At 38.4% G+C, this 56192-nt stretch carries 56 protein-coding genes, 1 tRNA gene and 2 pseudogenes; 23 read left to right on the top strand and 36 right to left on the bottom strand.

What is annotated here, in order from left to right; translation table 11 throughout:
- Positions 1-36 precede the first annotated feature (36 nt).
- The 5 genes from VB797_RS12955 to ureC form a co-directional block, all read right to left on the bottom strand.
- A complete protein-coding gene (locus tag VB797_RS12955) occupies positions 37-1410 on the bottom strand; it encodes an aldehyde dehydrogenase (RefSeq protein WP_323238101.1) in 1374 nt (457 codons plus the stop codon).
- 115 nt (positions 1411-1525) lie between these two features.
- On the bottom strand, positions 1526-2626 hold the full coding sequence (locus tag VB797_RS12960; RefSeq protein ID WP_323238102.1) for a hybrid sensor histidine kinase/response regulator: 1101 nt from the start codon (positions 2624-2626) through the stop codon (positions 1526-1528).
- A 390-nt stretch (positions 2627-3016) separates the two neighbouring features.
- On the bottom strand, positions 3017-3226 hold the full coding sequence (locus VB797_RS12965) for a hypothetical protein (RefSeq protein WP_323238103.1): 210 nt from the start codon (positions 3224-3226) through the stop codon (positions 3017-3019).
- 41 nt (positions 3227-3267) lie between these two features.
- Complete coding sequence (locus tag VB797_RS12970; protein WP_323238104.1) at positions 3268-3993, bottom strand: Uma2 family endonuclease; 726 nt, start codon at positions 3991-3993, stop codon at positions 3268-3270.
- A 75-nt stretch (positions 3994-4068) separates the two neighbouring features.
- On the bottom strand, positions 4069-5787 hold the full coding sequence (gene ureC, locus VB797_RS12975) for an urease subunit alpha (RefSeq protein WP_323238105.1): 1719 nt from the start codon (positions 5785-5787) through the stop codon (positions 4069-4071).
- 245 nt (positions 5788-6032) lie between these two features.
- Here ureC and VB797_RS12980 point away from each other — a divergent pair, with 245 nt between their 5' ends.
- From VB797_RS12980 to VB797_RS13000, 5 genes are all read left to right on the top strand, one after another.
- Positions 6033-6254, top strand: a complete 222-nt coding sequence (locus VB797_RS12980; protein WP_323238106.1) for a hypothetical protein — start codon at positions 6033-6035, stop codon at positions 6252-6254.
- On the top strand, positions 6242-6643 hold the full coding sequence (locus VB797_RS12985; protein WP_323238107.1) for a type II toxin-antitoxin system VapC family toxin: 402 nt from the start codon (positions 6242-6244) through the stop codon (positions 6641-6643). Before VB797_RS12980 ends, VB797_RS12985 begins: the two co-directional genes overlap by 13 nt.
- 31 nt (positions 6644-6674) lie before the next feature.
- Positions 6675-7334 (top strand): hypothetical protein, encoded by a 660-nt coding sequence (locus VB797_RS12990; RefSeq protein WP_323238108.1) that lies wholly within the window; start codon positions 6675-6677, stop codon positions 7332-7334.
- 84 nt (positions 7335-7418) lie between these two features.
- On the top strand, positions 7419-7982 hold the full coding sequence (locus VB797_RS12995; protein WP_323238109.1) for a Uma2 family endonuclease: 564 nt from the start codon (positions 7419-7421) through the stop codon (positions 7980-7982).
- 2 nt (positions 7983-7984) lie between these two features.
- Entirely contained in the window at positions 7985-8203 is a 219-nt protein-coding gene (locus VB797_RS13000; RefSeq protein WP_323238110.1) for a type II toxin-antitoxin system HicB family antitoxin, read from the top strand.
- Between the two features lie 22 nt (positions 8204-8225).
- On the opposite strand, the gene VB797_RS13005 is transcribed toward VB797_RS13000, so the two are convergent.
- The 11 genes from VB797_RS13005 to VB797_RS13055 form a co-directional block, all read right to left on the bottom strand.
- Entirely contained in the window at positions 8226-9092 is an 867-nt protein-coding gene (locus tag VB797_RS13005) for a bifunctional class I SAM-dependent methyltransferase/HIT family protein (RefSeq protein WP_323238111.1), read from the bottom strand.
- Positions 9093-9288: 196 nt separating this feature from the next.
- A complete protein-coding gene (locus VB797_RS13010) occupies positions 9289-9768 on the bottom strand; it encodes a cupin domain-containing protein (protein ID WP_323238112.1) in 480 nt (159 codons plus the stop codon).
- Between the two features lie 73 nt (positions 9769-9841).
- Positions 9842-10147, bottom strand: coding sequence for an urease subunit beta (locus VB797_RS13015; protein ID WP_323238113.1), 306 nt, complete (start codon positions 10145-10147; stop codon positions 9842-9844).
- A 177-nt stretch (positions 10148-10324) separates the two neighbouring features.
- Entirely contained in the window at positions 10325-10627 is a 303-nt protein-coding gene (ureA, locus tag VB797_RS13020) for an urease subunit gamma (protein ID WP_323238114.1), read from the bottom strand.
- A 47-nt stretch (positions 10628-10674) separates the two neighbouring features.
- Entirely contained in the window at positions 10675-11544 is an 870-nt protein-coding gene (locus VB797_RS13025) for an urease accessory protein UreD (protein WP_323238115.1), read from the bottom strand.
- Between the two features lie 77 nt (positions 11545-11621).
- The gene (locus VB797_RS13030) at positions 11622-12944 is read right to left on the bottom strand and encodes a photosystem II assembly protein (RefSeq protein ID WP_323238116.1); all 1323 of its coding nucleotides are present in this window, start codon (positions 12942-12944) and stop codon (positions 11622-11624) included.
- Positions 12937-13857, bottom strand: a complete 921-nt coding sequence (locus tag VB797_RS13035) for an SPL family radical SAM protein (RefSeq protein ID WP_323238117.1) — start codon at positions 13855-13857, stop codon at positions 12937-12939. The genes VB797_RS13030 and VB797_RS13035 overlap by 8 nt, the downstream gene beginning before the upstream one ends.
- A 122-nt stretch (positions 13858-13979) precedes the next feature.
- Positions 13980-14738 (bottom strand): nucleotidyl transferase AbiEii/AbiGii toxin family protein, encoded by a 759-nt coding sequence (locus tag VB797_RS13040; RefSeq protein ID WP_323238118.1) that lies wholly within the window; start codon positions 14736-14738, stop codon positions 13980-13982.
- A complete protein-coding gene (locus VB797_RS13045) occupies positions 14735-14953 on the bottom strand; it encodes a hypothetical protein (protein ID WP_323238119.1) in 219 nt (72 codons plus the stop codon). The genes VB797_RS13040 and VB797_RS13045 overlap by 4 nt, the downstream gene beginning before the upstream one ends.
- A 57-nt stretch (positions 14954-15010) precedes the next feature.
- Positions 15011-15796, bottom strand: coding sequence for a class I SAM-dependent methyltransferase (locus VB797_RS13050; RefSeq protein WP_323238120.1), 786 nt, complete (start codon positions 15794-15796; stop codon positions 15011-15013).
- A 156-nt stretch (positions 15797-15952) separates the two neighbouring features.
- On the bottom strand, positions 15953-16729 hold the full coding sequence (locus VB797_RS13055; protein ID WP_323238121.1) for a class I SAM-dependent methyltransferase: 777 nt from the start codon (positions 16727-16729) through the stop codon (positions 15953-15955).
- Between the two features lie 120 nt (positions 16730-16849).
- Here VB797_RS13055 and VB797_RS13060 point away from each other — a divergent pair, with 120 nt between their 5' ends.
- On the top strand, positions 16850-17221 hold the full coding sequence (locus tag VB797_RS13060) for a hypothetical protein (protein WP_323238122.1): 372 nt from the start codon (positions 16850-16852) through the stop codon (positions 17219-17221).
- A gap of 55 nt (positions 17222-17276) precedes the next feature.
- Here VB797_RS13060 and VB797_RS13065 read toward each other — a convergent pair.
- Positions 17277-17480: pseudogene (locus tag VB797_RS13065) on the bottom strand (nucleotidyltransferase family protein); the annotation flags it as partial.
- A gap of 341 nt (positions 17481-17821) precedes the next feature.
- Between VB797_RS13065 and VB797_RS13070 the strand changes: the two are divergent.
- Together VB797_RS13070 and VB797_RS13075 are read left to right on the top strand one after the other, a co-directional pair.
- On the top strand, positions 17822-18316 hold the full coding sequence (locus VB797_RS13070) for a GNAT family N-acetyltransferase (protein WP_323238123.1): 495 nt from the start codon (positions 17822-17824) through the stop codon (positions 18314-18316).
- 87 nt (positions 18317-18403) lie between these two features.
- Positions 18404-19831: a DNA cytosine methyltransferase gene (locus VB797_RS13075; RefSeq protein ID WP_323238124.1), complete on the top strand. Its 1428-nt coding sequence runs from the start codon at positions 18404-18406 to the stop codon at positions 19829-19831.
- A gap of 5 nt (positions 19832-19836) precedes the next feature.
- Here VB797_RS13075 and VB797_RS13080 read toward each other — a convergent pair whose 3' ends face one another.
- The 3 genes from VB797_RS13080 to groES all read right to left on the bottom strand — a co-directional run bounded on the left by VB797_RS13080 (position 19837) and on the right by groES (position 22958).
- The gene (locus VB797_RS13080) at positions 19837-20535 is read right to left on the bottom strand and encodes a SinI family restriction endonuclease (RefSeq protein WP_323238125.1); all 699 of its coding nucleotides are present in this window, start codon (positions 20533-20535) and stop codon (positions 19837-19839) included.
- 351 nt (positions 20536-20886) lie between these two features.
- The gene (gene groL, locus VB797_RS13085; protein ID WP_323238126.1) at positions 20887-22527 is read right to left on the bottom strand and encodes a chaperonin GroEL; all 1641 of its coding nucleotides are present in this window, start codon (positions 22525-22527) and stop codon (positions 20887-20889) included.
- Between the two features lie 119 nt (positions 22528-22646).
- The gene (gene groES / locus VB797_RS13090; RefSeq protein ID WP_193921836.1) at positions 22647-22958 is read right to left on the bottom strand and encodes a co-chaperone GroES; all 312 of its coding nucleotides are present in this window, start codon (positions 22956-22958) and stop codon (positions 22647-22649) included.
- A gap of 1057 nt (positions 22959-24015) precedes the next feature.
- Between groES and VB797_RS13095 the strand changes: the two genes are divergently transcribed.
- On the top strand, positions 24016-24693 hold the full coding sequence (locus VB797_RS13095; RefSeq protein WP_096660377.1) for a response regulator transcription factor: 678 nt from the start codon (positions 24016-24018) through the stop codon (positions 24691-24693).
- Positions 24694-24940: 247 nt separating this feature from the next.
- Here the strand turns inward: VB797_RS13095 and cysW are convergent, their stop codons facing one another.
- The 3 genes from cysW to VB797_RS13110 form a co-directional block, all read right to left on the bottom strand.
- Positions 24941-25738: a sulfate ABC transporter permease subunit CysW gene (gene cysW / locus VB797_RS13100; RefSeq protein ID WP_323238127.1), complete on the bottom strand. Its 798-nt coding sequence runs from the start codon at positions 25736-25738 to the stop codon at positions 24941-24943.
- Between the two features lie 116 nt (positions 25739-25854).
- Positions 25855-26700 carry a sulfate ABC transporter permease subunit CysT gene (gene cysT, locus VB797_RS13105; RefSeq protein WP_323238128.1) on the bottom strand — a complete coding sequence of 282 codons (846 nt, stop codon included), beginning with the start codon at positions 26698-26700 and terminating at the stop codon, positions 25855-25857.
- A 69-nt stretch (positions 26701-26769) separates the two neighbouring features.
- Entirely contained in the window at positions 26770-27840 is a 1071-nt protein-coding gene (locus VB797_RS13110) for a sulfate ABC transporter substrate-binding protein (RefSeq protein ID WP_323238129.1), read from the bottom strand.
- Between the two features lie 252 nt (positions 27841-28092).
- On the opposite strand from VB797_RS13110, the pseudogene VB797_RS13115 reads away from it, so the two are divergent.
- A pseudogene (locus VB797_RS13115) lies at positions 28093-28359 on the top strand (tetratricopeptide repeat protein); the annotation flags it as partial.
- Between the two features lie 72 nt (positions 28360-28431).
- Here VB797_RS13115 and VB797_RS13120 read toward each other — a convergent pair.
- The 3 genes from VB797_RS13120 to VB797_RS13130 are packed head-to-tail and all read right to left on the bottom strand — an operon-like array spanning position 28432 to position 29530.
- Complete coding sequence (locus VB797_RS13120; protein WP_323238130.1) at positions 28432-28812, bottom strand: clan AA aspartic protease; 381 nt, start codon at positions 28810-28812, stop codon at positions 28432-28434.
- Positions 28809-29084 carry a hypothetical protein gene (locus VB797_RS13125; RefSeq protein WP_323238131.1) on the bottom strand — a complete coding sequence of 92 codons (276 nt, stop codon included), beginning with the start codon at positions 29082-29084 and terminating at the stop codon, positions 28809-28811. Before VB797_RS13125 ends, VB797_RS13120 begins: the two co-directional genes overlap by 4 nt.
- A 41-nt stretch (positions 29085-29125) precedes the next feature.
- Positions 29126-29530: a transcriptional regulator gene (locus VB797_RS13130; protein ID WP_323238132.1), complete on the bottom strand. Its 405-nt coding sequence runs from the start codon at positions 29528-29530 to the stop codon at positions 29126-29128.
- A 39-nt stretch (positions 29531-29569) separates the two neighbouring features.
- Here VB797_RS13130 and VB797_RS13135 point away from each other — a divergent pair, with 39 nt between their 5' ends.
- Together VB797_RS13135 and VB797_RS13140 are read left to right on the top strand one after the other, a co-directional pair.
- A complete protein-coding gene (locus VB797_RS13135; RefSeq protein ID WP_323238133.1) occupies positions 29570-30220 on the top strand; it encodes a DUF99 family protein in 651 nt (216 codons plus the stop codon).
- Between the two features lie 228 nt (positions 30221-30448).
- The gene (locus tag VB797_RS13140; protein ID WP_323238134.1) at positions 30449-31108 is read left to right on the top strand and encodes a Uma2 family endonuclease; all 660 of its coding nucleotides are present in this window, start codon (positions 30449-30451) and stop codon (positions 31106-31108) included.
- A gap of 311 nt (positions 31109-31419) precedes the next feature.
- Here VB797_RS13140 and asnS read toward each other — a convergent pair whose 3' ends face one another.
- Both asnS and VB797_RS13150 read right to left on the bottom strand, forming a co-directional pair.
- A complete protein-coding gene (gene asnS / locus VB797_RS13145; RefSeq protein WP_323238135.1) occupies positions 31420-32811 on the bottom strand; it encodes an asparagine--tRNA ligase in 1392 nt (463 codons plus the stop codon).
- A gap of 96 nt (positions 32812-32907) precedes the next feature.
- On the bottom strand, positions 32908-33318 hold the full coding sequence (locus VB797_RS13150; RefSeq protein WP_323238136.1) for a hypothetical protein: 411 nt from the start codon (positions 33316-33318) through the stop codon (positions 32908-32910).
- Between the two features lie 48 nt (positions 33319-33366).
- Between VB797_RS13150 and VB797_RS13155 the strand changes: the two genes are divergently transcribed.
- Positions 33367-33654: a DUF6439 family protein gene (locus VB797_RS13155; RefSeq protein WP_323238137.1), complete on the top strand. Its 288-nt coding sequence runs from the start codon at positions 33367-33369 to the stop codon at positions 33652-33654.
- A 68-nt stretch (positions 33655-33722) separates the two neighbouring features.
- Here the strand turns inward: VB797_RS13155 and VB797_RS13160 are convergent, their stop codons facing one another.
- Positions 33723-34178: an anti-sigma regulatory factor gene (locus VB797_RS13160; protein ID WP_323238138.1), complete on the bottom strand. Its 456-nt coding sequence runs from the start codon at positions 34176-34178 to the stop codon at positions 33723-33725.
- 417 nt (positions 34179-34595) lie between these two features.
- Positions 34596-35978 carry a 23S rRNA (uracil(1939)-C(5))-methyltransferase RlmD gene (gene rlmD, locus VB797_RS13165; protein WP_323238139.1) on the bottom strand — a complete coding sequence of 461 codons (1383 nt, stop codon included), beginning with the start codon at positions 35976-35978 and terminating at the stop codon, positions 34596-34598.
- Positions 35979-36115: 137 nt separating this feature from the next.
- On the opposite strand from rlmD, the gene VB797_RS13170 reads away from it, so the two are divergent.
- The 5 genes from VB797_RS13170 to VB797_RS13190 all read left to right on the top strand — a co-directional run bounded on the left by VB797_RS13170 (position 36116) and on the right by VB797_RS13190 (position 42453).
- Entirely contained in the window at positions 36116-36601 is a 486-nt protein-coding gene (locus tag VB797_RS13170) for an allophycocyanin subunit alpha-B (protein WP_323238140.1), read from the top strand.
- A 913-nt stretch (positions 36602-37514) separates the two neighbouring features.
- A complete protein-coding gene (gene gorA, locus VB797_RS13175) occupies positions 37515-38861 on the top strand; it encodes a glutathione-disulfide reductase (protein ID WP_323238179.1) in 1347 nt (448 codons plus the stop codon).
- 136 nt (positions 38862-38997) lie between these two features.
- Positions 38998-40374: a glutathione-disulfide reductase gene (gor, locus tag VB797_RS13180; RefSeq protein WP_323238141.1), complete on the top strand. Its 1377-nt coding sequence runs from the start codon at positions 38998-39000 to the stop codon at positions 40372-40374.
- 115 nt (positions 40375-40489) lie between these two features.
- Positions 40490-41125, top strand: coding sequence for a YqiA/YcfP family alpha/beta fold hydrolase (locus tag VB797_RS13185; RefSeq protein WP_323238142.1), 636 nt, complete (start codon positions 40490-40492; stop codon positions 41123-41125).
- 170 nt (positions 41126-41295) lie between these two features.
- A complete protein-coding gene (locus VB797_RS13190) occupies positions 41296-42453 on the top strand; it encodes a histidinol-phosphate transaminase (protein ID WP_323238143.1) in 1158 nt (385 codons plus the stop codon).
- A gap of 18 nt (positions 42454-42471) precedes the next feature.
- Here the strand turns inward: VB797_RS13190 and VB797_RS13195 are convergent, their stop codons facing one another.
- Both VB797_RS13195 and VB797_RS13200 read right to left on the bottom strand, forming a co-directional pair.
- Positions 42472-43026, bottom strand: a complete 555-nt coding sequence (locus tag VB797_RS13195) for a hypothetical protein (protein WP_323238144.1) — start codon at positions 43024-43026, stop codon at positions 42472-42474.
- Positions 43027-43870: 844 nt separating this feature from the next.
- On the bottom strand, positions 43871-44497 hold the full coding sequence (locus VB797_RS13200) for a GNAT family N-acetyltransferase (RefSeq protein ID WP_323238145.1): 627 nt from the start codon (positions 44495-44497) through the stop codon (positions 43871-43873).
- 1079 nt (positions 44498-45576) lie between these two features.
- On the opposite strand from VB797_RS13200, the gene VB797_RS13205 reads away from it, so the two are divergent.
- The 3 genes from VB797_RS13205 to VB797_RS13215 all read left to right on the top strand — a co-directional run bounded on the left by VB797_RS13205 (position 45577) and on the right by VB797_RS13215 (position 50306).
- A complete protein-coding gene (locus tag VB797_RS13205; protein WP_323238146.1) occupies positions 45577-49077 on the top strand; it encodes a response regulator in 3501 nt (1166 codons plus the stop codon).
- 97 nt (positions 49078-49174) lie between these two features.
- Positions 49175-50191: a hypothetical protein gene (locus tag VB797_RS13210; protein WP_323238147.1), complete on the top strand. Its 1017-nt coding sequence runs from the start codon at positions 49175-49177 to the stop codon at positions 50189-50191.
- 44 nt (positions 50192-50235) lie between these two features.
- Positions 50236-50306, top strand: a tRNA-Gly gene (locus VB797_RS13215).
- Between the two features lie 91 nt (positions 50307-50397).
- Here VB797_RS13215 and pstB read toward each other — a convergent pair.
- From pstB to pstS, 4 genes are all read right to left on the bottom strand, one after another.
- Positions 50398-51204 (bottom strand): phosphate ABC transporter ATP-binding protein PstB, encoded by an 807-nt coding sequence (gene pstB / locus VB797_RS13220; protein ID WP_323238148.1) that lies wholly within the window; start codon positions 51202-51204, stop codon positions 50398-50400.
- Between the two features lie 146 nt (positions 51205-51350).
- Positions 51351-52235, bottom strand: coding sequence for a phosphate ABC transporter permease PstA (gene pstA / locus VB797_RS13225; RefSeq protein WP_323238149.1), 885 nt, complete (start codon positions 52233-52235; stop codon positions 51351-51353).
- Between the two features lie 21 nt (positions 52236-52256).
- The gene (gene pstC, locus VB797_RS13230) at positions 52257-53216 is read right to left on the bottom strand and encodes a phosphate ABC transporter permease subunit PstC (protein ID WP_323238150.1); all 960 of its coding nucleotides are present in this window, start codon (positions 53214-53216) and stop codon (positions 52257-52259) included.
- A gap of 115 nt (positions 53217-53331) precedes the next feature.
- Positions 53332-54471, bottom strand: a complete 1140-nt coding sequence (gene pstS, locus VB797_RS13235; RefSeq protein WP_323238151.1) for a phosphate ABC transporter substrate-binding protein PstS — start codon at positions 54469-54471, stop codon at positions 53332-53334.
- A gap of 593 nt (positions 54472-55064) precedes the next feature.
- Between pstS and VB797_RS13240 the strand changes: the two genes are divergently transcribed.
- Positions 55065-55652 carry a biotin transporter BioY gene (locus VB797_RS13240; RefSeq protein ID WP_323238152.1) on the top strand — a complete coding sequence of 196 codons (588 nt, stop codon included), beginning with the start codon at positions 55065-55067 and terminating at the stop codon, positions 55650-55652.
- A gap of 31 nt (positions 55653-55683) precedes the next feature.
- On the top strand, positions 55684-56160 hold the full coding sequence (lspA, locus tag VB797_RS13245) for a signal peptidase II (RefSeq protein WP_323238153.1): 477 nt from the start codon (positions 55684-55686) through the stop codon (positions 56158-56160).
- Positions 56161-56192: the final 32 nt, after the last annotated feature.

The raw sequence follows: 56192 nt of genomic DNA on the forward strand, positions 1-56192 counted from the left end.
ATTAATATTTCCCCTTGTCTCCCCATCTCCCCATCTCTATCCAAAAATTCGCCTAAGTAAGGACAATTTATTTTTATAGGGTGGATAAAGCAGTTTTACGTCTAGAAGAAAAGGTTTTTTAAGTACGCTTTTGTAGTGAGAAAAGGTGTCAAAACCGGCTTTACCGTGATAGCTGCCGATACCGCTATTTCCTATACCACCGAATGGTAAAGATGGAACGGCATAATGAATTATCGTGTGATTAATACAACCTCCACCGAAGGAAGTTTCGTTTGTTACTCGTTTTTGCAGGTTTTTATTTTGGGAAAATAAATATAACGCTAAGGGTTTTGGTTGAGAGTTAATTATATTAATGGCTTCTGTAATATCCGTAAATTCAATTACTGGTAAAATTGGGCCGAAAATTTCTGATCGCATTAATGGATCTTCCCAGGTAACGCTATCAATTACTGTCGGAGCAATATAACGTTCCTCGAAAGTTGTTTCACCACCAATAACTATTTTTCCATTTTTTAAATTTTTTAAATAATTCGCCAATCGATCAAATTGCTTGCGATCGATGATTCTGGCATAATCGGGACTTTTTGCCGGATTTTCTCCGTAAAATTCATGAAGACATTTTTTAATTTCATCTAATAAATTATTTTTAATTTTTTTATCAACTAAAAGATAGTCTGGTGCAAGACAAGTTTGTCCAGCATTAAAAAATTTTCCCCAAGTTATGCGTCTTGCGGCAATTTTAAGATCGATATCGGTATCTACAATGCAAGGAGATTTACCACCAAGTTCTAAAGTCACAGGTGTAAGCTGTTTTGCGGCAGCTTCCATGACAATTTTACCTACAGTTGTACTACCAGTAAAAAATATATGGTCAAACTTTTCTGCTAATAACTGCTGGCAAGTTTCTACGGCTCCTTCGACTACCGCTAAATATGATTTATCAAAGTATTTATTAAAAATTTCAGCAATGAGATGAGAAGTATGAGAAGCAATTTCTGAAGGCTTGACAATGGCACAATTACCCGCAGCTATAGCACCGATTAAGGGTGCAATAACTAATTGAAATGGGTAGTTCCAAGCACCGATAATTAAAACTACACCTAAAGGTTCTGGATGAATTATTGCTGAAGCGGGAAAGAATTGCCAAGGAACTTGCACTTTTTTGGGCTTATGCCAATTTTTTAAATGTTTAATAGCGTATTCAGTTTCTTTGACAAATAAGACTATTTCTGCGGTAAAACTTTCTGCTAATGGCTTGTGTAAATCGGCGTTCAACGCATCAAAAATTGCGGTTTCGTTATCAATAACAGCTTGCTTAAGTGTTTTTAATTGCTGAATGCGAAAATAAATATCTTTGGTTTTACCAGTTTGAAAAAAATCGCGTTGGTTGTGAATTGTTTCAGCAAACATATTAAATATTGATAGGAGTAGGGAGTGGGGAATAGGGAATAGGGAATGGGGAGTAGGGAGTAGGGAGTAGGGAGTAGGGAGTAGACTTTTGATCTAAAATCTAAAATTGCCTAACTTATTGTTTCATGGGTAAAGTCACGACGAAAACACTACCTTTACCGAGTTCGGAATTGACTTTAATAGTACCTTGATGAGCTTCAACAATACGCCGAGAAAGGTACAAACCTAAGCCACTACCGGAACGTTTGTGACTTCCTGGACGAAATCTTTCAAATAAAGTAGCTTGTTGTTCGGAGGAAATACCTTGTCCGGTATCAATGATTTTCAGAGTAATTGCGCCGCAATCGCTCGTATCAGCGTCTAAATGGATTGTGATGAAGCCATTATCGGTAAATTTGATCGCATTTCCTACTAAATTGGTGAATAACCGATGCAATTCAAGGCGATCGCCCATTACTTTAGTCGCGATCGCAGCTTCATTCACATCAACTTTGATTACCAGTCCTTTTTGTTGAGCTAAAGGAGTTAATTCACTCGCAACTTCTTCAGTTAACTGTTGAATATTAACTGGTTGAAATGCCAAGGTTTTGCGTCCGGCTTCAAAACGATAAACTTCTAATAAAGTATTTACCATCGCTAACAAATTGCTGTTAGAACGAGCCATAATCGTAAGCGCTTCTTGCATTGATGGGGATAGTTCCCCCAAAGCACCTTCGAGAAACAGAATCATCATGCGTTCCTCTGCTACCAAAGGAGTGCGTAAATCGTGAGTGAGACGAGAAACAAAATCTTCCCGTTGACGAGCAATTTCATCCCGTTCATCAATACTGTGCTTGAGTCGGAGGAGCGATCGCACTCTCGCAAGTAATTCATCTACCGTTACGGGTTTGCGAATGAAATCATCAGCACCTAAATCCAATCCTTGGGCAACATTTGGTGAATCATGAGCGGTAATTAACAAAATTGGGATAAAAGATAGTTCCGTATTTCCTCGGATATGCTTAGTTACCTCATAACCATCCATTCCCGGCATCATCAAATCTAACAATATTAAATCAAACGTTGATTCTACAATTCTTGTTAATGCTTTATGACCATTTTCTGCCGTACTAACTTCGTAACCCTCTTCCTCCAAAATCGTTTTGATTAGAAAGACATTATCGGGAGAATCGTCAACAACTAGAATTTTATCAGCCCTGGAATTGTCAAAATTCATAGTTTAGTAAAAAGGTTAATATAAGATTTTGTTTTGATTAAATTACTTGATTTTAGACTAATTTATAAATTGATTGTTTTCAACTACCTATGGCAATATTTTAAACATAAATTCAATGTTTGTGATTTATTTTACTATAAAATAATTCTGCAAGTAAAAAATAGTTGACTTGATTTATTTAGAATTAAGTATAGACAATACATAATATATTGCAGTGATAAATATCACTCTGCAAACTGATTTATAGCTGATTTTTTTGTAACAATAAACTTCAAAAATGTAGCATAGCTAACAAAAAATATAGAGAGCATCCCAATTTTTCAAAAAGATGCTGTAGTGTCCGTACCTTGACTTCAAATTTAAATCCTCAAGGTAGAACGGGGAAATCTGTTAATTTTTAAATACAATACCTTGCAAAACTTTCTGAAAATCTTCAAAATCGGCAACGATAATCGAATTTGTAAAAAGCTTTTCTAACACCGATTCGTTATTGATCGCATTAATTGCCTGTATAACTTCCTCTGGCACTTGTTTAAACCTTGTTTGCACAATTTTAATTACATTTGCTCGTGCTTTTCCAAGGTTTGTTACGTCATTCATTTTGCAAAATTTCTCATAATTTTTAAGTTCAGCTTTGATAGTTACTCTTCAGGTTCAATTCCCGCAGCCCTTAATTGTTGCGCTAATCTTTCGGCACGTTGGCTTTGGGCTTCCGCACGCTGACGCTCCTTAATTGCTAACTCCGAACCCCACAATAATAATTCGTCATTTTCATTCCACCAGCGCAACCAATATCCCGTGCGGTTTTCTCTAATTCCTTCCCATACACCGATAAAAAGCTGCATCTGAGCAATCCAATGACGATTATTCGCATCTGCTGTTTGCAGTTTATATTGTCCCGAATCATCTAATTGATAGACTTCTAAAATTCCGTTATCTGGCTCAAAAATTGCGTAGTTAGGAACTTGTAAAATTTGTTCGTAAAAAAACCATTTCCCTGGAGGATAGGTTGGTTTACTCGAATATTCCCCACCTTCGGTATCCGATAGAAATTCCATTACAATTACTGGAATATCTCCTTGGAGCCGTGGGGTATAACTCCGCTTTACCTCTTCTCGCGATTTGATTGATGGTACGTATGCCCAATCTGGTGCTTTGACTACAAACTTATTATTCAACTTCGCGCAAATACCGTAATTAGTTGTAGTTAAAGCATTTTCTGGCAATTTTCCGGCTATTTCCAAACTTTCTGTTAAAGCCGCAGCTAATAAAGGTTGATTTATATTGTCCACTGGTTCATCATCTAATACAAAATCATCGGGTAATTTGTCCCAGGCAATTTCATGAGTAGTTGAAGTCGTTAGCATAATTAGCCTACTTTATAATTCGATTTTTAGTAATTCATGAAAATTCTAGCTAAAATAATGCATTTCAATTAACAGCTAAAACAAAAAATACCTTTGTGCCATCGGTACAACTGTTGCAGGTTCGCAAGTCAACAACTCACCATCCGCTCGAACTTCGTAGGTTTCCGAATCTACTTCTATACGGGGTAAAGCATCATTTAACTTCATATCTCGCTTACTCAATTCCCGCGTTCCCGAAACTGCGATCGCCTTTTTCCTCAACCCCAATTGATTCGGTATTTCCCTTTCCAAAGCTGTTTGAGAAACAAAGGTAAACGATGTTGCATGACGAGCATTTGCAAAACTACCAAACATCGGCTGCATATGAACTGGTTGCGGTGTGGGAATACTGGCATTAGCATCACCCATTTGCGAATAAGCGATAAATCCACCTTTAATTACTATCTGCGGTTTGACTCCAAAAAACGCCGGACTCCACAAACATAAATCGGCAATTTTCCCTTCTTCTACCGAACCCACATACTGAGAAACACCGTGAGTAATTGCGGGATTAATCGTATACTTAGCTATATATCTTTTAGCTCGAAAATTATCCGATCTTTCCCCAACCCCAGAGCTAGGAGTTAGTTCTCCCCGTTGCACTTTCATCTTATGCGCCGTCTGCCAGGTACGAATTATTACTTCGCCCACTCTTCCCATTGCTTGAGAATCGGAAGCAATCATACTAAATGCGCCCAAATCGTGCAAAATATCCTCAGCAGCGATAGTTTCGCGACGAATGCGGGATTCTGCAAACGCCACATCTTCGGCTATGTTGGGATCGAGATGATGGCACACCATCAACATATCTAGATGTTCGTCTAAGGTGTTAACGGTGTAAGGACGAGTCGGATTTGTTGAAGATGGTAATACATTCGCTTCCCCACACACTTTGATAATATCCGGTGCGTGTCCTCCCCCCGCTCCTTCAGTATGGTAGGTGTGAATCACGCGATTTTTAAAAGCTGCGATCGTATCTTCGACAAAACCCGCTTCGTTAAGGGTGTCGGTATGAATCGCTACCTGCACGTCGTATTCATCGGCAACGCTCAAACAAGTATCAATAGCGGCGGGAGTAGTTCCCCAATCTTCGTGTAGCTTCAACCCCATCGCTCCGGCTTCCACCTGTTCCGCGAGTCCTTGGGGTTGGCTGGAATTACCTTTACCCATAAATCCTAAATTCACCGGAAAAGCATCGGCAGCTTGCAGCATTCGGTGAATATTCCAGACTCCCGGCGTGCAAGTAGTAGCATTTGTACCTGTTGCAGGTCCCGTACCACCGCCCAACATTGTAGTGATACCGGAGGCGATCGCAACTTCAATTTGTTGGGGACAAATAAAGTGAATGTGGCTGTCTATACCGCCAGCAGTCAGTATCATACCTTCACCGGCGATCGCTTCGGTTCCGGGACCGATAATAATGTCTACGTTGTCCTGAATATAAGGATTTCCGGCTTTACCAATTTTGAATATTTTGCCGTCTTTGATGCCAATATCGGCTTTAACAACACCCCACCAATCGAGAATTAAAGCATTAGTTATTACCGTATCTACCGCACCGTCAGCGTTAGAAATCGGAGATTGTCCCATTCCATCGCGGATAACTTTACCACCACCGAATTTTACTTCCTCACCGTAGGTAGTGAAATCTTGTTCGACTTCAATGAATAATTCTGTGTCAGCAAGACGGATTTTGTCACCAACTGTGGGACCAAAAGTTTCAGCGTAAGCGCGACGGGACATTCGGTAAGACATAGATGCACTTGGTAATAGTTACTTTAAATATTGTTGGGGAAAGTTGGGGAGGAGGGGAGGTTTTTTTGTATAAGTTTATATTTTTGCGGTTGTGTGAAGTTTGGAGGAATGAATGAAGAGGCAATCCAGAAAATGGAAATTACAAATAAGACGGCTCGCTATTTTAGAAATAAACTCTTACTAAGTCGAAAAATTTTCATGCTAGCTTTGAGAATATACAGTTTTTGTTTAATTTGGAGGAAACAATGCTTCAAAGCTATGAAGCCATTATTGAAAACGGTCAGGTTAAATGGCTAGGTTCAGAGCCTAAAATATCTAAAGCTCGTGTAATTGTAACGATTCTTTCGGATGCTGAACCACAGAAGTTGCGTCGGAATCCCCCTGATTCAATTGCAGGTAAAGGTAAAACTTTAGGCGATTTAGTCAGTTCTATGGTTGAGGAACAAGATTGGGAATGTCTCAAGTAATTATTATTGATACTCACATTTGGATATGGTTTATTTTCCAAGAGTTCGAGCGATTTCCTGCATCTTGGCGGGAAGTTATTGAAACTACTGATACAGTAGGTATTTCACCTGTATCTTGCTACGAAGTTGCTTTAGCACAGCAAAAAGGGCGACTGCAACTTCCTTGTAATATTGAACTCTGGCTTCAAGAAGCTTTGGAACCATCCGGCATAACGTTGTTTCCGATAACAGCACAAATTGCTCATCAAGCGGTCAATTTATCTCCAGTTCATAAAGACCCATTTGACCGTTTGATTATTGCTACAACAATCATTAAAAAAGCGAAATTAGCCAGTATAGATGGTTTGTTTTCAAAATATTCGGAACTAGATACTTATTTGATGAAGTAAGCGCATTCACTGTGAAAGTAGTAATAGTTTTATGTCAGTTCTAACAGAAGCACTTGAAAAAGTTGAATATTGGTTATGGCAAAATTATCCAGAGTTAGCTAATTCTTTACCTTCAGGTTTAACAGCAGAAGAAATAAATGATGTGGCTAAATCTTTGCCATTTTCACTTTCAAAAGAGATTCAGGAATTGTATGAATGGGGAAATGGTAGTCCTGGAATTTTCGGTACATTAAATTATTCTGACGAGGGACTTGGATTTATGTCATTAGAGAAAGCAATCGCAAATACCTTGGATTGCGAGCATATCACCGAATGGTTAAATCTTCCATGTTTTTATATGTTCCCAGAATTTGAACGTTGGATTCATTTTGCGGTATGTGATGAGGAAGAAACATCTCCAATTTTGGTTGTTACTGATGACCCATGTACTAGGTTTGCTTATGCGAGTATTACTAGTATGGTCTTAACAACTGTCGAGTGTTACGAAAAAGAAATCATTGTATTAGGAAAATATGGGGGAATTAAATTTAATGATTCTCTCACTTCTAATATTTTATATCGATATTCTGATATTTTATACCAAGTGGATGAATATCTGGATGCCGAAGAAGAATTTAAAAACATTGTGAATAAAAACAATTCAATTTTTAATCAGCAAGCGATTATTGAAAAATATAATATCGAGATTTAATAAATAAATTATTAACTGTTAAATAATAACAAGTCTGAAATAAATCTTAGAATTAGTCTGAAAGCTTTTAGAGACAACCCCAAAATGGTACAGTTAAGATCGAAAAAGATGACATTGGAACAGTTTCTACAATTACCAGAAACCAAACCAGCCAATGAATATATCAATAGTAAAATTATCCCCAAACCGATGCCCCAATGGAAACATAGCACGATTCAAGGCGAATTAGTTCCTAGTATCAATACTGTAGTAAAGCCTGAACGTATTGCTCGTGCTTTTCCTGAGTTACGCTGCACTTTTGGCGATCGCTCAACTGTACCCGATATTGCCGTTTTTACTTGGGATCGGATTCCCCGCGATCGGAATGGGGAAGTTGCCAATGCATTCTTAATTGCACCAGATTGGACAATTGAAATTTTATCACCGGATCAAAGCCAGACAAAAGTCACAAAAAATATTCTTCATTGTCTTAAGCATGGAACTCAAATGGGTTGGTTGATAGATCCATTAGAGCAAACCGTATTTGTATTTCGTCCTAAGCAAGAAACTGAGATGTTTGACGAACCTGATGCGCTACTTCCCGTACCCAGTTTCGCAGGTGAATTACAGCTTAAAGTGGGAGATTTGTTTGCTTGGTTATTGGAGTAAAAATGAATCGATACAGTATGATTATTCAATGGTCGGATGAAGATCAACTTTTTTTAGTTACTATTCCAGAATTTAGCGATCGCGTTCTCATGCCTTGTACTCATGGCAAAACTCGTGAAGAAGCGATTCGTAGCGGTGAGGAAGTAATTGAAATGTATTTAGAAGCTTGGCAAACTGAAGGTGAATCTATCCCGGAACCTAGTACGCTTCAAATTGCTTGATAGAGACAGATCGTTTCCGCGTTTACCTTATTGCCGCTTTGCGTTTCGGAATTACCCCTCGTATTCCACCTCTAGCACCTTCAACATCTCCTTTATAACGAGGAATTACATGAATTCCCGCGTGCATAACATTTTGTCCTGCATCTCGATTAATATTCATTCCCACGTTAAAGCCGTCTGGTGCAAATTCTTTACCGATGATTTCTTGCACTTTATTAGCCATTAACCAGCAAGCTGATTGTTCTTTAAATGGTAGTTCAAAATAGTTGCTAACGTGACGTTTGGGAATAATTAAGGTATGTCCTTTACTTAATGGATAACCGTCAAGTATGGCATATGCTGTTGCTGATTCGGTTAGTAATGTCAGGCTTTTACGAGGATTGCAGAATATGCAGTTATCGGATGAATGTTTTTGATGATTATAATGAATATATTCGTATATTTCGCAGTTTTCGTTTAAATATATGGAATTAAAAGGAAGTTTAACTGAACATTGATATGTAGGTTTTTTATGGACGTAATGTTCTCGAAAGCCTTCTTTTTTTATATCTCTTCTGACGGCAAAGTAAGCTTTACCTCCTGGTTTCAATAAATGCGATATTTCCATTAATACGTTGGCTTGTTCTTCTGGAAATAAAACGTTTAAAACATAAAAACAAATTATTGTATCGAATTTATTCTGAGGGTATTCTGGAAAATAATAAGGGTCGTAACCTGTTATATCAAATCCTTTTTGTTGCAATACTCTGACATCATTACCAAAGCCGCAACCAAAGTCTAAAATTTTGCCTTGAAGCAAGTTTTGGTTTAATAAAAGTTTTGCAGGGTATGATAAATTAGTCCTTTCTATTGCTGTAAGGTGGGTAAATTTATTTTGTTGCTTTTGCATTTAAATATTAATTAGATATAACGAAATTAATCGAGGTTTTGGAGAACTTCGATTTAGGTATCAAGATTTATTTAGTGATTTAAAATATAGCTTAATAAAGTAGTTATAACGTTCAGTAATTTTTCGGGTATTGATCTTTTTTAAACGCAAAGGGACGCTAAGGTAAGCGCAGAGGGTACGCGGAGAGGAAAATTATTCACATGAATGGTTTAAGGTTATCGTATTCAGCTATTTGTATTTGCTTACCGTTGCGAAACATTCGTTTTTGCAAGCGAGGAAAGTCGGCAATTTCATACTCGCGTCTTTCTCCACCCATAATATAAATTAAGTCTTGTTTAAAAGGGTTTCGTAAATGATGTGCAACGGAAGGAGTAGGGAAACCCATAAAATCACCTTCTCCTACCTCGAATTCTTGATTATCTATTTCAGCTATACCTTTTCCAGAAAGGATGTAAATAAATTCTTCTTCAAATTCGTGAGAATGATAAATAAATGATTCTTTTCCAGGTGGTATTTTTGCTAAGTGAAATCCTATTCTTTGTAAACCTACTGCTTCACTGAGGGAAGCTCCGCTAATTTCTGAGTTTGGATTAAATGGATGAGAGAATTTTTGTTGGGGAAGTTGTTTGATTGTTTCTGCTTTTAGAAGTGGGTTTGGTTTTTCGTTATTATTCATAGTTTTAATAATTAATAAACCGCTATTAATGTAGAGACGGGTGGATATTACGTCTTTTTGATATATCGCGTCTCTACAATTTTCCGTTTATTTTAGCATTGAATCCGTAAACTTGACGACTACCTGCGAGAGGTACTAATGTGATTTCTTTTTCGTCTCCTGGTTCAAATCTAACGGCTGTTCCTGCGGGGATATCAAGACGCATTCCTCGTGTGGTTTCTCTATCAAAGTTTAATGCAGCATTGACTTCGTAAAAGTGAAAATGAGAACCTATTTGAATTGGTCTATCTCCTGTATTTGCAACTTTTATTTGTATGGTTGAACGACCTGGATTTAACTCGATTTCGCCTTCTGGGGTAATTATTTCACCTGGAATCATGATAAAAATGGTAATAGGTAATTGGGAATAGGTAATAGGTAATTGGTATTACGATCAGTGGGAATAAAATGATTTTCCGGATTTAAATCAGTAATAGTCATGTTTCAACTATAATTTCAGCATAAATGGTATTTAATAACTCTAAAAATTAATAATCCGAAATCCAAAATATAAAATTCATTGAATTGGATTATGTACGGTTACTAATTTTGTGCCGTCGGGAAAAGTCGCTTCTACCTGTACTTCTTGTACCATTTCCGCGATACCTTCCATAACATCATCTCGCTTTAATAAAGTTGTTCCAAAACTCATTAATTCTGCGACAGTTTTTCCATCTCTTGCACCTTCTAAAATTGCAGCAGTAATAAAAGCAACTGCTTCAGGATAATTTAATTTTACACCTCTTGCTTTGCGTCTTTCTGCTAATAATGCAGCGGTAAAAATTAGTAGTTTTTCCTTTTCTTGTGGTGTTAATTGCATTTTTTTACTCCATATTTATAAAATGATAATTGGGCATTGTTCATTGTTCAAAGCATCCAAACTCTGGGTAAACAACGATCGCGATTTAAAAAAGAAATCCGCAATAGTTGCCAAACGCTAATAAACCAGTTTCTCACTTCGGTTGTCGAATCACCACGGTATCTACACAAAAGTCCATTTTCTAAACGTGTTACACCGAAGGAGGATGGGGAGAGGGGGGGAGAGGAAGAGGGGGGGATGAAATTGCGTGCTTGCTGGACTATTTCTGGGGAAACGGGTTTTCCGAGGTAAACTAGAGTCCCTACGATGGGTTTTCCTGCTAAAGCGTGGGGACTATGAAAAATTTCTTCGCTACCGGGTAAATATTGTCGATCGATCCATAATGGTTTGTTATTTTGCCAGATTTCAAAGTGCGATCGCCATTCTCCCTTGACAAATTTCTCACAAGAAGCGCTGCGTCCAAATCTAGTAATTTCCCAGCCAATGAAGCTTGCATCTGTAGCTAAAATAATCCGTATATCTTGCCGATAATTTGCGTCGTTAAAAACAATTGTTTCTTGAGGAAGCCATTCTAAACAAGCATGATTATCAATTTTGATGTCTATATTTTGTCTGGCTTGTAAACCGTTACTACGATAAATTTTATTGGCTGCGGCTGTTGTAATTAATGCTTTTGCGTAGGGTTGGAGGTGAAAGTTACAAGATAATTTGTCACCACCGACAATTCCCCCAGCAGTGTGTAAAATTACGCTATGACAAACAGATTGTCCTTCGGGATAAAACGGACGCTGTACTTTCAAGGGGGCTTGATTTTGAGTTTGAATTAATGTAGTTTTGTCTTGGCTATGGTTATAAACTAAGTTTAGTTTGCCATGCCAACTTTGAGAAGATTCTGGTTGTCGGCAGGGTTGTTGCATTCCGTTGCCCAATTGGATATTTATTCTATCAAAGCATAGATACTTAGCTAAAAACTCAATTTTTAAAAGTATATAAATTAAGATTTTTTAGCTAAAATTACATAATCATCTAATTTGTAATTACACTCATGCTTTTGATTAAAATATTGCTGGATAATTGGAGTTAGACTTAATTGCTTCGGTAAATTTTCTCTAGCAAATTTAGCGAACTCGGCACCCCTAAAATGTTTTCTTGAGCCTGTGGATGTTAAATATTTATACCATACTAATTTTAATCCTAATTCTTCCACAAAGTTGTTAACTAATCTTTTTTCTTGTTCGTGTTCAATCTGAAAAATATCATAACCTTTATACAACTTTTTATCTTGAATAATTAAAAGTGCATGACCATTATCTTTTAAACTATTATCAATTATCTGTGTATAAATGTTGTTCGCTTCACTTCTCATTTCAGAATCGTTAAAGAAGCAGTGAGAAATCACAACGAAATCAAAAAAATTAGTTGGTATATTATTTGATTGCTTATTCCAACTAAATATATCTGTAGTTACGAAGCGAAAAAAAGCATTGAGGGGAGTTTTGCGCGATTCTATATATTTTCTCCAAAATTGCAAACCTCGGAATTGAAATGCATCTTGCTTTTCTAAGGAGTAGTAAGATATATGCATCTGTGGAATCTGAAAAAAGCCGCTGGTATTTTGCAAAAATAAAGCCAACCCATAAGCAACTGTTCCCGGTCCTGCTGCAATATCTAAAATGTTAATATTAGCTGGTAATAGCCCCGATTCATAAATCAAAAACCATGCTAAATAAATACAATATACATTTTCTAAAAAATACTTCATGTAATAAACGTGCGGAGTCAAACTAAAACGATAGTCTGGGTCTTTCCCACACTTTAAACTATTAATATCTTCTAAAGCATCTTCGAGTTTAACTACTAACTGTTTCTCTGGAATTCTACTAAATTCACTTTTAAGATAATCAACTAATTGAGCTTCAAAATCATCAAAGATTCTTTCATCTATACCAGTACATTGTAATTTGTTCTCATCATGTAGAATTAAATTAAATGTATTGTAAATAAAATTAATAAATTCTTGCTCTGGAGTTAATGTAAGATTACTTTGGCTTTCAATAGCTACTGGTAAATTCGATTTTTGTTCTAACTGCTGTAATGCGGTGCTGAGCTTTCCACCTAAAATTGCCGCTTCTTGTTTATATTGCTTTGTCGAATCTTCAAGCTGTAAATTATCTCTAAATAATTTTTCTAAATACGATAATCTTACCCCAGACTTCTCAATCACTCGCAACAACTTTATTGCTTGCTGCTTGTTACCCTGTCGCAAAGCTAATTTAAACTGAAAAGAACGCCACCAATTAGAGATAAGATTAGTCATAGCCAAAACCGTCTTTTCCTTCCCTTATTTCTACATCTGGAAGGTGAGACATTAATTTTTCTTTGAATCTTATATAGCTTAATTTTTCCGCGTCATACCACCAAGCGTATTTCTGCTTAACTTCTGCTGCTGCTTCGCGGGTTGTAGCAACAAGCGAACGATTTTGACTAGGGTGAAAATCCTGAATTACGACTCTATCTGCAATTTTTAATTTTTCAATAAAAGCGGCTTCGTCTTTCTCTAAAGTCGGAAGTAAAGGTGTAATTGTAATCGAAACTTTGGGAATAAAACCTTTATCAGAATCAATACTTTGTTTAACTTTTGTAATCGCATTTATTCGAGCTTTAACACTTGGCGATCGCGGTTCAAAATCACGTCTTACAGATTCGCTTCCAGTGGGGATACTCATATTAACTCGCAGGTGCTTAAATCGCTGTAAAATATCAATATCTCTAGTAATAATCGGGCTGCGAGTTTGTATTACTAATATTGGACGGTAGGGATACATTACATCTAACAAAGAACGAGTTAATTCATATTTTGATTCGATTGGTTGATAGGGATCTGTAACGCTACTCATATAGATTATAGGAGGTTTATCGGGATTTTTTTTACACCATCTTTCTAATTCCTTTTCTAAAATTTCCGCCGCATTTTGCTTGATAATCACCCATTTACCCCAATCTTCACGCATCTTGGGATTAGGACTAAAAGCCGCAGCATAACAATAACTACAGCCATATTGACAACCCCGGTAGGGATTTAAAGTAAAGTCATATGCATTAATAAAACCACTGGCTTTTGTGAGCAGTGATTTAGCATCTTGCGTATAAACGTTAATATCTCCGAATACTTCTTTAACTAATTTAGTTGGGGTATTTATACAGTAATATTCATATTGTGGTTTTGGCATTGTTAAAAATTATTGTGAATTTGAATAATTTCAAATAAATCTTATTACTTAGGGGGTTTAGGTGCAAATTATCCCAGGAAAGTGGTTTTTAGATAGAAAAAATTATTCCTAATTTTGAAATCTCACGAATCGAACAAGTCATCAAAAATATCATGTTGCTCTTGAAAACTTCTTTGTATTTCAGGTAAACCTAAATCTGTTGAAAGTAAATCAACTCCATCAATAATTTTGGGTATTTGAGCTTTATCAATTTGTAAATGAGTAAAACATTTTTCCCTGTAATCAGGTCTGTTTTGAAAGTTTTGTATGCTTCTTTCTAAAGGTCGTATAACTTCATAAGCATTTTCAGCTTTATCAATTGAAGATTGAGGAATTGGATAATTTAATCTGAGAACTGCTAAATCAATTAAATCTCTAGCTTGTACGCTATCATCCATATATCGGTCAGAATTTGATAATAGTTTAGAGGTAAAGCAGTCAATTAAACTTAAACATGGAACAGAAGACCATTGTGTGTATCTTGGTAAATCTAATTTAAAACGAGTTTCCGCAATAATTTCGGTTTTGATAGGTACATTATCTATAGAAACTATCATCCGAATCCCATACTGGTCGGTTGTAGAACGTCCGATTTTGATTTTACTTAAATCTCGAAATAATATCTCATGTCCATTATCAAAAATCTTTGTTCGTAAATATTTATAACCTCCCGTATTAACAGAAGATAAAAAATCAATATCATTACTACATCGATATTCTTTAAAATCAAGAGCAAGAAGAGTTCCACCACCAAAATAAGTAGAACCAAGCTGAAGAATTTCACAATCTAAACATTCAAGAATTGTCCGAATTTTATTGTGGTGGTCTAATCTGAAGATCATAACTCAACTTTCAACCAAGAATCATAAATCTCGGCAATTTTCTTAATAAACTCAAGTTCATCACCCTGAAGATTATCGAATAAATTTTTATACTTCCAACCACGTTCATAACAACCTAGCATTTCTTCTGGAGTAAACTCATAAACATTAGAAGTCTGCCAACAAATTGATTCTAAGAAAGGTAAGTTGCTCGGAATATTAGCAATTTCAGTCACTGATATCGCCCCCTGTCCGTCCAAGTGTAATTCAATAAGGTAAAATAAAATGTCTTGTTAATTGTTGACTGGTTCCCCAATATATACGCTAGTGCAATAAGTCATGTAAACAAAACCTTGTTGATTCTTAAATTGCTGATATAAATTCTCTAATTCTGAAATAACTTGTTCGTAGGCTTCTCCTTCACGCGGAACATAGGAAGAACTCATCGCACGTCCGATAAGTCCGCTTTCATCTAACTCTTGTTGATTAACAAAAGTATATTCGCAAAAGTTATTAAAATAGGTCGTTTCTGTTAAATATTCTACCGTTTTCATCCGCGATTCTGCGGGATGATTGTTCGATGCTGCGCTGATAATTCGGCTATATTCTGCGGTGAATTTGTCGTTGCGATCGCGATTATTCCACACTACAGCTAATTTCCCTGACGGTTTCAAAATACGCTGAAATTCCGCTAAAGTTGCTTCTGGGTTAAACCAGTGAAAAGCTTGAAAACAAGTGATTAAATCAACCGATGCATCTGGTAAATTCGTAGCTTCCGCTGTTCCATCTTTCCATTCCACCAAAGATGTTGCACCTCCAATACCCGCGTTTCTCATTTCTGCATTTGGTTCGATCGCAATTATTTTAACACCCCTCGAAGCTAACAACCGCGAAGAAATTCCCGTACCCGCTCCAATATCTGCTGCTGCGATCGGTAACGTGAAATTTTCGAGGATTTTATCAATTGCTGCATCTGGATAACTGGGACGATATTTTACATAATCTTCGACTCTATCAGAAAATCGATTTAGGGGATTGAGTGTATGTAATGGTGTTAGTTCCTTGTTAGTTTTGTTCATTTGAAAGGTTAATGATAAAGGATGATATCAGTATCTGGCGGTTGAAACCGCTGCTACACAGGTAAAGTCCACCTACGTGGACTAATGAAATTTTAACCCGCGCAGGCGGGTTTTGCTTGTGTAGACGCGATTTTAATCGCCGGGTCTAATATTAAATTAGACGTATTGAATACTCGCCAAATGTACGCTATTACAATAAATAAGATAAACGAAACCATCTTGATTACAAAAGCGTTTATGTAAATTTTCTAAATCATCAACAACTTGCTTTTGAACAGTTTCTTCAGAAGAAATAAAAGAAATACTTTTAACCAGACCAATCAAGCTTGATAAATCTAATTGCTGTTGGTAAGGGAACTTATAGCAATCAATATATTGAAAATCCGAACTTTCTCGTAAAGGTTCAATTTTAGAATTAAAATCTGTAGGTGGACGATTGTTTGCGGCTTTACGAATCAATTCCCCATAAACTTGTGTAAATTCATCATCTCTATCTAAATCTTGAAAAACTACTGCTAATCTTCCTTTTGGTTTAAGAATGCGGCGAAATTCCTTTAAAGTTGGTTGGGGATTAAACCAGTGAAAAGATTGAAAACAAGTTATTAAATCAACTGATGCATCAGGTAAATTAGTCGCTTCCGCTGTGCCATTTTTCCATTCAATACCTGGTGATGAAATAGCGGCTTCTCTCATCGCTGCATTTGGTTCAATTGCAATTACATTCACACTCCTCGAAGCTAACTGACGCGCAGAAATTCCCGTACCTGCTCCAATATCTGCTGCTGCGATCGGTAACGTTAAATTTTCCAGGATTTTATCAATTACTGCATCTGGATAAATAGGACGATATTTTGTATAGTTTTCTGCTTTATCGGAGAAGCGAGTTAAGGGATTAAGGTTGTATAGCGGTGTGTCATTGTTGTTTTCGTTCATTATTCCTTTTAGAAATAAATATAAAAACTAATATACTTCTAATAATTTTGACATAAAATATATTAAGTGAACTAATTTCATATTTGATATCATAAAATAATCAACTTGGCTTAATAAACCATGACACCAGAAGAAATTCAAAATACTATCGAACAAATGTTAGGCGTTCAAAGACAGATACAGGAAAGTCAAATCCGAAATACAGATAACATAGCGAGGTTGGAAAGCCAAATCCAAGCGAATGCACAGTATATTCAGGAAAATGCAGAATTAATTAGAAACAATCGAGAAGATATCAGCAGCTTAAAAGAAGATATCAGTAATTTAGTTGTAGAAGTAGCCAAATTGACAGTAGACCAAAGAGAAAAATTCAATCAGTTTTATGGTTATCATCTATCTGCTGATTCACAACGTTTAGATATAGTAGAAAGATTAATCAAGGTAGAACAAGAAGTAGCTCAAATCAAACGTCAATTAGGGCAAAGTTCATAGTTTAATCTAAATTATCTTTTAGCAAAATCTTCTCCATACACGAAAACGCCAGTCTCTAGAAGGTACGAATCACATCCTTGATCGCAGCTTCTCTTAAATTTTCTCGCAAAGTTTCCAAAGTTCCTATGTTTACAGAAAGTCCTAATATATTTTGTAAATAAAGTTTTACTTTAATAAACTCAAATAATCCAACCTGACGATTAAACTCTACAAAAAAATCTACATCGCTATCTTCTCGTGCTTCATTGCGAGCAACAGAACCAAATAAATCTAGAGATTATACACCCATTGTTTGCAAGGGTTCTCGATGCATTTTAATAATTTTAGGACTTAGGCATCTGGCACATTATTTTGTAGGGTGCTGTGACACTTAATTAAATTCTCAACGCAGTAATAAGGGTTGTAGTGTCACGCACCACCTAACTGTTACGTATTTAATTTGTATTTGGCTAGCGGGCTGTCCGGCCCGCACTACAAGAATTTGATATTTATGTGTCCGTAGGACACGCTTCGCTAACGTTTTATACAATTTAGCTGCACATCAGCTTAGGATTAATTCATAACCGCATTTTTCTAGCAATTCACTCAAGGATAAAACCTATGGACACCACAGCAACGATTCGATCTGCTAAACCCGATGATACGGATGCCATCATGAATTTGGCTGATGCGATTGGTCTATTTGAAGGGGAAGAACTTGAAGAACTCGGTAATATGTTAGCTGGTTACTTCGATGGTAGCCTTGGCGAAGAACACTCCTGGATTGTCTGTGAAAATGATGGAGTCGTTGGAGTTGCGTATTTTGCACCGGAACAATACGCTTACGGGACATGGAACCTGTACTTGATCGCAGTCCACCCTAAGCATCAAGGGAAAGGGAATGGTGCTGCAATGCTCAGACAGGTGGAACAAACCTTATTCTCAAAAGGAGAACGTTTATTACTAGTGGAAACTTCTGGTTTACCAAACTTCGAGTTGACACGGAAATTTTATCGCAAACAGGGGTACGAAGAGGAAGCGAGAATCCGCGAATTTTATAAAGCGGGTGATGACAAGATTATTTTTCGCAAAGTGTTAGTCACATCGGAGCATTAATATCTGTAGATATTTATCAAAATCTTGCAAATAGTACAAATATATTTATAATGGTACTAATGAAAAGTTTCGGGAAGGAAACTATAAATGGGTACGAATATTAGTATTAAAGATGCTTCCTCACAACTTGCAATTAGCGAGCAGCAAGTTAGGACGCTTTGCAGACAAGGAAAAATTACTGCTGAAAAAATCGGGAATACGTGGATAATTGACCAAAAAAGTATCAGTAAGTATGGGCTTATATCATCCCATAGAGTAGCAGAAAACCATTCACTTTACCATGTAAACAGTAAAGATAAACGACCCATAGCATTAAGTTTTTTTTCTGGTGCGATGGGTTTAGATATTGGAATTGAAAAAGCTGGATTCAATGTTCGTCTTGCTTGTGAAGTAGATAAGTTTTGCAGACAAACAATTGCTTTAAATAAACCAAATGCTGCTTTACTGGGGGATATTAACGATTATAAACCAGATGATATTTTAAAAGCAGCAAAGCTCACAAAAAACGATGATATTGATTTAATTATTGGCGGACCTCCATGTCAAGCATTTAGTACTGCTGGCAAAAGAAAAGGTTTTAATGATGATAGAGGAAATGCTTTTTTAAAATATCTTGATATAGCGCTATCTTTACGACCCAAATACATTGTTATTGAGAATGTAAGAGGTCTTTTATCTTGTCCTTTGAAATATAGACCTCACGACCAAAGAGGAGTAGGATATCCAGATATTTCAGAACATGAACACAAAGGAGGTGCATTAAATTTTGTCATCAGTAAATTAAAACAAAATGGTTATGCTTACTCTTTCAATTTATATAATTCTGCAAATTTTGGAACTCCCCAGATCAGGGAACGAGTAATAATTATTTGTTCTAGAGATGGTGAAACACCACCTTTTTTAGTACCAACTCACTCAGAGGATGGTAAACACGGATTACCAAAATGGAAAACTCTACAATCTTGTATAAAGAATATTGATAAACACGACCATATTAATTTTCCCGAGAAACGTTTAAAGTTCTATAGAATGCTTAAATCGGGTCAAAATTGGCGATGTTTACCGGAAGATTTACAAAAGGAAGCAATGGGTAAATCTTATTATTCTGGAGGTGGAAAAACGGGTTTCTTCAGAAGATTAGATTGGAATAAACCATCTCCTACATTAGTAACACATCCAGCGATGCCTGCAACAGATTTAGCTCATCCCGAAGAAAATAGACCACTATCAATACAAGAATACAAACGAATACAAGAATTCCCTGAGAATTGGGAACTAGCAGGTCCGCTAATTCAGCAATATAAACAAGTTGGAAATGCTGTTCCCGTCAGTTTAGGTTTAGCAGTAGGAAAATTAATTATAGATTTAATTCATGGTAATAAAATAATCCAGTTTGATGATTTTAAATTTTCACGCTACCAAAATACTAGTCATTTAGATTGGGAAAGCCAATTTTTGAGTCAACTAAATAAATATGAAAGTGAGTACGTGCAGCAAGAGCTTATTTTTAGTTGATATAGTTACTTGTCTAAACTTGATTTTTCTTTGGTAAGATATTGCTTAACAAAAGCAATAAAATTATCTTCTGAAAGTTGATATCCTTGCATCAGTTCGGGTAGATTCTCCCAGTTAGTTCCTCCTTTTTTTGAAAATGAGCGAAACCATTTCTGTATAGTAGTGCCATTACGAATTGCGCTGCTAGATGAATTTTCAGTGTTATCCCTATTTTTAATTTGTAATACTAACCACTTTTGATTTTCATCCTTACTAATAAAGTCAATAGCTTTGATAAAATCACCACAGCACCAGTACCAACCTTTTTCTCTTAGAACGGAATCTAAATACCTTTCAAGAAGTGAACCAACACAATTTTCGGCACACATTGAGTACTGATGCTCTATCTTTATTCGTTCGCATTCTTCAGATGAATAACCGTAAACGTACTGCATGACAATACTTACCATTTCATCGGGTACTGTTTCTGGTTGAGCAGGAAAATCAGATCTTCTAAATCCATCAAAAAACTTTTTGGCAAGAGCTTTTAGACCGTTTTTATCAGTAAGGCTAGGTTTGTTTTTAGTCCTCCAAGATAATCTATCTGGATTGTCAGATAAAAACCTGCAAATCTCTATAAATGCTGCATCTAATCCTTTTTCTTCTGGATTATCATTTATAAATTCGGTAATAACTTCTTTGACTAATTTTTCATCAAAACTCAACGAATGCTCCTTAATATTTAACTGGTCTTTATATATTTTAAATTTCTAAGGGTTGATTGCATAGAAACTCTCTAGGAATTTCTAAGAGACTGTGTATTAACAATGCTCACATCATGCATTACCACAATCAACGCATATTTATTCTATCGTTGCAAAATCGGAAACCACCATTTATTGTATTCAAAAATATGCTTACCGAATCCGACCCCCATCTTCACAAAACAACAAATCATTTAAAAAAAATTGATAATTGTTAATTTATAACTGAAAAAAAACAGCCGCCTCCAAGAGACGACTGTTTTCATAAATAGGGGGTTTATTTAACTAACGTTTCAGTAAGTTTCAATAAACTTAGTAGTCGAAGTCACCGCCGCCCATACCAGCACCAGCGCCAGCACCAGCACCTTCTTTAGGCTCTGGCTTGTCAACAACGATACATTCGGTTGTCAACACCATTCCGGCGATGGAAGCCGCATTTTGCAGTGCGGAACGTGTCACTTTAGCGGGATCGACGATTCCAGCAGCGAACATATCGGTGAATTCGTTAGTTGCTGCGTTGTAGCCAGTGTTAAATTCTTTCTCTTTAACACGCTCGGAAATTACCGCACCGTTTTGTCCGGCGTTTTGAGCAATCCGCATCAAAGGAGCAGGTAATGCGCGAGCTACAATCATCGCACCAATTAATTCTTCATCTTTGAGGTTTGCAGTTGCCCATTCTTCCAATTGAGGAGCAAGGTGAGCCAATGTTGTTCCACCACCAGGAACGATACCTTCTTCTACAGCAGCTTTGGTAGCGTTGATAGCGTCTTCCAAACGCAGCTTCTTATCCTTCATTTCGGTTTCGGTAGCAGCACCAACTTTAACAACTGCTACACCACCAGACAATTTAGCCAAACGCTCCTGCAACTTTTCTTTGTCGTAGGAAGATTCGGTTTCGTCCATTTGACGGCGAATTTGGTCGCAGCGAGATTTAACTGCTTGCTCGTTACCTTCAGCCACAATGGTGGTGTTGTCTTTGGTGATGGTGATGCGACGAGCTTTACCGAGCATATCTAGCTTGGTAGCTTCTAGCTTCAAACCAGCATCTTCAGTAATCAACTGTCCGCCGGTCAAGATAGCGATATCTTCCAACATCGCTTTACGGCGATCGCCAAATCCAGGTGCTTTCACCGCTGCTACGTTCAATACACCGCGCAAACGGTTGACAACCAAGGTAGCTAAAGCTTCTTTCTCAATATCTTCGGCAATAATAACTAAGGGTTTGCCAGAACGAGCTACCTGTTCTAAAACGGGTACCAAGTCTTGTACCAAAGCAATTTTCTTATCGGTGAGCAAGATGAAAGGCTCATCTAAATTTGCTTCCATGCGCTCTGGATCGGTTGCAAAATAAGGAGAGATGTAGCCTTTATCAAAGCGCATCCCTTCGGTAATTTCCAACTCGGTGAACATGGACTTCCCTTCTTCCAAGGAAATCACGCCTTCTTTACCCACCTTATCCATTGCTTGAGCAATCATCTGACCGACTTCTTCGTCGTTACCAGCAGAAATTGCACCAACTTGAGCAATAGATTTGGAATCTTCTACAGGACGAGCTTGCTCGGCAATTTTACCAACCAAAAAGGCAGATGCTTTATCAATACCGCGCTTCAAGGAAATTGCATTAGCTCCAGCTGCAACGTTCCGCAAGCCTTCTTTAACCATTGCGTGCGCCAAAACGGTCGCGGTGGTGGTTCCATCCCCAGCAGCATCGTTGGTCTTGGAAGCAGCTTGACGAATCAAAGCTACACCAGTGTTTTCTACATGGTCTTCCAACTCGATCTCTTTAGCGATGGTCACACCATCGTTAACAATCTGAGGTGCGCCAAATTTCTTCTCTAATACCACGTTACGACCTTTGGGTCCGAGGGTTACACCCACAGCCTCAGCCAGTATGTCCATGCCTTTTTCTAAAGCACGACGGGCGTTTTCGTTGTAAATAATTCGCTTAGCCATAGTTTTACCGTTTGTACCTTTTGCTTGTCTTTCTTTTAAAAATGTTGTTGTTAAATGGATAGGTTGTTAGCTGTTTATAGCCAAATAACCATTAACGACTAACCACCAACCACTATCAATTAATTAACAATCGCGAGAATGTCCTTCTCAGAAAGCAGCACGTATTCGTCGGTACCCAACTTGATGTCGGTGCCAGCGTACTTGGAGTAAAGAACTTTATCTCCGACCTTTACATCCATCGACTGACGACCACCATCATCCTTCATCTTACCGTCGCCTACTGATACTACTTCGCCTACTTGAGGCTTTTCCTTAGCGGTATCGGGCAAGTATAGACCACCAGCGGTCTTTTCTTCCGAGGCGCTCACTTTTACGAAAACGCGATCGCCTAAAGGTTTTACTGTAGAAACGCTTAGAGAAACTGCTGCCATAACTTTTTTACCTTTATTAGCACTCTCGACTCCTGAGTGCTAATTTAGCGAAGCTAGAGGTGTGATGGCAACATTCGCCTTAGTACGGGTTCCCGAACTTAGTGAAAGTAGCTTTACTTAGGTATAAATGCTCAACTTCACTAGTACTTTCGGGTTTTATCCAACGAAGGAAGAATAGTTTGATATGGTTTGCCATTATTTGCAAAGCCAATAAATTGCTATAAAACTGTAAAATTCTGTCTTTTTATGAGCGACGATCCACTGTTTCATTTGAGCGTTCAAGTACCAAAAAACACTAAAGCGCGACCCTACAAACCCTTTAATAATTGTGTAGAAACTGTAGGGTTGTCAAAAATCCAACAACGTGTATTTTTATGGGTTTTAGCTTCAATTTCTATATGTTGTGTTCTCTAAAAGCTAATTTTAGTTTTAGAAATACTTGAAAAAGTGACTATTTAAGCTCAAAATGGACTCTGTACAAGTGGAATAATTAGCAGCAGTATCAATAGTTCAAAAACTAACTACTTGCGGGAGCGGTTGTTATAGACCAATAATAGTAGCTTACCCCGCTAATAAATGTGGTATCTACTCCCAATTCCTCCAAGTAATTGAATGCGTCTCAACCGAACGCTTCTCTAAAATTACAAATTGTTTGCTATTCGATACTTTTTTGTTCGTTCCTTACCCTATACTTCCTAGGATCGGAAATAAAATCTGACGCACGAAGGAAGCATCCAGTTGGATACGTAAAAGCAAAAAAATTAGAATAGGTGCGGGTTATTTTTGCAAGAGGTATGTTCGCCCAATACTCCCCTTGCAGTCCTTTAAGATTATTATTTAATGGAAGTTTTTAGCCCGCACCTTTCAAAGCGAGATATAATAGCGCATTATAATACTATTGCTCTACGTATCCTTACTGGGCTTTTGGAGTTGATAGCGAAACATCAATGGAGGGGATAATCTCCTTTGAGAGTTTCACAAAACTATCGCAAGGTAAGTGGGAAAAAAGGACAACATCTCAATCATCCACCAATTAGGATAACTATTCAAGACCTTGATGGATCTACGCGCGACAAGTGCCACTGCTATGAAAGAACCCAGCATGAAAGATCACAAACGCTTACTGCTTATAGATGATGACCCAAACCTCATCTTGCTGGTGAAGGACTATTTGGAATTCCGGGGATACGAAGTCGTCACTGCTGAAAATGGTCGAGAAGCTCTGGAAATATTAGAGCTAGACATTCCAGACATGATTATTTGTGACGTGATGATGCCGGAAATGGACGGATACACCTTTGTAGAACAAGTCCGACAAACAGAACGCACCAGTTGGATACCTGTTCTCTTCCTTTCTGCAAAGGGACAAAGCGCAGACAGAGTGAAAGGTTTGAATAAAGGTGCTGATGTATATATGGTCAAGCCCTTTGAACCCGAAGAACTCGTAGCCCAAGTTGAATCCTCACTCAAACAAACCATTCGTTGGAAAGAACATCAAGCCAAAGGAGGCGAAAACGGCTCTCGCATCCAAGTACCTTTTGATGTCCAATTAACCCCAACAGAATTAAAAGTAGTGCAATTTGTTGCCAGAGGTATGGCTAACCGAGAAATCGCTGAAGAATTAAACGTCTCTCAGCGAACCGTCGAAAGCCACGTCTCCAATATGTTGGGTAAAACCAATCTTCATAACCGCACCGAATTAGCTCGCTGGGCAATTGAAAATCAAATGGCTTAAAACTGTTGATTTTATAGTTAAAATTCTGGGTTTTAGATTTAAATTACTAATGTAAAACCCAGATTTACTTAATTAAAAATTAACCAACTACTCCTTGCACAATAAAACAGTCATCAATTAACAATTGTCAATTATCAGCACCTGACGGGCGGAATTGATCGACAAAGATTGGTTTTGGGTCTCCTATAATTAGCGCGATCGCCATTCACCGTTTACCCTGAATTGATAATTGATAATTGATAATTGTTCACTGCTCACCGATCGCCGTCTTACGTTCCACAATTTCCTTCAAAACCAGCGTTACAAATCCCAAACAAGCAAGTAACACCGCAGCAGCAAACGCCGTTTCGGTTTCATACTGCTTATAAGCTTGCTCTACAAACAGCGGTAAAGTTTGTGTTTTACGAATAATATTGCCAGATACGACAGAAATAGCGCCAAATTCGCCCATTGCTCTAGCATTCGTCAAAATTAAGCCATAAAGTAAACCCCAGCGGATGTTTGGTAAAGTCACCCGCCAAAAAGTTTGCCATTGACTCGCACCTAAAGTACTTGCTGCTTCCTCCTGAGATGAGCCGATTTCCTCCAAAACTGGAATCACTTCCCGCGCTACAAAAGGCATTGTCACAAAAGCAGTTGCTAAAACCATTCCCGGAAAAGCGAAAATAATCTTAAAATTAATCGCTGACAAAATCCCGCCAAACCAACCATTCTGCCCATAAAGCAAAATCATCATTAAACCAGCCACCACCGGCGAAACCGAGAAAGGAACATCCAAAATACTCATCACCAAAGCCCTTCCGGGGAAACGATTGCGAGCCAGAACCCATGCCGCACAAAGTCCGAAAATCGCATTTATCGGTACCACAATCAAAGCAATAAGTAAAGTCAGTCCCACCGCGCTAATAAAATCATCAGTCATCAAATAACTGAAAAATTCCCCAACACCACCCTTAAAAGCTTGATAAAAAACATTTACTGCCGGGATAAATAATACCAATCCCAAGTAAGTGATAGCACTGATGATTAAAAGTTTTTTAGCCATAAGTAAATAAGAGTTAGGAGTTAAGAATTAGGAATTAGAAGTTATGAAAAAAGTACTTACTGGTCAATAATTAGTAAGCCCAATTACCGATTACCAATTACCAATTTAATAATTGTTCATTGATACCTTTTCCCCCAAGCTTGTAACAAGTTAATAGCCAATAACATTAACAGCGAAATTAATAAAAGTACGGTTCCAATTACCGTTGCACCGGCGTAATCATATTGTTCTAAACGTTGAAAAATCAACACCGAAGCAATCAAATCTTTGAAAGGAATATTCGACGCGACAATTACAATTGAACCGTATTCTCCCACAGCGCGAGAAAATCCTAAAGCAATACCCGTTAATAAAGCTGGAAACAAAGGTGGAAAAATTACCTGCCAAAAAGTTTGAAATCTTGACGCTCCCAAACTCCAAGCTGCTTCTTCTATATCGTGTTCCATTTCTTGCAACACTGGCTGCAATGCTCGCACGATAAACGGTAGCGAAATGAACAGCATTGCCACCAAAACACCCAGACGGGTAAAAGCAATTTTGATGCCAAAGGGTGCAAGTAAAGAACCAATCCAACCATTTTCAGAGTAGACATTGGCTAATGTTAAACCTGCTACCGCCGTGGGTAAAGCAAAAGGTAGATCAATCGCCGCATCCATCAGACGCTTCAGCGGAAAGTCATATCTAACAAGCACCCAAGCGATTAATAAACCAAACCCACCATTAACCGCAGCCGCAAACAAAGCCGTAGTAAAAGTGACATTGTAAGCAGAAAGTGCGATCGGGCTAGTAGCAATTCGCCAAAATTCGCTTAACCCCACCTGAGAAGCTTGCAAAAGCAAAGCCGTCACCGGAAGCAACAGCATGATAGTCAAATAACCAATCGTAATTCCCCAAGGCAGCGAGAATTTTGGATTTTGGATTTTAAATTTTGGATTTTGAATGTTTGATTGTGCAACAGCCATCAGTTTTCAGTTAGCAGTGAAGAGTTAGAAGTTAAGAATTGAATTTACCTTTGACCTTTGACCTTTAACCTATCCCTCATTCCCAATCTTCTTCTGAATTTGATCGAATACTGCACCATCGGCAAAGAATTCTTTTTGAACTTTATCCCAACCGCCTAATTCTTTGACGGTAAATAAGGTTTTGACTGGGGGATATTTTGCGGCGAATTCTTGTTTTACAACTGGATTTACCGGACGAAATCCGATTTTGGCAAATTCTCTCTGGGCTGCGGGAGTAAAAAGATATTTTACGAAGGCTTCTGCTACTTCTCTATTGCCATGTTTATCTACGTTTGTATCAATTACTGCAACGGGATTTTCAATCCTAATATTAGTTTCGGGGACAATGTAATTACTCGGTTTACCTTTTAAACCCGCTAAAATTAACTCGTTTTCATAGTTAATTAAAACATCACCCTGCCCTTGGTTAAAAAATACATCGCTGGCTTCGCGGGCATCTCTTGGTAATATCGGTACGTGTTGATAAACTTTGCTGGTAAAATCTAATGCTTGGGCATCCTTTGCGCCGGTTTCTATTTGGGAACCCCATAAAGCTAAGAAATTCCACCGCGCTACACCGGAAGTTTTGGGGTTTGCGGTAATAATACTAACGTTGTCTTTTGTTAAATCTTGCCAAGTTTTGATTTGTTTGGGATTACCTTTACGAGTAACTAAAGCCGCAACAGATTGAGTCACAATACTATTATTAGGCGCTTCATTTTCCCATCCCGGTTGAATTAAACCGGCTTTGGCAATTTTTTTCATATCCAAAGCCAAAGCTAACTCCACCACATCAGCATCTAAACCATCAACTACAGCACGTGTTTGAGCGCCGGAAGCCCCATAACTTTCGTAAAAAGTAACGGTTTGATTGTGTTGCTGCTTCCACTCTTGAACGAATTGCGGAATAATTTTTCTATAGGCTGGTTTGGTGACTGCATAGGAAACCAGCGTTAATTCTAAGCGATCGCTATTTTGAGCATTCGATGCGGAACAAGATATTAAAGAAACGCTTAAACTTAAACCCAATAAAAATAATAAAACAAAATTTTTGATTCCCCCCCCTTTCGTCAATTGGGCAACAAATCGCCACAGCCCCATGTCAATGTCTCCCCTGAATCTCCGGTTACTCGGTCAAGATACCGGGTTTGATGTTTTTTTATCGTACAACACAACGGTAATAGGATAACCGGAATTTATGTAGAGACGTTGCAATGCAACGTCTCCCAGTATTTTGATTCAAACCGATAATTCCTTCTGTAATTCCTCATAAATAGAATACATGGATCTTCAATAAATTCAAGTAAATTTACGTAATTTATATGCTCATCTATGTATTAAGCTTTTCTCTACAAATCCCAAGAAAAGTACGAACAAGCTGAACCCCTTTATATCCAAGCTTTGGAATTAAGAAAACAACTTCTCGGAGAAAATCATCTCAACACTGCAACCAGTTTGAACAATTTAGCTGGACTTTACGAAAGTCAAGGAAAGTACGATCAGTCTGAACCTCTTTATATCCAAGCTTTAGAGATTGCAGAACGGGTTTTGGGAGAAAATAACCCGAATACGGTGACTTTTCGGAAAAACCTGGAATATTTACGTGCAAAGCAACAGTAAGATGATTCTTTGTTAGGAGGTTTGAAAAGGTGGTTTTTCGGGTGATATTTTGTGAAGTGTAGAAACCCGATTCTACAACATCGCAGATGATATTTTTTCCAAGGAAACCAAACCATTTTCTTCAAAATTAATCTCTAAATGATATCCTTCCATCAAAGCAACTCCCAGCAAAGGTTTATAACCAGAAGCTAAAACAAGGACTATTTTTTCTACATCATCCCAAATAATAGTTGCGAAATGTATAGTTGATAAAGCTTCGCTACCGTCAGCTAAGCTTATAGGCGTACTAGAATATACAGGAAGATTCATCGCATTAACAGCTTGTGGTGGTAAGGTAAGATAACCGTTGAATCCAGTATCAATAAGAAAATCCACAGAAAAATCTGGTTGTGAAGGTAAACGAAAAATTACTGGAATTGTTGCCTTACTCTCACTAATTCTTCCGTAAATCATTTAACTGTACGGTTCAAAGGAACACCACCAAAGCTGAATGCAACATCGTAACCAATCCGCATAGTAAATAATCTAGCCATTGGTTTTTTCTGCTTTAAATTCATTGCAGTTTCTATACCAGTTTTATCAATTCCGTACTCGCCAGTTTCAGCATCAATCGTAATCATCTTGCCAATATTATCGCCATGCTCAACTTGTTGGCGAATTCCATTTTCATAAAATTCTTTAGCTCTGCGAGCAACTTCTTCGACACTCCAGAAAAGTGATTGCATGATTATTAAACCTACTTTTGACTATTTTATTATTATCTCACCTACTCATTTAAAAACAAATTCGCATCAACGTGAAAGAAATTCCCTAATTCTACAGCCTGTTGCGAAGTTATTTCTAAATCACCATTGATGACTTTATCAATTTTCTCAAGCGAACCAAAAACTTGTACTAAACTTTCCTTTGTTTTATCTTGGGCTTCCATTAAGTGTAAGAGCATCGAGCTAACTGTACCTTTAGGAATTGGATAATGTTTATCTTCAAAATCTTCAATTAATTTTACTAATAAATCTAGAATTGTATTCTCTTCTGGTGTTAGATTTTTACGTGCTAGTAATTCTTCCACAACCTTTAAAAATTCCTCATTCTCTGCTTCTGTTTGAATAATTCGAGGTTGATATTTAGAGAGTAATTGGCTATAAATTTCTGAGTTAATAGTAAGGTTCATTTTTCCACTTATCTTTATAATATTCTGCAAATTCTCAAAATGGTGCGTTACGCTATCGCTAACAGCACCCTACAAATACTTCTAACTCCTAACTTCCCTTTAACCATGAATCTCGAATCTCTACTCAAACTCAACCGTACAATTCGCGTAATTGGCTTTGACGATGCACCATTTATTCGCGGTGCTGGTAAAAACGTCAATTTAGCAGGAATTATTTGTGGGGGAACTCGTTTTGAAGGGATGGTTTGGGGAGAATTACAACAAGATGGTTTTGACTCAACAGAAACTATTTGCAAACTATTAATTGGCAGCAAATTTTTACCGCAATTACATATAGTATTACTCGACGGAATTGGCTTCGGAGGATTTAACATTGTTGACTTACCAACATTAGCCGAAAAACTCCAACTTCCCTGCGTCGCTGTGATGCGTCGTCAACCCGATTTAGATGCAGTTACCTTAGCGATGAGTCATTTACCAAATTTAGAAAAACGACAAGAATTATTAAGACGTGCGGGTACAATTTACGAATATTCGCCTTTTGTGTTTCAAGTATGTGGTGAACAACCGGAAATCATTGCGAAAGTATTAGAAAAATTAACAGATTGCGGGAAAGTACCCGAAGCATTGCGATTAGCACATTTGATTTCTGCTGCTGTTATGAAAGGAGAAAGCGGAAGTTCTGCTTGAGAGAATTTGTTCGTAGTAATACCAATTTGTAGCAATACCCTCGAAGGGTATCGCTACATTTACGAAGCCCACCTTCGTGGGCTGAGAAATTTATAGCCCACGCAGGTGGGCTTTGTAGTTGTAGCCCCACCCTTCGAGGGTGAGGGCGTTTTTCAAACATTTTTTTGAACAACTTTAGCAATGCTTCTATCAACGTCATAATAGACATAAAAACCAAAACCTGAGAACATGGCAATTATTACCACTTCTAACCCAAAATCCCAAATCTTCTATCCTAGTTCTGACGGTGAACCCGTGGCTGAAACTTATACCCATCTCTACGCTTTATTAACAACCCTGGAAGTATTGCGACAATATCTCCAAGGACAACAAGCAACGGTTTTAGCAAATCAATTTTTATATTATGCTCAAGGTTTCCCGAAATTACGAATTGCACCTGATGTGATGGTAATTTTTGACGTAGAGCCGGGAGGTAGAGATAATTATAAAATTTGGGAAGAAGGTAAAGTCCCCTCAGTTGTTTTTGAAATGACATCTAAAGGTACGCAAAATCAAGATACAGAATATAAAAAAACCTTGTACGAACAGTTAGAAGTACAAGAATATTGGCTTTTCGATCCTAAAGGTGAATGGATAGAAGAAAAATTGCGCGGTTATCGTTTGCGAGGAGAAAGCTACGAATTGATTACAGATAGCCGCAGCGAACCATTAAAATTACGTTTAGCCATAGAAGATGAATTAATCGGTTTTTACCGCGAAGATACCGGAGAGAAATTATTAATTCCCGATGAATTAGCAACTAAGCTAAGCCAAGAAACCCTGCGTGCAAATGAAGCTGAGGCACTTTTGGCTCGTTATAAAGAACGTTTTGGAGATTTGAACAAGTAACTATGTAGGGGAGGCAAATTGGGGTGTAGATTTTCTCCCCCCAATATTGCCGTTGTGTTACGGCTTTAATATGATAAATTACCATATTGAAAATGCCGTAACGCACCATTTAGGGTATATCGGAGTTTTTGAGAATGCCGTAACGCACTCTTAATATATAGACGCTACAAACATCTCAATTTCTAACCAAATTTCTCTAAGCGTCACACACCCTACATTTATTAGCCCACGCAGGTGGGCTTTGTAACTGTAGCCCCACCCTTCGAGGGTGAGGGCGTTTTTGGGTGAGGGCGTTTTTGGGTGAGGACTAACTAAAACTCCGCATTCTCCGGAGTACGCGGAAACGGAATCACATCGCGAATATTTGCCATTCCCGTCATAAACTGCACCAATCTTTCAAAACCCAATCCAAAACCAGCATGAGGTACGGTACCGTAACGACGTAAATCCATGTACCACCATAAATCTTCTGGTTTCATTCCTTGCGCTTTAATCCGACGTTCCAACACATCATACCTTTCCTCGCGCTGGGAACCGCCAATAATTTCGCCTATTTTTGGCGCTAAAACATCCATCGCGGCTACGGTTTTTTCATCCGAACTCAACCGCATATAAAAGGCTTTAATTTGTGTAGGATAATCGCTCACAATAACTGGCTTTTTAAACAGTTGTTCGCACAGATAGCGCTCATGTTCTGATTGTAAATCTAAGCCCCATTCGACCGGATATTCAAATTGGACATCAGCGAGTTCTAATTGTTTAACAGCTTCAGTATAGGTAATTCGTTCAAACTGATTATTAATAATATTTTCTGCGGTTTCTAATACTGTCTTATCTACCCGCAAATTGAAAAATTCCATGTCTTCAGGACATTTTTCCATTACATATTTGAAAACATATCTGAGAAACTCCTCAGCTAAATCCATATCTTCGGAAAGTTCGCAAAAAGCCATTTCCGGCTCAACCATCCAAAATTCTGCCAAGTGACGCGAAGTATTGGAATTTTCCGCACGGAAGGTAGGACCAAAAGTATAGACGTTACCAAACGTCATTGCCATAATTTCGGCTTCTAACTGACCGCTAACTGTCAAATATGTCGGTCTACCAAAAAAGTCTTTGCTGTAGTCTACTTGCTTATCTTCCGTGAGGGGAACGTTCTTTAAATCCAAATTAGTGACGTTGAAAAGTTCTCCCGCACCTTCGCAGTCGCTAGCGGTAATAATCGGTGTATGTACCCACAAAAAGCCGCGCTGTTGGAAAAATTCATGAATCGCTGCTGCACAAGCGTTACGCACGCGCAAAACTGCACCCAAGGAATTGGTACGGCTGCGTAAATGTCCAATTGTTCGGAGAAACTCAAAAGAATGGCGTTTCTTCTGTAACGGATAAGTTTCTGGATCTGCTTCACCGTAAACTTTTACCGCTTGCGCTTTTAATTCAATTCTTTGTCCTTTTCCTTGAGACTCAACGACTATTCCCGATGCTTCCACAGAAGCACCTGTATTTAATTGTTTTACTATATTTTCATAATCTGGCAAATCTTGATTTAGTACAACTTGCAAATTAGCCAGAGATGAACCATCATTAACTTCAATAAATGCAAAACCTTTTAACTCGCGCTTCGTTCTTACCCAACCTTGCACCTTTATCGATTCATCAGGTTGAGCGCTGCGTAGTATTTCCGCAATCCGTCTTTCTATCATATGTTTTTCTTCCAAGAATAAAATTAAGTGCTGTTGGTTGTTAATAGTTAGTTATTAATTTTTAATTCCTAACTCATCACTCCTAACTCCTAACTCTTACCCAACAACTGACTTTAATAACCAGCCTATGATAACGCCCAATCCACCAAAGCGGACTACTTGCCAAAACAAGTCTTTCAAACCGCTTTTCGTAAATATAACGCTACCACCAAACAGCACTAAGTAACTCTCGGAAAATAATCCTAAAGCATTATCCAAGCTTTCTAGCTTTTCTTTAATATCTTTCAACTCCGCTTTTAGCGATCGCGAAGTGGTTTGTTGCAGTTGCTTTTTAACTTCATCGAAACGCCGCACTAATTCTATCTGACGCTGTTTGTCAGCGAGCATTTGAGCATACCGTTGTTTTAACTCACCAAGACGAGACTCAACTGCCAATATTTCTTGTTCTAATTCTTGCTCTAGATTTTCCTCAACCGATGATTGAGAAGATTGTTTGGGCGACTCCATGAGGGAAGTATTAAAGTAAAAGAGAACGTTTCATCAGCCATGCACGTTATGTCTCAATCCAGCCAACTGCCTAAAACTAGTCAATTGCAAGAAATAAGTACACTAGAACTAGCTCAAGCTCTATTGGAGAGATTGAGTATATCTCCTAACGATTGGCATCGTCTCAAGTCTAACCGCAAAGTTCGCGCTTGCGAACAAACAGCAGCTGCCCTCGTATTTCTCATCAACGAACAACCCGAAGAAGCGCAAGCTAGATTAGAACAAGCTACAGGCTGGTTAAATCGTTCGATCAGTGCGCCACCTTGTCCGACTCACGGACAAAAAAAAGACAGCTAGTTGTTAGTTATTAATTGTTAGATAGTGAATTTCTAACTCTTAATTCCTAACTCCTAACTCATATATAATTAATTCCGTAACAGAGGTATCCTACTGCGTCTATGCTCCAACTGCTTGCATAAACGTAACTCTGTACCTCTACGGTTCCATTCCACCTGGTCGAAAATTAGATGCAGTATCGATAAACCGCGACCATTTTCTGACTCATCAGGTGGCAAATATTCGGTGGGGTTTTCTTCGCAATCGCATTCAGGAATAAATCCTTTACCTTGGTCTGATATTACCCACCAGTATCTATCATCAATTAAAGAAAAACGAACTACTACTTTTTTGCCAGGATCGAGATTATTGCCGTGCTTCGCTGCATTGACTAAGGCTTCTTGAAGTCCTAGTCTCAACTCAGCTTGCATATCTCCTGGGATTTCTGCCAAAAGCAAATCTAAAATTGGACACAGATATAGAGTTGAGGCAAAACTAATCGTACCCCAATTGCGTCCTACCGGACGAAGTGAAATGGTAATCACAAGAGAAACCCCGTCGCTTTCGGCTTAAGCTAGACATGACTTTTACTACTTACACCGCACCCTGAAATTAACTTGAGGTGGTCATGTTGCCCTAACTTTTATGTTTGTACAACTAATTTTTGTATGCTACTTAACATTGACTCTGTTAACGAAATAAAGGTTGCTTAACTTCAAATCGGCTAAAAATTTTCTACGAACAGTCACAAACTATAAATTTATTTGAAGCATCAACGAGTATTTTTATACTCTTAAATTGAACCGTTTTGTAGCTTAAACAACTTCTTTATTCCTTTTTTTTTGAGTCTGGAATTACGTCAATTTCTTTATACAAAAGGTATTCTATATTTAGATTAATTCAATTTTAGCATTTTTACTATGCACTAGACTACAATTTGAAAATTTCACTCAACAATTAGACTAAGTATCTTTGACTAAATCCGATCGTACAAGAAATGCTGCAACTTCCACATGAGATGTCTGAGGAAAAAAATCAGCCGGTTGTACTCGTAATAAAGTGTATAAACCATCTTGACAAAGTTTCCTTAAGTCTCTAGCAAGGGTCGCTGCTTTACAACTCATATAGACAATACGAGCCGGTTTTACTTTGCGTAAAGTTTCGATTACGGTGGGTTCGCATCCTTTTCTTGGTGGGTCAAGTATAACAATATCGGGTTTATAAGATATCCGAGACAGTAATTCTTCTACCTTTCCCGAATGGAACGTCACGTTGTTTATGTGATTATACTGAGCATTAATTTGTGCGGCGACCACAGAGTATTGTTGTATTTCCAAACCAATAGCAAGGTGTACGTGTAATGAGAGCGGTAAAGTTAAGGTACCAATGCCACAATAAGCATCAACTAATATTTCGTTACCTTGTAAATTTAATTCAGATTGAATTTCATACAATAATGCCTCCGCTGTTTCAGTATTTACTTGGAAAAATGTTTCCGGTCTTATTTGAAATTTTAAAGAAGCAAATTCTTCTTGTAAGTAAGAAGTTCCAGCTATAAGTCGAGTTTCGCTACCGAAAATCGCATTAGTGCGATCGCTATTCCGGTTTAACATCACTCCCACTAATGGGGGATAGTGGTCTAACCACTCTTGTGCTTTTTGCTCTATTCCTGGTATATTCCAATCCCTTACTACCAAGGTCAGCAAAACTTCACCAGTACGGCGACCGATGCGTAAACCAAGATGGCGGATGATTCCCGTATGGCTATGTTCGTTATAAATCTCCCAACCCAAAGATTGGATGTCTTTTTTTACCTGTGCCAAAAAAGGGTCTAACCGCGAATCCTGCACTGGACATTGATTTAAATTGACAATTTGATGAGAAGATTTTTGGTAATAACCCGCTATTACCCCTACGGTAGGAGATATCCCCATCGGGTAAGTGGCTTTATTGCGATAGTCCAAAGGTCTACCCGCAGTTAACACCGCATCTACCTGTGGATCTGCAAAACCACCAATCCTTTGTAAGGCTTGAACAACTGCTTTACGTTTAGCAACTAATTGGTATTCATAATTAATATGCTGCCACTGACAGCCACCACATTTATCAGCGACAATGCAAGCCGGTCTAATTCGATGAGGTGATGATTGTAATAATTCTTTAACTTTGCCGAAAGCGTACTTCGGCTTGACATTTACCAAACGGACAACAACGCGATCGCCAGGTACAGTATCCGGTACAAACACCACCAGTTCGTCGCTTCGTCCCACACCATCACCCGTATCGCTCAAGTCTGTAATTACCGTTTCAACTAAGTCACCCTGCTTCCACTTTGTTTTAGCCATCAGTTCCCAATTACCAATTATTAATTAATATCTCCCCATCTCCCCACCTCCCCATCTCCCTATCCTCTTCCCCTGTGGGTACCTGAGTCGCTAAACTAACAGTAATAATTAAATTGCACTTTCTTTAAAAAAAAATCATGAGTGTAGTAAGACAAGTTATTCTCCAAGCTGACGACGAACTGCGTTATCCCAGCAGTGGCGAACTTAGGAATATCAAGGACTACTTGCAAACCGGCGAACAACGGTTGCGAATCGTTAACACCCTAAGTGAAAATGAAAAAAAGATCGTTGAACAAGCGACCAAAACACTTTGGCAAAAGCGTCCTGACTTTATTGCACCCGGTGGTAATGCTTACGGTCAACGCGAACGGGCGCTGTGTATCCGCGACTATGGTTGGTACTTACGCTTGATCACCTACGGAATACTGGCTGGTGATAAAGAACCAATTGAAAAAATTGGTTTGATCGGAGTTAAGGAAATGTATAACTCATTAGGAGTTCCCGTCCCCGGAATGGTAGAAGCTATTAAGGGTCTAAAGGCAGCTTCAATTGATTTATTAAGTACTGAAGATGCACTCCAAGCTGCTCCCTACTTTGACTTTATCATTCAAGCCATGTCTTAATTAAGCGTTATTTTCCCACCTATCCTGTCATCTCCGGTAAATCCCTTTTAACACTAGGAACTTCAAGGAAAAAAATCCTCTTTGATGGGATATTGGAAAGACCTTTCATTAAAATACCGATTTAACTCCCCACACTTATTAGTGGCTGCGGCAGAATCTCTGTCAAGTTACTAGCAAGTTGTGGGGAAACTTTTTTTAAGTTAGGAGTTAGGAGTTAGGAGTTAGGAGTCAAAAATTTAATTACCAATACCCAATACCCAATACCCAATAATATATAAATACAAAAAACCGACAGTCCTTTGCTCAAGGCTGTCGGCTATTAGTGTGTTCCCTATTAATGACTCGGCTAGAGTTCAGTTATATATAATTATGCTTATCTACCTTAGATATTCCCAGGATCTCAATCATGAATGTTTGTGATTCTCATCACAACCAAGTTACCTACAAGCTGTATTTAATTTCTTTTTCCGGCAAAAAAATTTAAAGTGTAGCAAACTATCGTAATAGAGGTACTCTGAGGTATAAATACCAGTATCCCTAAAAATAAAAAATGACTATAAAAGACGCATAATCAAAAAATGTTTAATTTATCAGCCACGTCAGTGTTGTTGAAAAGAAAGAAAATTTCATCCTAAAGACAGTTGTGGCGTTGTTTTTGACTAAATATCAATTTTTATAAAAGCTTTTATAGCTTATAGAATAGAAAAACGTCCGTAGAAAAACATAATTTTATCCATAAATTTCCGAATTCTCAGGGAATATCTATACAATTAAGAATAATTACAGCCTTAAAGCAGTCAAAGTGACTGTAGAAAGGTAAATGTCGCCTCCTGCTTGTCCGAGTCAAAATCGAACGAGTCAAAATAGAAGAAGAAAGCATTCATTTAAAGAGCAATTCAAATTCTCCACAGCTATGACATACGATTACGATTTATTTATAATGGGTGCTGGTTCTGCTGGTGCGGCTGCTGCAAAAAAAGCTGCCTCTTTGGGCGTGCGTGTGGCCGTAGCCGAACAAGAATCCCTTGGTGGTACTTGTTTGAATCGCGGTTGTATCCCCAAAAAGTTAATTGTCTACGCCGCTGACTTCGCGTTACATAATAAATTTGCCACTGACTATGGTTGGAGCAAAAGCTCATCGCATTTCGATTGGACGCAGTTTATCCACTCGGTTAACAAGCACATAGACAGTATTAATCGCTCGTACCAGGAAAAATTTGAAGAAAAGGGCATTACCTTAATACGAGGTCATGCAACTTTTGTTGATGCTCACACGATCGCAATTGATGAACGTAAAATCACTGCGGACAAGATTTTAATTGCAGTCGGCGCACGTCCTTTTGTACCGGATATTCCTGGTATCGAATACGCGATTACTTCCCGCGAAATGTTCCATTTACCGTATTTGCCCAAACGTTTGGCAATCATTGGTGGCGGTTACATTGGCGTAGAGTTTTCTAGCATGATGAATGCTTTGGGTTGTCGAGTCACTGTTATTGATACAAGTGAAACGATTTTAGAAGGATTTGATGACGATATTCGTAAAAGCCTTCAGGAAAGTTTGTCTCAACGGGGAATTAAAATTATTAATAACAGCACGGCGACGCACATAAAACATTACGAAGAAGGCTTGCTGTTAACCGTCAGTGGTAAGTATAAAAAAACCATCGCCGCCGATACTATTTTAGTTGCCACCGGACGCGCTCCGAATACCGAAAAGCTCGATCTAGATAATGCCCAAGTAAAAATGGGCGAAAAAAACGCGATCGAAGTAGATGAATATAGCCGCACCAGTCAGGAAAATATTTTCGCCGTTGGAGATTGCACCAACCGCTTGCAGTTAACGCCTGTTGCAAAATCAGAAGCTGTTGCTTTTGTCAATACTGTTTTTGGGGATAAACCACAAACGGTAAATTATGGCGATGTACCTTCTGCTGTTTTTGCTCGTCCGGAAATAGCAAGTATCGGGATGACTGAAAATCAAGCCCGTGAGAAATTTGGCGACTCGGTAAAATGCTATTGCGATAAGTTCCAACCATTAATGCATCAATTGGCTTCAAGTGACGAGCAAGCAATAGTTAAAGTAGTAGTTGAAGGTGAATCCGAGCGAGTCATCGGAGTTCATATGCTAGGAGAACACGCAGCGGATATCATTCAATGTCTTGGTGTTGCATTTCGCAAAGGTATTACAAAACTTGACTTAGACGACGCGATCGCGATTCATCCGACTACCGCAGAGGAATTTCTCACATTAGATTAAATCGAGGCAAAACTTACGCATTTGTTTCAATGCCCAAAAGTAGCTTAGTGTGGAATGTATGAGCATCTTTTTGCATTAGCTACATAGAAGCGTAATTTTACCTGGTTTAGAGATTGCAAAGAATACACTGAAAAATATGACTTACGACTACGATCTGTTTGTAATTGGTGCCGGTTCCGGAGGATTGGCCGCTTCAAAACGCGCTGCGGGATATGGAGCAAAAGTAGCGATCGCCGAATACGATTTGGTAGGAGGAACCTGTGTAATCCGGGGCTGCGTTCCTAAAAAGCTCATGGTGTATGCTTCTCACTTCCCTTCGCTGTTTGAAAGTGCCGCAGGCTATGGTTGGAAAGTCGGCGAGACTGAGTTGGACTGGGAAAAGTTCATCACGTCTATAGATAAAGAAGTCCACAGACTGTCTGCCCTACACATCAGCTTCTTGGAAAGAGCGGGAGTAGAATTAATTCAAAGTCGCGCTGCTTTGGTGGACGAGCATACTATAGAAGTTGATGGACGCAAAGTTACTGCGGATAAAATTTTGATTGCAGTGGGTGGAAAACCAACTAAGCCAGATATACCGGGGATGGAGTATGCTATCACCTCCAATGGGATTTTTCACCTCAAAGAAAAACCCCAGCATATCGCTATTCTTGGGGCTGGCTATATAGGTTCGGAATTCGCCTGCATTATGCGCGGTTTGGGTTGTGAAGTGACTCAAATTATCCGTGGTGACATGATTTTGAAAGGATTTGATGAAGATATTCGTACCGGAATTCAGGAAGGAATGGAAAATCACGGTATTCGGATCGTCAAAAATACTGAAATTATATCTGTAGAAAAGGAATCAGCAGGCTTAAAGTTAAGTTTATCTGGTGAGCAAGAACCAATAACAGCCGATGTATTATTAGCTGCAACAGGTCGCATTCCCAACGTAGAAGGACTGGGTTTGGATAAAGCTGGGGTAGAACTAGTACCTAGTGAAATGGAAGGACATGGATACGGCACCATGAACGCGATCGCCGTTAACGAGTACAGTGAAACTAATCACCCGCATATCTTTGCTGTAGGTGATGTTACGGATAGAATTAATTTAACTCCCGTCGCGATCGGTGAAGGTAGGGCTTTTGCAGATAGCGAATTTGGTGATATGAAGCGTGTCTTTAGTCATGAAAATGTTGCTACTGCTGTATTTACCTCACCCGAAGCCGCAACTGTGGGATTAACAGAAGCTGAAGCCAAAGAAAAATTTGGAGATGATAAAGTCAAGATTTATCGTACCCGCTTCCGTCCCATGTTCTATACCTTGCCACAACAAGAAGAAAGAACAATGATGAAATTAATCGTGAATGCCCAAACCGATACAGTTTTAGGCGCTCACATGGTGGGAGACTATGCAGCAGAGATCATACAAGGTGTGGCGATCGCTGTAAAAATGGGTGCGACGAAGAAAGACTTTGACGCTACCGTTGGGATTCACCCTTCAGCAGCAGAAGAATTTGTGACAATGCGATAATCAATTATCAATGAATAATTATCAATGAACAAAATTTAAATCAAACGATCTAGTTCCTAGATCGTGATGAAATCTTACAATTAAGTTAAAGCGCTTATCTGCTAGCTGATAATTGATGCACTACATCTACCTTCACGGCTTTGCATCCAGTCCTAATTCTGCGAAAGCTAAGTACATACTCGAACGTTTTACTGAAAATCAAACAAAACTAGAAATTCCCGATTTGAATTGTGATGATTTTTCTCATCTCACAATTAGCCGTCAGATCGAACAAGTTGCTGCAAGTTTTGAGCAAAGTACCTCTGTCACTATTATTGGTTCTAGTTTGGGAGGTTTAACCGCAGCTTATATAGGAGAAAATTTTCTACAGGTAAAACGTTTAGTATTATTGGCACCAGCTTTTGGATTTTTATCCCACTGGTTGCCTAGTTTGGGTACAGAAGTTATTCAGCGTTGGCAGCAAGAAAAGTATCTCATGGTTCATCATTACGGCGAACAACGAGAGTTGCCATTGAGTTATGAGTTCTTAACTGACGCAAATCAATATCAGGAACAATTGCAACGTCCAATTCCTACTCTTATTTTACACGGACAACATGACGAGGTGATTCCCATCCAAACCAGCCAATATTTTGCTCAAAAACGCTCTTGGGTGAATTTAATAGAACTTAATAGCGATCATGCCCTAAGTAATGTGATGATGGAAATATGGCAGGCAATTGAAAATTTTTGTCAGTTAACCAAGACTTAACTAGAGCAGCATAATGAATTTTGATTTATTCTAAAGTGAGTAATTCTCACGCAGTTTTATATAAGTTAGATATAAATATAACCAGTTTTTGAGTTTCAGCCTGTTAATGCAGCATAACAAGTACATTTTTACTCACTCATATAATCCAAAATCTAAAATACAAAATTGATATGCTTCCCTTCCTCCGCAAAGATTTAGTCGAATTAGCAGCTTACAAACCTCATCTTGGTATTGGTGTAGCTTCTTCAATATCATCAACGCCAACACAGTCAGATAAACTCGATACTAATGAAAGTCCTTACGATTTACCTGCTGAATTAAAAGAAAAATTAGCGTGGACTTATAAAGAATTAATCGAAACCAATCGTTATCCAGATGGGGGACATTCTTTACTCAAACAAGCGATCGCCGAATACGTTAATGATTCGGCTAATCTTTCTTCCAATGTTTTTATAAGCAATAATATCTCCCTGGGTAATGGTTCAGATGAACTAATCCGTTCAATACTAATCGCTACCTGTTTGGGAGGGAATGGTTCAGTTTTAGACGCTCAACCAACTTTCTCAATGTACGGAATTTTGGCACAGGCTTTAGGTATTCCTGTAGTTACAGTACCGAGAAATCCAGAAAATTTTGAAATGGATTTAGAAGCAGCATCAACTGCGATCGAAACGACTCAGGAACAACCTGTAAGAACAGTTTTTGTAGTCCATCCCAATTCTCCTACGGGTAATTGCTTAACAGCAGCAGAGTTGACATGGTTGAGAAGCTTACCAGAACATATTTTAGTAGTAATTGATGAAGCTTATTTTGAATTTAGTCAAATGAGTTTGGCAGCTGAATTATCTCAACATCCTAATTGGGTAATATTAAGGACATTTTCTAAAGGTTTCCGTTTAGCTGCAATGCGTGTAGGTTACTCTATAGCTCATCCCGAATTAATTGCTATTTTAGAAAAAGTCCGCTTACCTTACAATTTGCCGAGTTTTTCCATAGCTGCTGCATTAATTGCCATACAAAATCGCTCACTTTTGCTTGAGTCTGTTTCTCAAACTTTGAGCGAACGTTCTAAATTAATCGAAACCTTATCTCAATATCCAGAATTACAAATATCTGATAGCGCGGCTAACTTTATTTTCCTACGTTTCAAACCAGGATTTGACAACCAAACAAATAATGCTTTAAAAAGTCTTCACCTTGCCCTGAAAAAATCTGGCACTTTGGTGCGAGAGACTTGCGGGGGATTGCGAATTACTGTGGGTTCTCCCTCAGAGAATGACCGCACTTTAAACCGATTTCAAACGGCTTTTAAAAATCTTGAATTATAATTCTGAGCCAGGATGTTTTTACCCGAGGGTATTTACTTCAGTACCCAAACGACGTACTATTGCTACAGTTTGTGGCAAAACTCCTACTAACATCGCAAATGCTTCATCTGGTAACTGACTGACTATTTCTGGTGGAAAATATTGTTCAAACTGATCGAGAATTCTTTGGACTCGCTGCTGCGGAACTGGATTTTCAGTAATTTGCTTAATTAACCTAATCCACTGTCGTCGAATCAAATAAGATTTTTGACGGTCTTCAGAGGAACTTGTTGTCAGTAACATTGACGAAATATTTCCGATGGGCAATACATGAAGACAATCGCGGTCATAATCACCACCAACAGCCGCTCCTGGACCCGCAAATTCTGCGTGATAGCCCTTAAAGAGTATCAGTCCATTTCGTCTGCGACTGTTGACCATAAAAACTTTCCCACTATGAAGTTTTGTCAGTAGATCCGAGCCATAAGATTGCTCAACTCCATCTGGCATCACAATATAGTCAAGAAAACAAGTGTCGGGATAATAAGTTGAGACCATAGCAGTTTGATAGCGTTCGCGCTTTTCGCTATCCATCTTTTATTATAAATTTAATCAATTTGGAACTAATTCAAACTAAGATAGGCAATTCGGAATGAAATCGATGAATACAGCTATTAGTTTTGCTATTATCTAAAGCTTTATGGTTCGGCTTAACTTAAATAGATTTAACTCAACGCCGGTTAATTAATTGAGTAACCATATTTTATGTGATTTAACTGGATTTGTCTTCCAGTACAGGAATGTTTACTTAAAGTTTCCATAAAGATAGATATTTTATATACAAAGTTAATGTAATGCATTAGTCAATTTAAGTGTAATTTTACTGAATTGCTCATAACCGTTAATTTCAAATGCTTTAACTATTCAGAATTTGAATAAACAATAAAACATCTGCTCTACCAGTACAAGCCTAGCTTCCATTTGCGCTACAAAAATTAGCTTACTACAACTACATCCGCAGTATATTAAAGAAAATATGAATAAAATCAACGATTTGCTAAAGTTGTTGTGCTTTTATGCTTTTAAATGGGTTGCTTGTTTGTTTACAGACTGTGTAAATACTATTTATTCTTCTCTATCGCTTAACAAATTGTTGTAGAAATAGCTTTTATTATAAAAAAGAAGGCATCGGTATACAAATTTAGAGATAAAGCCGACCTGAAACAAATATTTTTATTGAAAAAAAATATAATTAAGAAATGTATTGTGTTTATTTACAATAATTATCAAATATTTTTGGCATTAAAGATTATGTTAATCATAACTTTGCCTAATATTAGTTGAATATTAAGTCAAGTTATTGATTTACTTTTCTAGTAAGTTATCTAATTGGCTAGATGTTAAATAAAATATCCAGTCTGAGGATGATTTAGCAGTCTTAAAGGTGTTTGTAGAGTAATATTTGTCGCGAATGTCGAAATAAAAATGTATTCCAATTAGAATCAACTTGGTACATCCGGTATCCTAATTTGAAATAAAGTTGTCGAGCTTGATGATTATTTTCCAAAACATGAAGATACAAATCTTTAAATCCCCATTCGCGAACAACTTTTTCGCAGTTCGTTAATAACCCACGAGCCGCTCCCTGCCTGCGATATTGAGGATGTACGGCTAAATTAGATAAATAAGCAAAACTTTTTCTGGTGCCTGTGTGAGTCCAAGAATCGCCCAAACGCACGCTCAATTCTACAGTCGCAATTAAATTTGAAGTGCGTTCGCGATTATCAACGGCAACTAAACAGGCATGATGAGGTGCGGAGGCAGCCAAACGATGTCTTAAATCTTCATAAATACCCAAACGCATTAACGGGAAAGCCCATCCCCATAAACCATGACGGGAGTGAAAGCTTTCAGCAATAATTTGGGCAACACCATTTAAATCAGCGGGTGAGCAGAGCCTAATGTTAAATTGGGAGGTCATTGGGGTACTAGCTACCGCAACAGGCTTTTCATGGGATGGAAGAGAGAAAGGAGTCAAGGCTAGTTTGCTGTTAAAGTTATTCATCGAAAATACGCATTACTTTTTCGTACAACACCATCCGTTCCGATATGAAAACTAAAAGATGAAAAAATCAGGAATTGGGATTCGGTGTAGAGTGTTTCTGAAAATCAGCAAGTGGGGCAAAGCGGCGGATTTATGGCTGCTTAGCTAAAAATATCTAGCAAAAACAGTTGATTAAATGTAGCAAAACAGGCAATAGCAATACTTCTTTCTCCAACTATATAGGTAACGGAGTGTGCAACTAATTATATTCTGCAATATTGATATTTTTAGCTTAATCAGCTTAATACGGCAGCCCAATTGTTTTACTCCTGACTATTGATAGTAACAAGTTCTCGATCAAATACTGCGCCGATCGCACAAGTTTTAACAACAGAAGACATTCTAGAAACGCGATCGCAAGGAATAAATATTTTAATGTATCTGTAGTACCTTTTAATTGCATAGCGCCAATTTCTACAATTAAACGCCCATATTTATAATTTGCAAATTTATTAATATCGCATCAAAAATCAGTTTTAGCCTATTTAATAGCTAAAACCTTAACTATTATTGATTGACAAATGAAATAGTGATGTAATTGATACAGTATAAATTTATCTTATGCTAATAATTGCAGCTATCTCAAGAGGTTTGCATTAATGCTGAGTTACTTAATATACTTATAAGCTAACCGTTATTGTAGTAAATTAGTGAGCTAATCGATCTCGCCTTCAATAAAATTTACTATCAGATGTTAGTGTTGGTGCTAAAGCGGGAAAACTAAGACGACCGAAGCTGGGTGGATAAATCTAGCCAGCCTTAGATGTAGGTGTAATTTGATAATTATCGCTGGGGGTAAAGAAATGGCTAAAAAATATCGATTTTCTCAAGCTTTAGTGGGGTATGAACCGAATTGGGGTGATTACTCACTACTGCTAATCGCTATGATTGAGGCAAACAAATCCTACGGTCGAGTCTAAGTTACCTTTACAGCAAGCTGCTGATTGCAGTTGAAACACTCTGTGATTAAATCGAATGTTAAAACATTCTTACATAATTAAATTGTTTATCCGACTACCGTTACTGCATGGAAGCGGTGCATGAAATCCCAAGTAAACAGAAAGCCAAAAATATTGGTTGTTGACGACGAACCCGACAACCTCGATTTGCTATATCGTACCTTTTATCGCGAATATAAGGTGCTGCGAGCGACTAGCGGTCCAGCAGCACTAGAGTTGCTGGCAAAAGAAGGAGATATATCGGTAATTATCTCCGACCAGCGAATGCCAATGATGAGTGGTACAGAATTTTTGAGCCTGACAGCAACTCAATACCCGGATATTATCCGAATTATTTTAACTGGCTACACTGATGTCGAAGACTTGGTGGAAGCTATCAACGCTGGTAAGGTTTTCAAATACGTAACTAAGCCGTGGGAAGCAGAAGAACTTAAAGCTGTAGTACGGCAAGCTTTGGATACTCATAATGTTCTCAGAGCGCGTACCCACGAACTAACCCGTACATTACGGCAAGAATCGCTACTCAACTCCGTAACTAACACGATTCGTAGCGCTTTGGATTATCGGCAAATTCTCCAAGCAATTGTAGATAATGTCGGTCATATGCTGGAAGTAGATGTATGTCTTTTACGTCCTTTCCAAAATGGACAGCTAATTGATGAAGGTTTTATTTATCAAACAAATCTTATAGAACCAGATAACAAGATAGAAGATAAAGAACAACTTATTGAATCGGCTTCCTTACCTTCCCCATCCGAATTATTAGCTCATGCAGTCTGGGAAACTCGCGAAGTTCAGGTAATTGATGATGCGACAGAAGATAAGCGTATTCAAAGAGATACCGACGTTGGACGCGATCGCGCTCGGGTTTATCAAGACTATAAAATATGTTCTAGCTTAGTAGTACCACTGATTTGTCAACAAGAATTGATCGCAGTTTTAGCGCTGCATCAGTTTCAAAAATCCCGCGATTGGGAAGAAGATGAAGTGCAGTTAGTGGTTATGGTGGCAAATCAGGCTGCGTTAGCTCTATCCCAAGCTCGTGCTTACGAACAGGTACACGCTCTTGCTCAGCGGGAAGCATTGATTAATACAATTACTAGCGCCATTCGTTCTAGCTTAGACCCTCAAGAAATCTTTGCTGCTATTACTCAACAGCTTGGACAAGCTTTACAGGTGGATGGCTGCATTTTATCTTTATGGACTGCTGAAGATGAGTTTCTCGAATGTGTTGGTTTATACGATATTGCTCAAGATTTCCCGGCTAATAGCTTAAACGGTAACGCCAAATCCAGCATTCATCAATTGCCGCAATCCTCAGCACCAATTAAGGAAAATCAAATATTGCAAGAAATCTTGCAAACTCAAGAGCCGGTAATAATTGCGGATGTGAATAATTGCCCTTTTGACGTGAAAGGTTTTGATTTACCTTTGAAAATGTCAACTCGCTCTTTAATGGTAGTTCCATTGCTAATCGACGGTAATATTATCGGTAGTATTACTTTAAGACAAAGTAAAAAACAACGACCGTGGCTCAAGTCAGAAGTAGAGTTAGCTGCATCTGTGGCAGTTCAAGCAGCTCTAGCAGTTCAGCAGTCCCGGCTTTATCAAAAAACTCGGCAACAAGCCGAACGGTTGCTGGAATTAGACAAACAAAAAACTGAATTTTTTCAGAATATTTCTCACGAATTCCGTACCCCGATCACTTTAATTCAAGGACCTTTGGAGTCAGCGGTAAGCACGGGTCAAGGATTATCTCACGAACAAAGTGTTATTGCTTTGCGTAATTCGAGACGTTTATTGCGACTGGTAAATCAATTACTCGATTTACAACGTTTGGACGCTGGGAGAATGCAGCCAACTTTCCGCAAGTGCGATTTGGTTGAATTTGTTAGTCAAATTGTGGAGTCGTTTCGTCCATACTGCGAGAAAAAAGAATTGCATCTGCTTGCAGAATTAGATGAGTGTCCACCCGTTTATTTGGATATGGAAAAATTCGATAAGGTTGTTTATAACCTGCTGTCGAATGCCATGAAATTTACTCCGCAAAACGGTAATATTACTGTGAGAGTGCTGTCTGCGGGTTCGGGTTGCATTTTACAAGTAGAAGACACGGGGATTGGTATTGCCCAAGAACAAATTCCTTACTTATTTGAACGCTTCCGTCAAGCTGAAGGTTCGGAAAATCGTTCCTATGAAGGTACGGGTTTGGGTTTGGCTTTGGTGAAAGAGTTAGTAGAAGTTCATGGAGGTCAGGTAACAGTTGATTCGGTGTACGGGAGCGGTACAAACTTCACCATATCTCTTCAGTCGGGAAGCGCTCATTTAAATCCGGAGCAGGTAGTAGAAGAGGAAAGTAAAATTAATATTAGCCGTGCTGCTGTAGAGTTAGCCGATTTAGAATTAATCGAGTCAACTGATAGTCATACTGAAAATATCCTACAGGAGTTATTGCCACCGAATCTGGATCGATCAAAAGCTGGAAAAGGACAATTAGTTCTAGTGGTAGATGACAATCCAGATATGCGAGCCTACGTATCAAGTATTCTTAGCGCTAACGGTTATCAAGTCAAAACAGCTAGAAACGGTTCTGAGGGTTTTCACGTAGCCAAAGAATTTTTACCTAACTTGATTGTTACCGATTTGATGATGCCTGTAGTCACCGGATTAGAGATGATCCTCACGATACGTTCGGAGGAAACGCTCAAGGGAATACCAATTATCCTGCTAACTGCAAAAGTTGATGAAGATACCCGCATTGAAGGAACAGAACGTGGTGCTGATGCCTATTTAGCGAAGCCATTCAACGATAGAGAACTTTTAGCGGAAGCACGAAATCTTTTAGCTTTAAAAGAAAACGAACGCAAAGTTGTGGAATTAAATACTTATTTAACAGAATCTGTACTTCAGCGCTTTTTACCTCCGGTTTTGGTGCGAAAAGCCGCTGCTGGTGATTTAATTTTAGATTTAAGACCCGAACCACGTTTAATAACAGTTTTATTTAGCGATATCGTTGGTTTTACTCAATTATCAAATACTTTAAGGTCGCGAAAAGTTGCGGAATTACTCAACGAATACTTAGAGTCTATGACAAAAGCGGTATTTGATAACGGCGGAACCGTAGATAAATTTATGGGAGATGCGATTTTAGCTTTATATGGAGCGCCGGAAGACTTGACACCCAACGAACAGGTGCGCCGCGCCGTCAACACCTCCAGAGCTATGTTACGCGGGCTTTCTCAATTGAACCAACGGTGGCGAGAACAAGGTATATTTGATAGCGACGGACGTAATGAACTTCAGTTTCGCTGCGGGATTCATCAAGGTACTGCGGTTGTGGGAATGTTTGGTAGTTCTGAACGTGCCGATTACACCGCGATCGGTCCTTCTGTAAATATTGCTTCTCGCTTGCAGAACGCTGCCGAGCCTGGTACCATTCTTATTTCTGCTGCGGTGGCAGATTATTTGCAAGAAGAAGAAATTATTAAGGGTAAATCGTTAGAGTTGAAGGGAGTTGATGAAACCGTTCTAACTTTCTCCGTGATTCCAGAGGTAGTTGCAAATTCTTCTGTTAAAAAATAGGGAACAGGGAGTAGGGAACTTCGGGTCTAAAAAATTGTAGTTACTATTATAAAGAACGTTCCCACTTTGCCGATTTTTAGTATAGATATATAGATATATGACGCAATCGGTTACAGAAAAAACTTCAATTGCAGAAAAACCCTGGAGACGACAACCCGATTCACCAACATGGTGGATTGCTTTTTCTTGCGGTTCAGTTATCCTGCATTTACTGGCATTCTGGCTTATAAGTTTATATCAATTTAAGTCATCACAGGGACGAGGAAGTTCGGCTGTTGCGATTGAATTTATCAAAATTTCTCCACAAAAATCATCCCAAGTTCAAGCAAAGCCAAAACCAAAACCAGTTTTACCAAAGCCAGTACCGAAAGCGATCGCTCCTCAGAACTCACAACCTGCTGCTCTTCCAAGTGTTGTGAAACCTCCCATTTCTAGGAGCGATCGCGATGCTATCGCTTTTGATAATAATCGGAAAACTCCAGTCTCGAAATTTAACACAGATTTAAATTCTATTCCAACACCGACACCAACTCCAACACCGACACCAACACCAACACCAACTCCAACTCCGACACCAACACCAACTCCAACTCCGACACCAACTCCAACTCCGACACCAACTCCAACTCCAACTCCAACTCCAACTCCAACTCCAACTCCAGTTACACCACCTGCACAACCCGGTGGTAGGGTTACAACGGAAAAAGGAACTTCATTAACAAGCGAAGGAATACTAACAGCGAATTGGGATATAGATCCTGATACGCAAAATCTTATAAAGGATATACCGGAAAATCTACCTCAGCGAAAAGAAAATATTCCTCAATTTTTAATTCCTGCTTCGGAAGAAATCAATTTACCGCCAGTAGATTTGCAAGTATTTTTGAGTATTGATGAAGAAGGAAAAGTACTTTTTCCTCGAATTACCAAAGTTATTGACAAGAGCATAACGTTACAACAACAAAATAAACTTCAAGAATATGTAAATGAATATTTTGCTGATAAGCAATATCAATTATTTGAACCTGCAACAGATACAGATCCACAAACAGGAAAACTCACCCCTCGTAGAAGCGAGTTATTTATACGCATAAAAATTCAGCGAAGCTCTTGATTTTTCTCCAGAACTGTAATATAGTAATAAGGTTGAAAAACAATGCGGGCGTAGTTTAGTGGTAAAACCTTAGCCTTCCAAGCTAATGATGCGGATTCGATTCCCGCCGCCCGCTTTAGAAATTGTGTAGAAATCAAAAAGAAAAATACTCCCAGATTATCTCTGAGAGTCAACTATTTATAGTAAACATAGTTTTTAGCTAAGATTTAACCAAATTTACCGCTGATATATTCCTTGGTATCTTGCTGTTGAGGATTTTGGAAAATATTTTCAGTGGTGTCATATTCAACTAAATAGCCGGTACGACCTCCTTTTTCTCCAACTCTAACGTTAAAAAAGGCTGTCATGTCCGATACTCGTGATGCTTGCTGCATATTGTGAGTAACAATCACAACGGTAAATTGCTCTTTAAGTTCTTTAATCAAATCTTCGACTTGTAGAGTAGATTTGGGGTCAAGAGCAGAACAAGGCTCATCCATTAAAATAACATCAGGTTGAACTGCGATCGCCCGAGCAATACATAAACGCTGTTGTTGTCCCCCAGATATCGATAAACCACTTTGCTTTAGTTTGTCTTTAACTTCATTCCACAAAGCCGCACCTCTGAGGGAGCGTTCTACTAATTCGTCCATGTTACCCTTAAAACCGTTAATTCTGGCTCCAAAAGCAATATTTTCGTAAATAGATTTGGGGAAAGGGTTGGGTTTTTGAAATACCATCCCAATTCGACGACGTACTTCTACAGGGTCAACTTGAGGTGCATACAAATTTTCGCCGTTGTATAGAACCTGACCTTCTGCGCGAAATATGTCAATTAAATCATTAAGACGGTTAAAGCATCGAAGTAAAGTACTTTTACCGCACCCAGAAGGACCGATGAAAGCTGTTACTTGATTTTTGGGGATATCCATGTAGACATCTTTTAGTGCTAAAAATTTACCGTAGTAAACATTTAGTGCTTCTGTCCGTAATACAGTTTGGGTATCTTGTAGTGTGGAAATATCTGTAGCCATAATTATGCTAATTGTTTCTCCGAAAACTTTAAGGTACTTAAATTTAGTCTTCTCAATGTCTTGTGTAATGCCCCTTTATTATTTGTGGTTAGAAATTATATGCTTTAAATTTAACTCATACACAACCTAACCGTAGGCAATTACTTCTATTTGCTACGAGTTACAAAGCGAGCAATTATACTAGCAATCAAAACTAGTAACACCAAAATTAAAGACGCAGCCCAACCAACAGACTGCTGATTTTGGTCAAAAGAAATTGCAAAGTTATAAACCAAAACAGCGAGAGAAGCAGTTGGTTCGGTCAAACTTCTCACCCAGTAGAAGGAGAACAAAGCAGTAAATAGTAAAGGTGCGGTTTCTCCAGCAGCACGAGCAACAGATAAGGTTATACCAGTAACAATTGAAGGTAAAGCCGCAGGTAAAACTACTTGCAAAACTTTTTGATAGTCAGTTGCTCCTATCCCTACAGCTGCTTGTCGCAAATCGTCAGAAACTAATTGCAAAGCTTCGTCAGTAGTTCTGACAATAATTGGCAACATTAAAATTGACAAAGCCACACCACCAGCGATCGCCGAATATCCTCCAAAAGGCGCAACTAAAATACCGTAAGTTACAACTCCAGCGATAATAGAAGGAACTCCGCTTAAAACATTAGTAGCGAAGCGAATCCAACGGGCTGTTTGTCCCTTACTAAATTCAGTCAAATAAACTGCGGCCGCAACTCCAACGGGTACACTAATCAAAGCTCCAATTCCGACCATAAACGCCGTACCGACGATCGCATTACCAAAACCACCATCTGTATCTAAAGGTGCTGGAGGTAATTGGATAAATAAATTCAAGCTCAAGCTACTGAAACCTTTGATCAGCAAGTAAGAAAGTACTAGCAACAAAGGTAGTAAAGCTAAGATTCCACAAGCAAATATCACACCATTCATTACATTGTTAAATAGTGTCCGAGAAGAACCCGAAGAACCATTTAAACTACCGCGTGCAAATCCGCTTTGTGGCTGGTCTGAAAAGCTAGTCATAATTGAATATACCTTGTCTTTTTACAGTCGCTTGACTCGCAATACTACTAACTCTGCAAGAACATTGACAATTAGAGTCAATACAAACAGTACAAATGCAGCGTACATCAAGGCACTTATTTGTAACCCACCAGCTTCCGCAAACTGATTTGCTAATAAAGAAGCAATAGTATTACTCGGAGCAAATAGGGAAGGACTAATTCTATTGGAGTTACCAATCAACATGGTCACAGCCATTGTTTCTCCCATTGCTCGACCAAGTGCCAGCATTACAGCACTGACAATACCAGAAAATGCCGTTGGGATGATTACTTTTAGAAGCGTTTCCCAACGAGTACATCCCAGTCCATAAGCAGCTTCGCGCAAGCTACGGGGTACTGAAGCTAGTGCATCGCGGGAAATAGCTGTAATAATTGGCAAAGTCATGATTGCCAGGATAATTCCCGCAGGTAACAATCCTGGACCCCCAATTGCTCCTGATTCGGGACGGCTAAAAAGTGGTATCCAGCCGAAGTACTGATTGAGCCATGTACCAACAGTTCCCAAAAAAGGAATTAATACGAAAATTCCCCATAAACCATAGACCACACTGGGAATCGCGGCAAGCAGTTCTACTAGAAAAACCAGCACTGTTCGTAATGACAGAGGCAGAATATTTTCGCTTAACAATACAGCGGTACCGATACCAATTGGAACAGCTATTAATAAACCAATAAAAGAACTAGCTAAAGTTCCGTAAATTTGCGGTAATACACCGTATAAGTCTCTGGGTGGGTTCCAATCAGTTGTGAATAAAAAACCAGCACCAAATTTACTTAATGCGGGAATTCCTTGAACGCCAACCTGAAATCCGATCCACAATAAAACTGCGGCAATACCAAACGCAAAAAATCGCGTTACCCAAATAAAGCTACGGTCAAACGTTCTATCTGCTTCAGAGCGATTTTTACCTTCTTGTCCACTCTGGGCTGATGTATTCATAAAAAAACTTTACCCATGTAATAGAGAAAATGTGGGAGCGAACCACATTTTTGGTTAACTAAAACTAATCAAATGCCGATCGCAAGCTGTTGAAATATTAATTTTCAGCGGCTTGTTACTTTACAGCAATTTTGTAATCTGGAGTGATTTCGTCAGCAGCAGCAGCAACTTTCTCTACTACATTTTGAGGTAAAGGAACGTAGCCAAGCTCTGTACTAACTTTCTGACCTTCAGTTAAACCATACTCAATCATCGCTTCCATAGCTTTAGCTTGGGCAGGATTGTCATACTTTTTGTAAGCTAAAATCCAGGTATAGGTAACGATGGGATAAGATTCATCTCCTTCTGGGTCGGTGACGAAAGCACGGAGATTTGCAGGTAGTTCAACAGCTGCCAAAGATTTAGATGCAGATTCATCGTTAGGTACGATATATTTACCCGATTTATTTTCCAAAGTTGCCATCGTCAAACCTTGGTTTTTAGCGTAACCGTACTCTACATAACCGATAGAACCAGGAGTTTGCTTGATTTGAGCAGTAACGCCTTCGTTACCTTTAGCACCAAGTCCACTAGGCCATGATACAGTCTTACCTTCACCAGGACCGCTCTTCCAAGCAGGGCTAACCTCGCTCAAGTGTTGTGTTAGTACAGCAGTAGTACCGCTACCATCGGAACGGTGTACGACTGTGATGTTTTGATCGGGAAGGTTAACTCCAGGGTTAGCCGCAACAATTTTAGGGTCGTTCCACTTACTAATCTTACCTAGTAAGATATTGGTATAATCTTCGCGTGACAACTTCAGATTTTCAACTCCAGGTAAGTTGTAAGCGAATACAACGCTACCAGCAGTCATAGGTAGCATCAATACGCCTTTGCTTACTTTCGCGATTTCATCATCCTTCATTGCTACGTCGCTGGCACCAAAATCAACTGTACCGGCGATAAATTGTTTAACACCAGCACCACTACCAACTGACTGATAGTTAACTCGTAAATTAGGGTATTTAGCGTTGAGGTCTTTGAACCAACGTTGGTAAAGCAATACTGGGAAAGATGCACCCGCACCATTCAAGGTTGTATCTCCACCCAAATCTAGTTTGGTGCTAGCAGCTACATCAGTAGCACCACCAGGAGTACTTTCACCAGTAGTATTATTTCCTTCACCACCACAAGCTGCCAAGGTAACAGTAAGTGCTAATACTGAGAATAAAGAAGCAATTCGAGACTTATTCGCTACAATTTTAGTAGAAAACATGGATAAACAAGTTGAGTAATTTTGCAGGTATCGTTTATAATATACCGCTGTTGAGTAAAGAGAAGGTTAACAAAGTTCGATACTAATGTTTCTTTATACTTATTCTGACAAAAATTTATATTCATTATCAAAATAAAAATCCTAAATTTATTTAGTGGTTCAAAGGAAATAAATAATACATTAGATCGTTTGTATTAATAGGCTCAGCAAAACTTTATTTTATGATGATATTAAATGCCTATAAGAAGAATGTGCATATAAGCATAGATTTTTTGGTTCTTCAGTGCATAGTATGCTAAATATCTAACTAAAAAGCCTTCCATCCTTACTATATAAAGACAATTGGATTTTTAACTCGATATAAAGCAATAGATATTGCTTCTTGTTACTATTCCCTATTCCCTATTCCCTATTATGAATTTAACAACCGAAGCGAGATTTTGGACATTAAGTAGTTAGAGGCATTAAACTAAGATGCGACATCAGTAAAAAAGTCAAATTCTATAAAAATTTATCAGAATATAAGTATATTTTTTTACTAGTCAGCAAAGAAAAAAAGGTTATTTTCCGCTTTCTGTATGAGTATCTTATAAATGCTAGCTGCATCCAACCAATTGTTATGGTCAATGATTGGCTTACTACTAACTATGGGTGGTACCTTCCTAGAAGCCTATATTACCACCCTACCTTGGAGTTGGGGTAGCCACGGAGTTCATGCTTTTTCTTTAGGTGTCACCTATCAAATTGGTGGGGTGTTGTTAGTTGGTTGTTTGGGAGGAAATAATGCTGGAGCGCTTTCCCAAATTGCCTATTTAGTCATGGGCTTAACTTTGCTACCCGTATTTGCTGACGGTGGAGGTATCGGCTATGTCAAGCTTTCCCAGTTCGGCTATTTATTAGGCTTTATTCCTGGGGCTTGGATTTGCGGTTTTTTTGCTTTTAAAGCTAGACCCAAATTAGAAACTCTGGCATTTAGTTGCATTTGTGGCTTGTTAACAGTTCATCTGTGCGGTATTAGTTATTTGGTTATCACTTATGCTTTAGGTTGGCAAGGTTTGGAAAATATATCCTTATTGCAAGCAATTTTCAAATATTCATTGTCTGCATTACCGGGACAATTCTCTGTAGTTTGTGCCGTTACCGTAGTAGCATACGTACTCAGACATTTAATGTTTTATTAATCGGTGACTAATAATCAATTACTAATACCTCATGCGTTTAAAAAATCGCTTCTTTTGGATAGCTGCTAATACAGGTTTTGTCTTGGATCAACTGACGAAATACTGGGTTGTGCAAACTTTTAATTTGGGAGAAACACAACCGCTAATAAAAGGAATATTTCATTTTACTTACGTCCAAAATACTGGGGCTGCTTTTAGTCTTTTCTCAGGGAAAGTAGAGTGGTTGCGCTGGCTATCTTTATTAGTGAGTGTAGCGCTGATAGCATTAGCTTTATTTAGTCCCGTTTTACCTCGTTGGGAACAATGGGGATATGGTTTAATTTTGAGTGGAGCTATAGGAAACGGTATTGATCGGTTTGTCTTAGGTTACGTTATAGATTTTATTGATTTTAAACTGATTAATTTTCCTGTATTTAATTTAGCAGATGTATTTATTAATATTGGTATTGCCTGCTTGATAATTGCCTCTTTTCAAAAACCACCTTCAAATCATCGTTCTTCACGGTAGGAAAAAGGAAGTGGAGATTTCATAGGTAATTA

Origin of the sequence: Rivularia sp. UHCC 0363 (assembly GCF_034931125.1) — a bacterium.
In the GTDB taxonomy this organism is placed as follows: Bacteria; Cyanobacteriota; Cyanobacteriia; order Cyanobacteriales; family Nostocaceae; genus Rivularia.

What these genes read in the sequence shown, in the direction of transcription:
- VB797_RS13030 (WP_323238116.1), bottom strand. Translation starts at nt 12,944, where the DNA reads ATGACTAATCTTATCTCTAATTGGTGGCGTTCTTTTCAGTTTAAATTA.
- pstS (WP_323238151.1), bottom strand. Translation starts at nt 54,471, where the DNA reads ATGTTTTCTACTAAAATTGTAGCGAATAAGTCTCGAATTGCTTCTTTA.
- cysT (WP_323238128.1), bottom strand. Translation starts at nt 26,700, where the DNA reads ATGGCTGTTGCACAATCAAACATTCAAAATCCAAAATTTAAAATCCAA.
- VB797_RS13075 (WP_323238124.1), top strand. Translation starts at nt 18,404, where the DNA reads ATGGGTACGAATATTAGTATTAAAGATGCTTCCTCACAACTTGCAATT.
- VB797_RS13130 (WP_323238132.1), bottom strand. Translation starts at nt 29,530, where the DNA reads ATGAACCTTACTATTAACTCAGAAATTTATAGCCAATTACTCTCTAAA.
- VB797_RS13135 (WP_323238133.1), top strand. Translation starts at nt 29,570, where the DNA reads ATGGTGCGTTACGCTATCGCTAACAGCACCCTACAAATACTTCTAACT.
- VB797_RS12960 (WP_323238102.1), bottom strand. Translation starts at nt 2,626, where the DNA reads ATGAATTTTGACAATTCCAGGGCTGATAAAATTCTAGTTGTTGACGAT.
- VB797_RS13070 (WP_323238123.1), top strand. Translation starts at nt 17,822, where the DNA reads ATGGACACCACAGCAACGATTCGATCTGCTAAACCCGATGATACGGAT.
- VB797_RS12990 (WP_323238108.1), top strand. Translation starts at nt 6,675, where the DNA reads ATGTCAGTTCTAACAGAAGCACTTGAAAAAGTTGAATATTGGTTATGG.
- lspA (WP_323238153.1), top strand. Translation starts at nt 55,684, where the DNA reads ATGCGTTTAAAAAATCGCTTCTTTTGGATAGCTGCTAATACAGGTTTT.
- VB797_RS13050 (WP_323238120.1), bottom strand. Translation starts at nt 15,796, where the DNA reads ATGAACAAAACTAACAAGGAACTAACACCATTACATACACTCAATCCC.
- VB797_RS13210 (WP_323238147.1), top strand. Translation starts at nt 49,175, where the DNA reads ATGACGCAATCGGTTACAGAAAAAACTTCAATTGCAGAAAAACCCTGG.
- VB797_RS13000 (WP_323238110.1), top strand. Translation starts at nt 7,985, where the DNA reads ATGAATCGATACAGTATGATTATTCAATGGTCGGATGAAGATCAACTT.
- groL (WP_323238126.1), bottom strand. Translation starts at nt 22,527, where the DNA reads ATGGCTAAGCGAATTATTTACAACGAAAACGCCCGTCGTGCTTTAGAA.
- VB797_RS13170 (WP_323238140.1), top strand. Translation starts at nt 36,116, where the DNA reads ATGAGTGTAGTAAGACAAGTTATTCTCCAAGCTGACGACGAACTGCGT.
- VB797_RS13185 (WP_323238142.1), top strand. Translation starts at nt 40,490, where the DNA reads ATGCACTACATCTACCTTCACGGCTTTGCATCCAGTCCTAATTCTGCG.
- VB797_RS13200 (WP_323238145.1), bottom strand. Translation starts at nt 44,497, where the DNA reads ATGAATAACTTTAACAGCAAACTAGCCTTGACTCCTTTCTCTCTTCCA.
- gorA (WP_323238179.1), top strand. Translation starts at nt 37,515, where the DNA reads ATGACATACGATTACGATTTATTTATAATGGGTGCTGGTTCTGCTGGT.
- VB797_RS13155 (WP_323238137.1), top strand. Translation starts at nt 33,367, where the DNA reads ATGTCTCAATCCAGCCAACTGCCTAAAACTAGTCAATTGCAAGAAATA.
- pstA (WP_323238149.1), bottom strand. Translation starts at nt 52,235, where the DNA reads ATGACTAGCTTTTCAGACCAGCCACAAAGCGGATTTGCACGCGGTAGT.
- VB797_RS13110 (WP_323238129.1), bottom strand. Translation starts at nt 27,840, where the DNA reads ATGGGGCTGTGGCGATTTGTTGCCCAATTGACGAAAGGGGGGGGAATC.
- VB797_RS12995 (WP_323238109.1), top strand. Translation starts at nt 7,419, where the DNA reads ATGGTACAGTTAAGATCGAAAAAGATGACATTGGAACAGTTTCTACAA.
- cysW (WP_323238127.1), bottom strand. Translation starts at nt 25,738, where the DNA reads ATGGCTAAAAAACTTTTAATCATCAGTGCTATCACTTACTTGGGATTG.
- VB797_RS13010 (WP_323238112.1), bottom strand. Translation starts at nt 9,768, where the DNA reads ATGAATAATAACGAAAAACCAAACCCACTTCTAAAAGCAGAAACAATC.
- VB797_RS13195 (WP_323238144.1), bottom strand. Translation starts at nt 43,026, where the DNA reads ATGGATAGCGAAAAGCGCGAACGCTATCAAACTGCTATGGTCTCAACT.
- VB797_RS13060 (WP_323238122.1), top strand. Translation starts at nt 16,850, where the DNA reads ATGACACCAGAAGAAATTCAAAATACTATCGAACAAATGTTAGGCGTT.
- VB797_RS13140 (WP_323238134.1), top strand. Translation starts at nt 30,449, where the DNA reads ATGGCAATTATTACCACTTCTAACCCAAAATCCCAAATCTTCTATCCT.
- groES (WP_193921836.1), bottom strand. Translation starts at nt 22,958, where the DNA reads ATGGCAGCAGTTTCTCTAAGCGTTTCTACAGTAAAACCTTTAGGCGAT.
- rlmD (WP_323238139.1), bottom strand. Translation starts at nt 35,978, where the DNA reads ATGGCTAAAACAAAGTGGAAGCAGGGTGACTTAGTTGAAACGGTAATT.
- ureA (WP_323238114.1), bottom strand. Translation starts at nt 10,627, where the DNA reads ATGCAATTAACACCACAAGAAAAGGAAAAACTACTAATTTTTACCGCT.
- ureC (WP_323238105.1), bottom strand. Translation starts at nt 5,787, where the DNA reads ATGTCTTACCGAATGTCCCGTCGCGCTTACGCTGAAACTTTTGGTCCC.
- VB797_RS12980 (WP_323238106.1), top strand. Translation starts at nt 6,033, where the DNA reads ATGCTTCAAAGCTATGAAGCCATTATTGAAAACGGTCAGGTTAAATGG.
- VB797_RS13005 (WP_323238111.1), bottom strand. Translation starts at nt 9,092, where the DNA reads ATGCAAAAGCAACAAAATAAATTTACCCACCTTACAGCAATAGAAAGG.
- VB797_RS12970 (WP_323238104.1), bottom strand. Translation starts at nt 3,993, where the DNA reads ATGCTAACGACTTCAACTACTCATGAAATTGCCTGGGACAAATTACCC.
- VB797_RS13055 (WP_323238121.1), bottom strand. Translation starts at nt 16,729, where the DNA reads ATGAACGAAAACAACAATGACACACCGCTATACAACCTTAATCCCTTA.
- gor (WP_323238141.1), top strand. Translation starts at nt 38,998, where the DNA reads ATGACTTACGACTACGATCTGTTTGTAATTGGTGCCGGTTCCGGAGGA.
- VB797_RS13190 (WP_323238143.1), top strand. Translation starts at nt 41,296, where the DNA reads ATGCTTCCCTTCCTCCGCAAAGATTTAGTCGAATTAGCAGCTTACAAA.
- VB797_RS13240 (WP_323238152.1), top strand. Translation starts at nt 55,065, where the DNA reads ATGCTAGCTGCATCCAACCAATTGTTATGGTCAATGATTGGCTTACTA.
- VB797_RS13095 (WP_096660377.1), top strand. Translation starts at nt 24,016, where the DNA reads ATGGATCTACGCGCGACAAGTGCCACTGCTATGAAAGAACCCAGCATG.
- VB797_RS13120 (WP_323238130.1), bottom strand. Translation starts at nt 28,812, where the DNA reads ATGATTTACGGAAGAATTAGTGAGAGTAAGGCAACAATTCCAGTAATT.
- pstC (WP_323238150.1), bottom strand. Translation starts at nt 53,216, where the DNA reads ATGAATACATCAGCCCAGAGTGGACAAGAAGGTAAAAATCGCTCTGAA.
- asnS (WP_323238135.1), bottom strand. Translation starts at nt 32,811, where the DNA reads ATGATAGAAAGACGGATTGCGGAAATACTACGCAGCGCTCAACCTGAT.
- VB797_RS12955 (WP_323238101.1), bottom strand. Translation starts at nt 1,410, where the DNA reads ATGTTTGCTGAAACAATTCACAACCAACGCGATTTTTTTCAAACTGGT.
- VB797_RS13205 (WP_323238146.1), top strand. Translation starts at nt 45,577, where the DNA reads ATGAAATCCCAAGTAAACAGAAAGCCAAAAATATTGGTTGTTGACGAC.
- pstB (WP_323238148.1), bottom strand. Translation starts at nt 51,204, where the DNA reads ATGGCTACAGATATTTCCACACTACAAGATACCCAAACTGTATTACGG.
- VB797_RS13150 (WP_323238136.1), bottom strand. Translation starts at nt 33,318, where the DNA reads ATGGAGTCGCCCAAACAATCTTCTCAATCATCGGTTGAGGAAAATCTA.
- VB797_RS13015 (WP_323238113.1), bottom strand. Translation starts at nt 10,147, where the DNA reads ATGATTCCAGGTGAAATAATTACCCCAGAAGGCGAAATCGAGTTAAAT.
- VB797_RS12965 (WP_323238103.1), bottom strand. Translation starts at nt 3,226, where the DNA reads ATGAATGACGTAACAAACCTTGGAAAAGCACGAGCAAATGTAATTAAA.
- VB797_RS13025 (WP_323238115.1), bottom strand. Translation starts at nt 11,544, where the DNA reads ATGCAACAACCCTGCCGACAACCAGAATCTTCTCAAAGTTGGCATGGC.
- VB797_RS13125 (WP_323238131.1), bottom strand. Translation starts at nt 29,084, where the DNA reads ATGCAATCACTTTTCTGGAGTGTCGAAGAAGTTGCTCGCAGAGCTAAA.
- VB797_RS13040 (WP_323238118.1), bottom strand. Translation starts at nt 14,738, where the DNA reads ATGATCTTCAGATTAGACCACCACAATAAAATTCGGACAATTCTTGAA.
- VB797_RS12985 (WP_323238107.1), top strand. Translation starts at nt 6,242, where the DNA reads ATGTCTCAAGTAATTATTATTGATACTCACATTTGGATATGGTTTATT.
- VB797_RS13035 (WP_323238117.1), bottom strand. Translation starts at nt 13,857, where the DNA reads ATGCCAAAACCACAATATGAATATTACTGTATAAATACCCCAACTAAA.